The organism is Pantoea sp. X-Soil-MYKO-1289 (genome assembly GCF_059730625.1).
Window position 1 is genome coordinate 901949 of record NZ_AP036004.1, and the last position, 57337, is coordinate 959285.

The 57337-nt window shown below is 61.4% G+C and carries 48 protein-coding genes and 3 tRNA genes (2 of these 51 cut by a window edge); 33 read left to right on the plus strand and 18 right to left on the minus strand.

What is annotated here, in order from left to right:
- A protein-coding gene (gene mtnA, locus AC6I7Z_RS04305; RefSeq protein WP_497813269.1) for an S-methyl-5-thioribose-1-phosphate isomerase crosses the window boundary here: on the minus strand, window positions 1–977 show its 5' portion. The gene continues 43 nt to the left of window position 1, outside the view; only the first 977 of its 1020 coding nucleotides appear in the window; the start codon lies at window positions 975–977; its stop codon lies beyond the left edge, outside the window.
- A 131-nt stretch (window positions 978–1108) separates the two neighbouring features.
- Here mtnA and mtnK point away from each other — a divergent pair, with 131 nt between their 5' ends.
- The gene (gene mtnK, locus AC6I7Z_RS04310) at window positions 1109–2308 is read left to right on the plus strand and encodes an S-methyl-5-thioribose kinase (protein ID WP_497813270.1); all 1200 of its coding nucleotides are present in this window, start codon (window positions 1109–1111) and stop codon (window positions 2306–2308) included.
- A gap of 266 nt (window positions 2309–2574) precedes the next feature.
- Here mtnK and fadE read toward each other — a convergent pair whose 3' ends face one another.
- Complete coding sequence (gene fadE, locus AC6I7Z_RS04315; protein WP_497813271.1) at window positions 2575–5022, minus strand: acyl-CoA dehydrogenase FadE; 2448 nt, start codon at window positions 5020–5022, stop codon at window positions 2575–2577.
- A gap of 224 nt (window positions 5023–5246) precedes the next feature.
- Between fadE and lpcA the strand changes: the two genes are divergently transcribed.
- Window positions 5247–5825: a D-sedoheptulose 7-phosphate isomerase gene (lpcA, locus tag AC6I7Z_RS04320; protein ID WP_033752849.1), complete on the plus strand. Its 579-nt coding sequence runs from the start codon at window positions 5247–5249 to the stop codon at window positions 5823–5825.
- Between the two features lie 54 nt (window positions 5826–5879).
- On the plus strand, window positions 5880–6647 hold the full coding sequence (locus tag AC6I7Z_RS04325) for a class II glutamine amidotransferase (RefSeq protein WP_048785765.1): 768 nt from the start codon (window positions 5880–5882) through the stop codon (window positions 6645–6647).
- Here AC6I7Z_RS04325 and dpaA read toward each other — a convergent pair.
- Window positions 6618–7364 (minus strand): peptidoglycan meso-diaminopimelic acid protein amidase, encoded by a 747-nt coding sequence (dpaA, locus tag AC6I7Z_RS04330; RefSeq protein ID WP_497813272.1) that lies wholly within the window; start codon window positions 7362–7364, stop codon window positions 6618–6620. The two genes, AC6I7Z_RS04325 and dpaA, sit on opposite strands and share 30 nt — an antisense overlap.
- A gap of 288 nt (window positions 7365–7652) precedes the next feature.
- On the opposite strand from dpaA, the gene dinB reads away from it, so the two are divergent.
- Window positions 7653–8705 carry a DNA polymerase IV gene (gene dinB, locus AC6I7Z_RS04335; RefSeq protein ID WP_497813273.1) on the plus strand — a complete coding sequence of 351 codons (1053 nt, stop codon included), beginning with the start codon at window positions 7653–7655 and terminating at the stop codon, window positions 8703–8705.
- 261 nt (window positions 8706–8966) lie between these two features.
- On the opposite strand, the gene AC6I7Z_RS04340 is transcribed toward dinB, so the two are convergent.
- From AC6I7Z_RS04340 to mutH, 4 genes are all read right to left on the minus strand, one after another.
- The gene (locus tag AC6I7Z_RS04340) at window positions 8967–10007 is read right to left on the minus strand and encodes an NADP(H)-dependent aldo-keto reductase (RefSeq protein ID WP_497813274.1); all 1041 of its coding nucleotides are present in this window, start codon (window positions 10005–10007) and stop codon (window positions 8967–8969) included.
- 140 nt (window positions 10008–10147) lie between these two features.
- Window positions 10148–10366: a YgdI/YgdR family lipoprotein gene (locus tag AC6I7Z_RS04345; RefSeq protein WP_033788687.1), complete on the minus strand. Its 219-nt coding sequence runs from the start codon at window positions 10364–10366 to the stop codon at window positions 10148–10150.
- Between the two features lie 161 nt (window positions 10367–10527).
- Complete coding sequence (locus AC6I7Z_RS04350) at window positions 10528–11238, minus strand: TerC family protein (RefSeq protein WP_497813275.1); 711 nt, start codon at window positions 11236–11238, stop codon at window positions 10528–10530.
- A gap of 60 nt (window positions 11239–11298) precedes the next feature.
- Window positions 11299–11976 (minus strand): DNA mismatch repair endonuclease MutH, encoded by a 678-nt coding sequence (gene mutH / locus AC6I7Z_RS04355; RefSeq protein WP_497813276.1) that lies wholly within the window; start codon window positions 11974–11976, stop codon window positions 11299–11301.
- Window positions 11977–12662: 686 nt separating this feature from the next.
- On the opposite strand from mutH, the gene rppH reads away from it, so the two are divergent.
- The 12 genes from rppH (at window position 12663) to recD (ending at window position 30963) form a co-directional block, all read left to right on the plus strand.
- Window positions 12663–13193, plus strand: a complete 531-nt coding sequence (gene rppH, locus AC6I7Z_RS04360; RefSeq protein WP_033752842.1) for an RNA pyrophosphohydrolase — start codon at window positions 12663–12665, stop codon at window positions 13191–13193.
- 11 nt (window positions 13194–13204) lie between these two features.
- Window positions 13205–15451, plus strand: a complete 2247-nt coding sequence (gene ptsP / locus AC6I7Z_RS04365; protein WP_497813277.1) for a phosphoenolpyruvate--protein phosphotransferase — start codon at window positions 13205–13207, stop codon at window positions 15449–15451.
- Window positions 15452–15570: 119 nt separating this feature from the next.
- Window positions 15571–16452, plus strand: coding sequence for a prolipoprotein diacylglyceryl transferase (gene lgt, locus AC6I7Z_RS04370; protein ID WP_497815396.1), 882 nt, complete (start codon window positions 15571–15573; stop codon window positions 16450–16452).
- Complete coding sequence (thyA, locus tag AC6I7Z_RS04375) at window positions 16449–17243, plus strand: thymidylate synthase (RefSeq protein WP_048785758.1); 795 nt, start codon at window positions 16449–16451, stop codon at window positions 17241–17243. The genes lgt and thyA overlap by 4 nt, the downstream gene beginning before the upstream one ends.
- Before the next feature lie 187 nt (window positions 17244–17430).
- Window positions 17431–17901, plus strand: a complete 471-nt coding sequence (locus AC6I7Z_RS04380) for a prepilin-type N-terminal cleavage/methylation domain-containing protein (protein WP_497813278.1) — start codon at window positions 17431–17433, stop codon at window positions 17899–17901.
- On the plus strand, window positions 17892–18425 hold the full coding sequence (locus AC6I7Z_RS04385; protein WP_497813279.1) for a prepilin peptidase-dependent protein: 534 nt from the start codon (window positions 17892–17894) through the stop codon (window positions 18423–18425). Before AC6I7Z_RS04380 ends, AC6I7Z_RS04385 begins: the two co-directional genes overlap by 10 nt.
- Window positions 18422–18820, plus strand: a complete 399-nt coding sequence (locus AC6I7Z_RS04390; RefSeq protein WP_497813280.1) for a DUF2509 family protein — start codon at window positions 18422–18424, stop codon at window positions 18818–18820. Before AC6I7Z_RS04385 ends, AC6I7Z_RS04390 begins: the two co-directional genes overlap by 4 nt.
- Window positions 18821–18908: 88 nt before the next feature.
- On the plus strand, window positions 18909–19106 hold the full coding sequence (locus AC6I7Z_RS04395) for a prepilin-type N-terminal cleavage/methylation domain-containing protein (RefSeq protein WP_497815397.1): 198 nt from the start codon (window positions 18909–18911) through the stop codon (window positions 19104–19106).
- Window positions 19107–19208: 102 nt separating this feature from the next.
- Entirely contained in the window at window positions 19209–22586 is a 3378-nt protein-coding gene (recC, locus tag AC6I7Z_RS04400; protein ID WP_497813281.1) for an exodeoxyribonuclease V subunit gamma, read from the plus strand.
- A gap of 117 nt (window positions 22587–22703) precedes the next feature.
- The gene (ptrA, locus tag AC6I7Z_RS04405) at window positions 22704–25595 is read left to right on the plus strand and encodes a pitrilysin (RefSeq protein WP_497813282.1); all 2892 of its coding nucleotides are present in this window, start codon (window positions 22704–22706) and stop codon (window positions 25593–25595) included.
- Window positions 25592–29128 (plus strand): exodeoxyribonuclease V subunit beta, encoded by a 3537-nt coding sequence (gene recB / locus AC6I7Z_RS04410; RefSeq protein WP_497813283.1) that lies wholly within the window; start codon window positions 25592–25594, stop codon window positions 29126–29128. The genes ptrA and recB overlap by 4 nt, the downstream gene beginning before the upstream one ends.
- Window positions 29125–30963 carry an exodeoxyribonuclease V subunit alpha gene (gene recD, locus AC6I7Z_RS04415; protein WP_497813284.1) on the plus strand — a complete coding sequence of 613 codons (1839 nt, stop codon included), beginning with the start codon at window positions 29125–29127 and terminating at the stop codon, window positions 30961–30963. Before recB ends, recD begins: the two co-directional genes overlap by 4 nt.
- A gap of 170 nt (window positions 30964–31133) precedes the next feature.
- Here recD and argA read toward each other — a convergent pair whose 3' ends face one another.
- A complete protein-coding gene (gene argA, locus AC6I7Z_RS04420; RefSeq protein WP_497813285.1) occupies window positions 31134–32462 on the minus strand; it encodes an amino-acid N-acetyltransferase in 1329 nt (442 codons plus the stop codon).
- Window positions 32463–32693: 231 nt separating this feature from the next.
- Between argA and amiC the strand changes: the two genes are divergently transcribed.
- The gene (gene amiC, locus AC6I7Z_RS04425) at window positions 32694–33932 is read left to right on the plus strand and encodes an N-acetylmuramoyl-L-alanine amidase AmiC (RefSeq protein ID WP_497813286.1); all 1239 of its coding nucleotides are present in this window, start codon (window positions 32694–32696) and stop codon (window positions 33930–33932) included.
- 82 nt (window positions 33933–34014) lie between these two features.
- On the opposite strand, the gene AC6I7Z_RS04430 is transcribed toward amiC, so the two are convergent.
- From AC6I7Z_RS04430 to AC6I7Z_RS04440, 3 genes are all read right to left on the minus strand, one after another.
- Window positions 34015–34091: transfer RNA gene (locus tag AC6I7Z_RS04430), tRNA-Met, on the minus strand.
- Window positions 34092–34141: 50 nt separating this feature from the next.
- Window positions 34142–34218: transfer RNA gene (locus AC6I7Z_RS04435), tRNA-Met, on the minus strand.
- Window positions 34219–34268: 50 nt separating this feature from the next.
- Window positions 34269–34345, minus strand: a tRNA-Met gene (locus AC6I7Z_RS04440).
- Window positions 34346–34551: 206 nt separating this feature from the next.
- On the opposite strand from AC6I7Z_RS04440, the gene mltA reads away from it, so the two are divergent.
- The gene (gene mltA, locus AC6I7Z_RS04445; protein WP_497813287.1) at window positions 34552–35703 is read left to right on the plus strand and encodes a murein transglycosylase A; all 1152 of its coding nucleotides are present in this window, start codon (window positions 34552–34554) and stop codon (window positions 35701–35703) included.
- A gap of 45 nt (window positions 35704–35748) precedes the next feature.
- Window positions 35749–36552, plus strand: a complete 804-nt coding sequence (gene tcdA, locus AC6I7Z_RS04450; RefSeq protein ID WP_033752829.1) for a tRNA cyclic N6-threonylcarbamoyladenosine(37) synthase TcdA — start codon at window positions 35749–35751, stop codon at window positions 36550–36552.
- Between the two features lie 4 nt (window positions 36553–36556).
- Here the strand turns inward: tcdA and csdE are convergent, their stop codons facing one another.
- Entirely contained in the window at window positions 36557–37006 is a 450-nt protein-coding gene (gene csdE, locus AC6I7Z_RS04455) for a cysteine desulfurase sulfur acceptor subunit CsdE (protein WP_497813288.1), read from the minus strand.
- Entirely contained in the window at window positions 37003–38217 is a 1215-nt protein-coding gene (csdA, locus tag AC6I7Z_RS04460; RefSeq protein ID WP_497813289.1) for a cysteine desulfurase CsdA, read from the minus strand. Before csdA ends, csdE begins: the two co-directional genes overlap by 4 nt.
- Window positions 38218–38413: 196 nt before the next feature.
- Here csdA and AC6I7Z_RS04465 point away from each other — a divergent pair, with 196 nt between their 5' ends.
- The 4 genes from AC6I7Z_RS04465 to rlmM all read left to right on the plus strand — a co-directional run bounded on the left by AC6I7Z_RS04465 (window position 38414) and on the right by rlmM (window position 41443).
- A complete protein-coding gene (locus tag AC6I7Z_RS04465) occupies window positions 38414–38635 on the plus strand; it encodes a YgdI/YgdR family lipoprotein (protein WP_033752826.1) in 222 nt (73 codons plus the stop codon).
- Window positions 38636–38986: 351 nt separating this feature from the next.
- Window positions 38987–39904 carry a transcriptional regulator GcvA gene (locus AC6I7Z_RS04470; RefSeq protein WP_033752825.1) on the plus strand — a complete coding sequence of 306 codons (918 nt, stop codon included), beginning with the start codon at window positions 38987–38989 and terminating at the stop codon, window positions 39902–39904.
- A 50-nt stretch (window positions 39905–39954) separates the two neighbouring features.
- Window positions 39955–40350: a DUF423 domain-containing protein gene (locus AC6I7Z_RS04475; RefSeq protein WP_033752824.1), complete on the plus strand. Its 396-nt coding sequence runs from the start codon at window positions 39955–39957 to the stop codon at window positions 40348–40350.
- Window positions 40343–41443, plus strand: a complete 1101-nt coding sequence (rlmM, locus tag AC6I7Z_RS04480) for a 23S rRNA (cytidine(2498)-2'-O)-methyltransferase RlmM (protein WP_497813290.1) — start codon at window positions 40343–40345, stop codon at window positions 41441–41443. The genes AC6I7Z_RS04475 and rlmM overlap by 8 nt, the downstream gene beginning before the upstream one ends.
- Before the next feature lie 3 nt (window positions 41444–41446).
- Here rlmM and xni read toward each other — a convergent pair whose 3' ends face one another.
- The 3 genes from xni to queF form a co-directional block, all read right to left on the minus strand.
- On the minus strand, window positions 41447–42223 hold the full coding sequence (xni, locus tag AC6I7Z_RS04485; RefSeq protein WP_497813291.1) for a flap endonuclease Xni: 777 nt from the start codon (window positions 42221–42223) through the stop codon (window positions 41447–41449).
- A gap of 40 nt (window positions 42224–42263) precedes the next feature.
- On the minus strand, window positions 42264–43625 hold the full coding sequence (gene ppnN / locus AC6I7Z_RS04490; protein WP_048786947.1) for a nucleotide 5'-monophosphate nucleosidase PpnN: 1362 nt from the start codon (window positions 43623–43625) through the stop codon (window positions 42264–42266).
- A gap of 169 nt (window positions 43626–43794) precedes the next feature.
- Entirely contained in the window at window positions 43795–44640 is an 846-nt protein-coding gene (queF, locus tag AC6I7Z_RS04495; RefSeq protein ID WP_497813292.1) for an NADPH-dependent 7-cyano-7-deazaguanine reductase QueF, read from the minus strand.
- A gap of 62 nt (window positions 44641–44702) precedes the next feature.
- Between queF and syd the strand changes: the two genes are divergently transcribed.
- From syd to AC6I7Z_RS04515, 4 genes are all read left to right on the plus strand, one after another.
- Window positions 44703–45272 (plus strand): SecY-interacting protein, encoded by a 570-nt coding sequence (gene syd, locus AC6I7Z_RS04500; protein WP_497813293.1) that lies wholly within the window; start codon window positions 44703–44705, stop codon window positions 45270–45272.
- 569 nt (window positions 45273–45841) lie between these two features.
- Entirely contained in the window at window positions 45842–46165 is a 324-nt protein-coding gene (locus AC6I7Z_RS04505) for a YqcC family protein (protein WP_048786944.1), read from the plus strand.
- The gene (gene truC / locus AC6I7Z_RS04510) at window positions 46165–46941 is read left to right on the plus strand and encodes a tRNA pseudouridine(65) synthase TruC (protein ID WP_497813294.1); all 777 of its coding nucleotides are present in this window, start codon (window positions 46165–46167) and stop codon (window positions 46939–46941) included. The genes AC6I7Z_RS04505 and truC overlap by 1 nt, the downstream gene beginning before the upstream one ends.
- Window positions 46942–46952: 11 nt before the next feature.
- On the plus strand, window positions 46953–47399 hold the full coding sequence (locus tag AC6I7Z_RS04515) for a flavodoxin (RefSeq protein WP_497813295.1): 447 nt from the start codon (window positions 46953–46955) through the stop codon (window positions 47397–47399).
- Between the two features lie 38 nt (window positions 47400–47437).
- Here AC6I7Z_RS04515 and garD read toward each other — a convergent pair whose 3' ends face one another.
- Window positions 47438–48997, minus strand: a complete 1560-nt coding sequence (garD, locus tag AC6I7Z_RS04520; RefSeq protein ID WP_497813296.1) for a galactarate dehydratase — start codon at window positions 48995–48997, stop codon at window positions 47438–47440.
- A 555-nt stretch (window positions 48998–49552) separates the two neighbouring features.
- On the opposite strand from garD, the gene AC6I7Z_RS04525 reads away from it, so the two are divergent.
- The 6 genes from AC6I7Z_RS04525 (at window position 49553) to AC6I7Z_RS04550 (ending at window position 56540) form a co-directional block, all read left to right on the plus strand.
- Complete coding sequence (locus AC6I7Z_RS04525; RefSeq protein ID WP_497813297.1) at window positions 49553–50899, plus strand: MFS transporter; 1347 nt, start codon at window positions 49553–49555, stop codon at window positions 50897–50899.
- Between the two features lie 9 nt (window positions 50900–50908).
- A complete protein-coding gene (locus AC6I7Z_RS04530; RefSeq protein ID WP_497813298.1) occupies window positions 50909–52255 on the plus strand; it encodes an enolase C-terminal domain-like protein in 1347 nt (448 codons plus the stop codon).
- Window positions 52256–52265: 10 nt separating this feature from the next.
- Window positions 52266–53597: a glucarate dehydratase gene (gene gudD, locus AC6I7Z_RS04535; protein WP_497813299.1), complete on the plus strand. Its 1332-nt coding sequence runs from the start codon at window positions 52266–52268 to the stop codon at window positions 53595–53597.
- A gap of 45 nt (window positions 53598–53642) precedes the next feature.
- Window positions 53643–54413, plus strand: coding sequence for a 2-dehydro-3-deoxyglucarate aldolase (gene garL / locus AC6I7Z_RS04540; protein ID WP_497815398.1), 771 nt, complete (start codon window positions 53643–53645; stop codon window positions 54411–54413).
- Between the two features lie 19 nt (window positions 54414–54432).
- Complete coding sequence (gene garR, locus AC6I7Z_RS04545; RefSeq protein WP_497813300.1) at window positions 54433–55317, plus strand: 2-hydroxy-3-oxopropionate reductase; 885 nt, start codon at window positions 54433–54435, stop codon at window positions 55315–55317.
- Window positions 55318–55397: 80 nt separating this feature from the next.
- Window positions 55398–56540 (plus strand): glycerate kinase, encoded by a 1143-nt coding sequence (locus AC6I7Z_RS04550; RefSeq protein WP_497813301.1) that lies wholly within the window; start codon window positions 55398–55400, stop codon window positions 56538–56540.
- A 193-nt stretch (window positions 56541–56733) separates the two neighbouring features.
- Here AC6I7Z_RS04550 and AC6I7Z_RS04555 read toward each other — a convergent pair whose 3' ends face one another.
- A protein-coding gene (locus tag AC6I7Z_RS04555; RefSeq protein WP_497813302.1) for a sugar ABC transporter substrate-binding protein crosses the window boundary here: on the minus strand, window positions 56734–57337 show its 3' portion. 461 nt of this gene lie beyond the right edge of the window; 604 of the gene's 1065 nt are visible here — the last part of the coding sequence; its start codon lies off the right edge, out of view; it ends in the stop codon at window positions 56734–56736.

Sequence of the window (57337 nt, forward strand, 5' to 3'; positions counted from 1 at the left end):
ACGCCGGTATCCAGCACCCAGCCGCTAATCAGCGCCGCAGGCGTCACGTCGAACGCCGGGTTATAGACGTTTGCCGCTTCCGGCGCCCACTGCACGCTGCCGAAGCTGCCCGCCGCGCCGGTCACTTCGCTGGCGGCGCGCTGCTCGATAGGAATGTCGCGGCCGCTGACGCACTGGCGATCCAGCGTGGTGTGCGGTGCGGCAACGTAGAAGGGGATCTGATGGTAATGCGCCAGCACGGCCAGGCTGTAGGTGCCGATTTTGTTCGCCACGTCGCCGTTAGCCGCGATGCGGTCCGCGCCGACCCAGACGGCGTCGACTTGGCCGCTCGCCATCAGGCTGGCCGCCATCGAATCGGTGATCAGCTGAAAGGGGATCGCCAGCTCGCCCAGCTCCCAGGCGGTAAGGCGTCCGCCCTGCAGCAGCGGGCGCGTTTCGCCCACCCAGACGTTCGCCACCTTACCCTGCTGATGCGCGCGGGCGATGACGCCCAGCGCGGTGCCGACGCCCGCCGTCGCCAGCCCGCCGGTGTTGCAGTGCGTAAGCAGGCGGCTGTCCGGCTTCACCAGCGCGCTGCCCGATTCGGCGATGTTGTCGCACAGCTGGCGATCCTCCTCGACCAGACGCAGCGCTTCCTGACCCAGCGCGGCGGCGAAATCCGCCTGCGCCAGCGCCAGCTTCATGCGATCGAGATTATTCATCAGGTTGACCGCCGTGGGACGCGCGGCGCGCAACACCTCCAGCGCCTGCCCCAGCGCGTCGCGGCTGGCGCCCGCCTCGGCCAGCAGCGCCAGCAGCAGCGAGGCGGAGAGGCCGATCAGCGGCGCGCCGCGCACGCGCAGGGCGTGAATATGGCTGACCAGCTGCGCCACGTCGTGCGCCGGCAGCCAGTTTTTTTGCTGCGGCAGCGCCTGCTGATCGAGGATCCAGAGCTGATTGTCACGAACCTGTAAGCTGGTGGTGCGGAGTGTTTGCATTGTCTGTGAAATCCCTGTTGCGTTGTTGTCACGTATTGTGCCAACATGCGGAACGGATGTATAGACGTCTGAACGGCTTATTATGCTGCCCTGGCGGGGTTTCGTTTCAGTTTGGTATAAGAGGAAAGGCAATGTCGCAATACCGTACCTTCACCGCGGCGGATGCCGTTGAATATGCCCGGCAGTTTGGCGGCGTGGACGATCCCGCTGCGCTGGTCGAGGCGGAAGAGATTGGCGATGGCAACCTTAACCTGGTCTTTAAAATTTTCGACCGCCAGGGCAACAGCCGGGTTATCGTAAAACAGGCGTTGCCCTACGTGCGCTGCGTCGGCGAGTCCTGGCCGCTGACGCTGGACCGCGCGCGGCTTGAGGCGCAAACCCTGATCGAGCACTACAAATATTGCCCTGAGCACACCGTCAGGGTGACGCACTATGACGAGACGCTGGCGGTGATGGTGATGGAGGATCTCTCCAGCCATCGCATCTGGCGCGGCGAGCTGGTGAAGGGCGCTTTCTATCCGCAGGCGGCGGCGCAGCTGGGCGAATATCTGGCGCAGACGCTGTTTCACACCTCTGATTTCGTGCTGCATCCCCATCAGAAAAAAGCGGCAGTGGCGCGCTTTATCAACCCAGAGATGTGCGAGATCACCGAAGATCTCTTCTTTAACGATCCTTACACCGATCACGAGCGCAACAGCTATCCGCAGGCGCTGGAGCCGCTGGTTGCCAGCCTGCGCGACGACGAGGCGTTGCGCATCGCCGTCGCCGGACTGAAGCACCGCTTTTTCGCCCATGCCGAAGCGCTGCTGCACGGCGATATTCACAGCGGCTCGATTTTCGTCGCCGACAACAGCCTGAAGGCGATCGACGCGGAGTTCGGCTATTTCGGCCCGATCGGCTTTGACGTCGGCACGGCGCTGGGCAATCTGCTGATCAACTACTGCGGCCTGCCGGGGCTGCTGGCCCCGCGCGAGGCGGCGGAAGGGCGCGAACTGCGTCTCAACGACGTGCGCGAGGTGTGGAATACTTTCGCCGCGCGCTTCCTGGCGCTGGCGCAAGAGAAGACCACTGACGTGGCGCTGGCATATCCCGGCTATGCGCAGGCGTTTCTGCGCAAGGTGTGGGCCGATACCATCGGCTACTGCGGCACCGAGCTGATTCGCCGTACCGTCGGCATGTCTCACGTGGCGGATATGAAGCTGATTAAGGATGAGGCGATGCGCACCGAGTGTATTCGCAGCTGCATTACGCTGGGACGCACGCTGATTCTGGCGGCGGATCACATCGAGGACGCCGAGGCGCTAATCGCGCGTATTCGGCAGGCGGGGTAAGGGTAATACGCGCCGGTTAACTCCGCGCGAACGCGGGTAGCATGGCCCGATCGCAAAGACGCAAAAAGCGGCATCCCTGCCAGCTCGGCCCGCGCAAATACGCACCTCATCCCTGAGGTGCGCCCGTAAACGGGCCAACGCGTTGCGTTGTTCAAAAACGCCCCCGGCGTTTTTGTCCTTGTCGCGGGACGCTTTGCTCTTCGGTCCATGCTACCCGCTATCTGACTTTAGTGCGCGTTGTGGGTTAAAGCATACGTGCCTGTATGTTACGCCGCCTCGCTCTCCCGCGCCGCCTTCACCGCCGGCTGCTTCACCGGCACCGCCAGCGCATCCGCTTCAAACTCATCGACGTTAATGGCGCGCAGGCGGCTCGCTTCGGCGCGCGTCAGCACCTCGGCTTCGGCGGCGTCAATCCAGCCCGCTTTTAATGCCCGCTGCGCCAGCGCGTCCAGCCGGGTAAACGAGAAGTGCTCTTTCTGCTGTTTGCACAGACGATCGTGGATCACTTCTGCCGCCATCACCTCCTGCAACGCCTGCTCAAGCTGACCGGCCGGGTTATGCTCGCTCGGCGTCAGATACTGACCGCGTCCGAGCCTTGCCCGCGTGGCGGACGGCACCTGCAGCAGCTTCGCCAGCTTATGATCGAGACGGTCACTCGGCGCCGGGCAGTGCGTGCCGCCGGCGAAAATCATCATGCGCAGCGCGCCCGCCGCCAGCCGATTAGGGAAGTTGCGCAGCAGATCCTCAATTGCCAGCTCGGCCTGATGCAGCGCATCCTGCACGCCCCAGTGCAGCAGCGGCAGATCGGCCTCGTGACGCCCCTCGTCGTCATAGCGTTTCAGCGTGGCAGAGGCGAGGTAGAGCTGGCTCAGCACATCGCCCAGGCGCGCCGAAATGCGCTCGCGTCGCTTCAGGCTGCCGCCGAGCACCGCCATCGACACGTCCGCCAGCAGCGCCAGGTTGGCGCTGAGCCGGTTCAGATGCTGGTAGTAGCGGCGCGTGGCGTCGCGCGTCGGCGTGGCGCTGCCGCGTCCCGCCGTCAGGCCGAGCCACAGGCTGCGCACCGCGTTGCTGCCAACATAGCCGACATGGCTGAACAGCGCGGCGTCAAAGGCGTTAAGATCCTGACTGGCCGCCGCCGCCATCTCTTTCAGCACGAACGGATGGCAGCGGATAGCGCCCTGACCGAAAATAATCATGCTGCGCGTCAGGATATTGGCGCCTTCTACCGTAATGGCGATAGGCGCGCCCTGATAGGCGCGGGCGAGGAAGTTATTATTGCCGAGCATAATGCCTTTGCCGCCCGCAATATCCATGGCGTCCATAATGGCGCGCTGGCCGCGGTGGGTGCAGTGATACTTCACAATCGCCGACAGCACCGCCGGTTTTTCGCCCTGCATAATGCCGGTGGTGATCAGCGTCGCCGCGGCGTCCATCACGTAGGCGTTGCCGGCAATGCGCGCCAGCGGCTCTTCGATGCCTTCCATCTTGCCGATAGAGACCCTGAACTGACGACGGATATGCGCATAGGCGCCGGTGGCGAGCGCCACGCTTTTCAGGCTGCCGGTGGAGTTCGAAGGCAGGGTGATGCCGCGTCCCACCGACAGGCACTCAACCAGCATCCGCCAGCCCTGGCCGGCCATCTGCGGCCCGCCGATAATAAAATCGATCGGCACGAAAATATCGTTGCCGCGCGTCGGACCGTTCTGGAACGGCACGTTGAGCGGGAAGTGGCGCTTGCCGATCTCAACGCCCGGCGTGCTGGTGGGGATAAGCGCGCAGGTAATGCCCAGCGATTCGGTATCGCCCAGCAGACGATCGGGATCGGAGAGCTTAAAGGCCAGCCCCAGCACGGTCGCCACCGGCGCCAGCGTAATGTAGCGTTTATTCCAGGTCAGGCGCATGCCGAGCACCTGCTTGCCCTGCCACTCACCCATACAGACCACGCCGGTATCGGGGATCGCCCCGGCGTCGGAGCCCGCTTCCGGGCTGGTCAGCGCGAAGCAGGGGATCTCGTCGCCGCGCGCCAGACGCGGCAGATAGTGATCTTTCTGCTCGTCGGTGCCGTAATGCTGTAACAGTTCGCCTGGGCCCAGCGAGTTAGGCACGCCGACGGTAATCGCCAGAATGCCGGAGACGCCCGCCAGCTTTTGCAGCATGCGCGCCTGCGCATAGGCGGAGAACTCGAGGCCGCCATACTCTTTCTTGATGATCATGGCGAAGAAACGCTGCTCTTTCAGATAAGCCCAGAGTTCCGGCGGCAAGTCCGCCATCTCATGGGTGATGGCGAAGTCGTTTGCCATGCGGCACGCCTCTTCCACCGGACCGTCGAGAAACGCCTGCTCGGCCGGGGTCAGGCGCGGCTGCGGATAGTTGTGCAGCTTCTGCCAGTCCGGCTTGCCCTGAAACAGGTCGCCTTCCCACCAGGTGGTTCCGGCGTCGATCGCCTCTTTTTCCGTGCGCGACATCGGCGGCATCACCTTTTGAAAGCGCTGCAGCATCGGCTTTGAAAACAGCGAACGGCGCATCGAGGGGAGATTAAGCGGCAGCAGAAGGATCGCCAGCGGCAGCAGCAGCCAGGGCGTCCAGATATGCGCCGCCGCCCAGGCGGCGGTCCACAACAGTAAAATCGCGCTGCTCGCCGCCAGAGAGACGCGGTGATAAAACAGGGCGCTGATTAACACCAGCGTCGCGAGGATCGACACAACCATCATAATCACGGCTCCGTAAGTAGTAAGAGGTCTGACCTGTTATGTGTAGAGGTGTATGCCACCTGCGTTCAATTAGCAATTTGTTTACATCGCAATTACAACCTTACTCACAAAATCGTTAAATCCGCCGCGGAGAGGAGGCAGGCTTTCGCGCGGCGCGCGCTTTGCGCCAACCCGCCATTCCGTTAAACTTGAAAAGTCACTCTTTTACTAACAAGGACATCCCTATGTACCAGGACATCATTCGCTCTGAGCTGAATGAAGCAGCGGATACGCTTAATACCTTCCTCAGCGACGAGGCGAATATTCACGCCATTCAGCGCGCGGCGGTGCTGCTGGCCGACAGCTTTAAAGCGGGCGGGAAAGTGCTCTCCTGCGGCAACGGCGGCTCGCACTGCGACGCAATGCATTTCGCCGAAGAGCTGACCGGGCGCTATCGCGAGAACCGTCCCGGCTACCCGGCGATCGCTATCTCCGACGTCAGCCATCTCTCCTGCGTCAGCAACGATTTCGGCTACGACTACGTTTTCTCACGCTATATCGAAGCGGTGGGCCGTCCGGGCGACGTGCTGCTGGGGCTGTCGACCTCTGGCAACTCCGCCAATATCATTAAGGCGATCGAGGCGGCGCGCGCGCAGGGCATGAAGGTCATCACCCTGACCGGCAAAGATGGCGGCAAAATGGCGGGCTCGGCCGATATCGAAATTCGCGTGCCGCACTTCGGCTACGCCGACCGCATTCAGGAGATCCACATCAAAGTGATCCATATCCTGATGCTGCTGATTGAAAAAGAGATGGTGAAGTAACGGTGCTGGCCGCCATTTTGCTGACTGGCGGCTTTTCTGACTAAGGCGGTAGCTATGTGCGAATTGCTCGGGATGAGCGCTAACGTTCCAACCGATATCTGTTTCAGTTTTACCGGCCTGGTGCAGCGCGGCGGTGGAACCGGGCCGCATAAAGATGGCTGGGGCATCACCTTTTATGAAGATCGGGGTTGCCGCACCTTTAAAGATCCGCTGCCAAGCTATAACTCGCCCATCGCGCGGCTGGTGCAGGAGTATCCCATCAAGTCCCATTCGGTGGTGGCGCATATTCGCCAGGCGAACCGCGGGCCGGTCTCGCTGGAAAATACCCATCCCTTTACCCGCGAGCTGTGGGGACGCAACTGGACCTACGCGCATAACGGCCAGCTAAAAGGCTATCGCCAGCTGGAAACCGGCCACTTCCGTCCGGTGGGCGAAACCGACAGCGAGAAGGCCTTCTGCTGGCTGTTGCACAAGCTGGCCACGCGCTATCCGCGCACGCCCGCCAACTGGCCGGCGGTGTTTCGCTATGTGGCGGAACTGGCGGGAGAGCTGCGGCAGAAAGGGGTGTTCAATATGCTGCTGTCGGACGGGCGCTATCTGATGGCGTTCTGCTCGACCAATCTCTACTGGATTACGCGCCGCGCGCCCTTCGGCAAAGCGCAGTTGCTCGACCAGGATGTGGAGATCGATTTCCAGCAGCACACCACCGCCAACGACGTGGTGACGGTGATTGCGACGCAGCCGCTGACGGCAAATGAAACCTGGCACCGCATCGTGCCAGGCGAGTGGGCGTTATTCTGCCTTGGAGAGCGCCAGGAATGATTTAGAGGCGGCTTCGGGATTGACGATCGCCGGGCTGCCGCTATTCATCACGTAGCTGCCGCTGGCGACGTTGACCGTCGGCGGCTGATGGTATTTCGCAAAGTAAGCGTAGCCGGGCTGCAGCTCACGCCAGAAGCTGGCGTAGGTGGAGTAGCGATGGCGCTGCATGTTGCTGTCGGTCATGCGGAACGGGAAGATGCTGATGTTCACCTCTGACTGGCCGTTACGCAGCGCCGCGTTCACATAGGTAAAAATCTCGTCCATGTAGGCGTCGGTCATGGCGTAGCAGCCGATCGACTTACAGTCGCCGTGGATCATCAGATAGTTGCCGGTGTAGGCATGCTCGCGATCGTACTGGTTGGGAAAGCCGACGTTGATGGCGCGATAAAAACGGCTGTCGGGCTTAAGCTGGTTGAGCCTGACGCTGTAAAAGCCTTCCGGACTTTTAAAATCCCCTTCGCGGCGCTTCGGGCCGAGGCCGCCGGAAAAGTTACAGATGCGGTAGGTATCGAGCAGGCGAAATTCGTTGCCGATTTTGCCATAAAGCTCCAGCGTGCGTTCTTCCTTGAAAATCTGCAGATAGACCGGGGTACCGAGTAGCTGTTTCTTTAATTCTTTACTCACCGGCGTCGACACTGGCTGCGTCGGCTCGGGAGTCATTGCCATGCTGAGGGCTGGCATCAAAATCATCGCAAACAGAAGTGCGATTTTGCCCATGCTGTGTATACCTTGAGTGAAGAGAACGATGACGCGAGACGCGTCTCAGACTTGCATTATCGGAAAACTCCGCTACCGCAGCGCAACATTAGCATTGTCTGTTTTTTTATCAAGACGCCGCCGGGTAAATTCGCGTTTTCCTCGAGATATCACGGCCAGAAATTTGTAAACTTTAGTGGCGACGGATGTTAAATCCGCTTTTCAGGCGCGCCTGACGCGTCGAGGCTTTTGCATCTGTACATCTATACAGTATCATTAGGCGTGACGGAAAGCGGATGGCGGGCAAGCGTGAAAATCATACATGTCGATATGGACTGCTTCTATGCAGCGGTGGAGATGCGCGACAATCCGGCGTTGCGCGATATCCCTATCGCCATTGGCGGCAGCCGTGAACGACGCGGCGTGATCAGCACCGCCAACTATCCGGCGCGCAAATTCGGCGTACGCAGCGCGATGCCCACCGCCATGGCGCTGAAGCTCTGTCCGCATCTGAAGCTGCTGCCGGGGCGCTTCGACGCCTATAAAGAGGCGTCGCAGCAGATCCGCGACATTTTCCTGCGCTATACGCCCCTGATCGAGCCGCTGTCGCTGGACGAGGCCTATCTCGACGTCACCGACAGCCCGCACTGCCACGGCTCCGCCACGCTGATCGCGCGCGAGATCCGCGACACCATTCAGCGCGAGACGGGGCTGACCGCTTCGGCCGGCATCGCGCCGATTAAGTTCCTCGCCAAAATCGCCTCCGATCTCAACAAGCCCGACGGGCAGTACGTTATTACGCCGCAGGAGATGCCGGATTTTCTGCTGTCGCTGCCGCTGGCGAAGATCCCCGGCGTCGGCAAGGTGGCGACGAAAAAGCTCGAGGAGATGGGACTGCATACCTGCGCCGACGTGCAGAAAGCGGACGTGGCGCAGCTGCTCAAGCGCTTCGGCAAGTTTGGCCGCGTGCTGTGGGAGCGCAGCCACGGCATCGACGAGCGCGGCGTGGTAGTGGAGCGCGAGCGCAAATCCGTCGGCGTCGAGCGCACGCTGGCGGAAGATATTCACAGCTGGGAAGCCTGCCTGGAGATTATCGATTTTCTCTATGCGGAGCTGGAGCGCCGCCTGACGCAGGTTCGGCCCGACAGGCAAATCGCGCGGCAGGGGGTGAAGCTCAAGTTCAACGATTTCCAGCTGACGACGCAGGAGCATATCTGGCCGGAGCTGAACAAAGAGGATTTGATCGCGGTGGCGCGTAAAGCCTGGGATGAGCGCCGCGCCGGACGCGGCGTGCGGCTGGTGGGATTGCACGTTACGCTGCTGGACCCACAGCTTGAGCGGCAGCTGCTGCTGGGGTTGTAACGAACAGGAAAAAAACAGTGATAGTGCGGCATGATTCTTCAGTGCCAGCGCAGGTAGCCTCGCCCGATCGCAAAGTCGCTGTTCGTCATCCCTGACCGCTCGGCCCGCGCCAATACGCACCTCATCCCTGAGGCGCGCCCGTTTCGGGCCAACGCGCTGCGTTGTTCAAAAACGCTCCCGGCGTTTTTGTCCCTGGCGCGGGACGCTTTGCTCTTCGGGCGTGGCTACCCGCTTGCTAAGCTATTTTGCGGTCTGTGAAAATTAAGGCGCCGGATAGGTGTAGCGGCGGTGAATCGCCTCGATCCCTTCCAGCACGTCGGCGTCCAGCGTCAGGTTGAAGCTGTCGATATTGATCTTCAGCTGCTCCATCGTCGTTGCGCCCAGCAGGGTGCTGGCGACGAACGGCTGCTGACGCACATAGGCCAGCGCCATCTGCGACGGATCCAGGCGATGCTTCTGCGCCAGCGCCACATATTCCGCAATCGCCAGCTGCGACTGCTCGCCGCTGTAGCGCGTAAAGCGGCTGAACAGCGTGTTGCGCGCGCCAGCCGGTTTCGCGCCGTTCAGATATTTGCCGCTCAGCGTGCCGAAAGCGAGGCTGGAGTAAGCCAGCAGCTCAACTCCTTCATGCTGGCTGATTTCCGCCAGGCCCACTTCAAAGCTGCGGTTCAGCAGGCTATAGGGGTTCTGAATGGTCACGATGCGCGGCAGCTCGTGCTTCTCCGCCAGCTGCAGATAGCGCATCACGCCCCAGGCCGTTTCGTTCGACACGCCGATATAGCGAATTTTGCCGGCGCGCACCTGCTCGGTCAGCGCTTCCAGCGTCTCCAGCAGCGTGACGGGAATGGTGGTCTCGCTGTACTGATAGCCCAGCTTGCCGAAATAGTTGGTCTGGCGCTGCGGCCAGTGCAGCTGATAAAGGTCGAGATAGTCGGTATTCAGGCGCTTCAGGCTGGCGTCCAGCGCGTCGCGGATATTCTTGCGGTCCAGCGCCTGGTTCGGGCGAATCGAGGCGTCTGCGCCGCGCGACGGGCCCGCGACCTTGCTGGCGAGGATCACTTTATCGCGGCTGCCGCGCGCCTTCAGCCAGCTGCCGATATACTTTTCGGTCAAGCCCTGGGTTTCCGGGCGCGGCGGCACCGGATACATTTCAGCGGTATCGATAAAGTTAATGCCGCTGGCGAGGGCGAAATCGAGCTGCTGGTGGGCGTCGGCTTCGCTATTCTGTTCACCAAACGTCATGGTTCCCAACCCCAGCTGACTCACTTCCAGCGTGCTATGGGGGATGCGGTGATAATGCATAGCCGTCTTCCTTATTTTTATGGAATGTAATGGTCTGTCCTGTGGGACTATAGCGCGTGAATCAGCGGGGAAGGAAGTGGGGAAAATCGGGGAAATCACCTGTCCGGGCAAATTGCGGGACAGGTGAGCTGAAATGGCACTTAACGCTCAATAATGGTCGACACTTCGTCGCCATTGATCTGCACTTCATGGCCCGACTGATCGGTATATTTCACCAGACCGGTCTCTTTATCGATGGTCGGCTTGCCTTCCGTCATAATCATCTGGCCATTTTTGGTTGCCATTACATAATCTGAACTGCATCCGCTCAGTGTAACGGCGGCAAAAATCAACACTGCTACGCCTGCCAACTCTTTCATCACGCTTATTCCTCTCACTCCCGTCAGCCAGTGGGCCGCGTCGCCCCGTCAGAGGCCACGCAGCATCAACTGCAAAAAGTGTAGTAATAAATGGTTTTAGCGCTTTGCGTTATCGCATGAATCTGAAAATAAAAGGGCGGCCGGCGGCCGCCCTTGACATCTTACGCCGCGCTTTTCTTAGCGCGCATCAGGTTCAGACACTCGACGGCCATGGAGAAGAACATGGCGAAATAAATGTAACCTTTTGGTACATGCACCGCGAAACTCTCCAGAATCAGGGTAAAACCCACCAGAATCAGAAAAGAGAGGGCAAGCATTTTGATAGAGGGATGGCGATCGACAAACTCGCCGATGGCGCGCGCGGCGAACATCATCATCAGCACGGCGATCACCACCGCGGCCATCATAATAAAGAGGTGATCGGAAAGGCCGACGGCGGTAATCACCGAGTCCAGGCTAAAGATGATATCCAGCAGCATGATCTGCACGATAGCGCCGAAGAAAGAGTGCACGTTGGTTTTGTGCTCCTCTTCGCCGCCTTCGATGGTTTCATGGATCTCCATGCTCGATTTCCACAGCAGAAACAGACCGCCGCCGAGCAGGATCAGATCGCGCCAGGAGAAGGCGTGATCGAGCAGGGTAAACAGCGGATGGGTCAGACGCGCCACCCAGGCGATAGAGGCCAGCAGGGCAAGACGCATCATCATAGCGCCCATCAGGCCGAGACGACGCGCGCTGGCCTGCTGATGTTTAGGCAGCTTCGCCACTACCAGCGACAGGAAAATAATATTATCAATACCCAGAACCACTTCGAGGATGGTCAGCGTGCCCAGCGCCAGCCAGGCGTTGGGATCGGTTATCCACTCAAACATGCGCACACTCAATCTTAAACGAAAAGTAAACGGCGATTATACGCATCCGCTTTGATGAACTTACAGTAAAAAATGACGCGCCAGCAGCGGGGCGGTGAAGCTCTTTTTCAGGTAAAAACCGCGCGGCAGCGTCATGATCGGCTCGCCGTGTTCGCCGATACCTTCGGTCAACGCCCGGCTGTTGGCGGCTTTCGGCCGGATCTGCAGCCAGGCGCCGTGGCGCGCGGTAATGCGTTCAACCTGGCCCAGCACGATCATATCCATCAGCTCCTCCCAGTCCTGGCGCAGCATGCGATCTTCCTCTTCGCTCGGGCTCCACAGCAGCGGCGCGCCGACGCGACGCTGGGCGAGAGGAATAGCGCGATCCCCCTCCACCGGGATCCACAGCACGCGCGCCAGCTTGTGGCGCACATGGCTCGTCTCCCAGGTCACGCCGCTGTTGCCGGTCAGCGGCGCCACGCAGACAAAAGTGGTTTCCAGCGGTTTGCCCTGCGCGTCGATGGGGATAGTTTTGAGTTCAATGCCGAGATGAGCGAAATCCTGCTCCGCCTTGCTGCCTGCGCTGGCGCCCAGATAGCGCTCCAGCAGCATGCCGACCCAGCCTTTATCGCGCTTCAGATCGGCCGGCATCGGCAGGCTGGCCTGCGCGGCCAGGGTCGCCAGCGACTGGCCCGCCAGCGCATGGGCGCGCGCCAGGAGAACGGCTTCATTTTCGGGCGGGGCAGGCAGCTGGAACATAACGAGCACTCTGTTGGTTAAAAAATAGACAGCTTTTCTTCCGCAAACTTTTCCCACAGCGGCGTCAGGAGAAAGGGTGCTGATAATAGCATGATTCCTCATGCTTTTTTAATTGTACGCCTTGCCGGCTTGCCACAGCCGTACAAGGTTATCCCGGACTGACGGCAATAATGAACAGGATCTTCGCCTGAGTTATCCACAGATCGGTGGGATAACCCGGCGGCACTCCCGCTACTGGTTCCATTTACAGCCTTGACTTTAGCGGAAAAGGCGCTTTTTTATCCAGTGATGAGCAAGTTTACTGCATTGTCTGTGGATAAAAACGACGTCGCTTGATCTTTAACCAGCTAAAACGCCTTCGCGCTTTCCACCGCAAAACTGGCCGCTTTTATTCTGAATAAGAGTTGTTTAATTACCTGTTTCTAAAATATAAAATTCATTTGCCACTATGCGAGGCTGATAAGGGACGCAAAAGTTTATTCAGCTAATTCCCGTGTTCTGCACAAAGCTATCCACAGAAAACGTGAATAAGATCGCCTCTTTACCGCCTTAATTGTTTATAACTCGGGCCAATACTGTGAGTTATCCAGGTGCGGCGCGGCGTTCTTCCCGACAATCCAGTGGTTTACCGCCTGTAAGGAGTGTGAAACAATCAGGCTATTCAAATTTAGCTTTGAGGTAGTCCAGTGATCGATGATGATGGCTACCGCCCGAATGTTGGTATCGTAATCTGTAACAGGCAAGGACAAGTGTTGTGGGCCAGGCGCTTTGGACAGCACTCCTGGCAGTTTCCTCAGGGAGGCATCAATCCGGGTGAAACCGCCGAACAGGCGATGTATCGCGAACTGTTCGAAGAAGTGGGTTTACACCGTAAAGATGTTCGAATACTTGCATCTACCCGAAACTGGTTGCGCTACAAATTGCCAAAACGTTTGGTGCGTTGGGACACAAAGCCGGTATGTATCGGCCAGAAACAAAAGTGGTTTCTTCTGCAGTTGATGAGCAGTGACGCGGATATCAATGTGCAACACAGCAGCACGCCGGAGTTCGACGGCTGGCGCTGGGTGAGCTTCTGGTATCCGGTGCGTCAGGTTGTCTCCTTTAAACGCGACGTCTATCGTCGCGTGATGAAGGAATTCGCTGGCGTGGTAATGTCGATGCAGGAGAGTGCGGGGCAGCAGCGCAGCGCGCCAGCCCATCGACGGAAAAGAGGATAGGCCACGCCCTTATGCTCACTCAGTTGCGCGAAATAGTAGAAAAGGTGGCGGGCGCGCCGCGGCTTAACGACGCGCTCGATATCCTGGTCAATGAGATCTGCCTGGCGATGGACACGGAAGTGTGCTCTGTTTATCTCGCGGATCACGATCACCATTGCTACTACCTGATGGCCACGCGCGGCCTGAAAAAACCGCGCGGGCGCACCGTTACGCTGGCGTTCGACGAAGGGATCGTCGGCCTGGTGGGACGCCTCGCCGAACCCATCAACCTTGCGGATGCGCAAAGTCACCCCAGCTTCAAATATATTCCCGCCGTTAAAGAAGAGCGCTATCGCTCCTTCCTTGGCGTGCCGATCATCAGCCGCCGGCAGCTGCTGGGCGTGCTGGTGGTGCAGCAGCGCGAACACCGCCAGTTCGACGAGAGCGAAGAGTCCTTCCTGGTCACGCTGGCGACGCAGATGGCGACCCTGCTGTCGCAGTCGCAGCTCGGCCAGCTGTTCGGCCAGTTCCGCCAGACGCGGGTGCGCGCTATCGCCGCCGCGCCGGGCGTCGCCGTCGCGCCGGGCTGGGTAGACGAAACGCAGCCGCTGCTGGATCAGGTTTCCGCCGCCTCGACGCTCGACGTGCAGCGCGAACGCGAGCGGCTGGTGCTGGCGATGAGCGAAGCCGCCAGCGAATTCCGCCGCTTCAGCAAACGTTTCGCCGCCGGCGTGCAGAAAGAGAGCGCGGCGATCTTCGATCTTTACTCCCACCTGTTGACCGATGCCCGCCTGAAAAAAGATCTCTTCGACGAGATCGAGCAGGGATCGGTTGCCGAATGGGCGGTCAAAAAGGTCATCGAAAAATTCGCCGCCCAGTTCGCCAGCCTTAGCGACAGCTACCTGCGCGAGCGCGCGGGCGATCTGCGCGTGCTGGGCCAGCGCCTGCTGTTTCATCTCGATGACTCGCTGGTCGGCACCAATGCCTGGCCGGAACGCTTTGTACTGGTGGCCGACGAGCTTACCGCCACCACGCTGGCGGAGCTGCCGCACGAGCGGCTGGCGGGCATCGTGGTGCGCGACGGCGCCGCGAACTCGCACGCCGCGATTCTGACGCGCGCCATGGGCATTCCCACGGTGATGGGCGCGGATATCCTGCCTGCGCAGCTCAATAAACGCCTGCTGATCGTCGACGGCTACCGCGGCGAGCTGTTAATCGATCCCGAGCCGGTGCTGGTGCAGGAGTATCAGCGCCTGATCAGCGAAGAGAACGCGCTGAGCAAAATGGCGGAAGGAGTTGTCGATCAGCCGGGCGAGCTGAAAAGCGGCGAGCGCATTCAGGTGATGCTTAACGCTGGCCTCAGCCCGGAACATGAGCAGACGCTCGACAGCTGGGTAGACGGCATCGGCCTCTACCGCACCGAAATTCCCTTTATGCTGCAGAACGGCTTCCCGTCCGAAGAGGAGCAGGTGGCGCAGTATCAGGGCATGCTGCAGCTGTTTCACAACAAGCCGGTCACGCTGCGCACGCTCGACGTCGGCGCCGATAAACAGCTGCCCTATATGCCGATCAGCGAAGAGAATCCCTGTCTCGGCTGGCGCGGCATTCGCCTGACGCTCGATCAGCCGGAGATTTTTCTGGTGCAGGTGCGCGCGATGCTGCGCGCCAACGCCGCCTCCGGCAACCTCAGCATTCTGCTGCCGATGATCAGCCATATCGACGAGATCGACGACGCAGTGCGGCTGATCCAGCGCGCCGGACGCGAAGTGGAAGAGATGCTGGGCTATATGATCCCCAAACCGCGCATCGGCGTGATGATCGAAGTGCCGTCGATGCTGTTTATGATCCCGCAGCTGCAGTCACGGGTCGATTTCGTCTCGGTCGGCACCAACGATCTGACCCAGTATCTGATGGCGGTGGATCGCAACAACACCCGCGTCGCCAACCTCTACGATCCGCTGCATCCCGCGATGCTGCGCGCGCTGCAGGCGATCGCCTCCGAAGCCCGTCTGGCGAATCTCGAACTCTGTCTTTGTGGTGAAATGGCGGGCGATCCGATGTGCGTCGCGCTGCTGGTGGGGCTTGGCTATCACCATCTCAGCATGAACGGCAAGAACGTGCCGCGCGTAAAATATCTGCTGCGCCATCTGGATAAAGAAGAGACGCAAAAGCTGAGCGAGCAAGGCCTGAGCGCACACACCGCGTCGGAGGTCCGCCATCTGGTCGCCGCCTTTATGGAGCGGCGCGGGCTGGGCGGCCTGATCCGCGGCGGACGCTAGGCGTTATCCTCGTTTACATTTACGCTGCTCTGTAAAAAACCAGGCTGTGCTATCATGCGCAGCCTTTAACATATCCGCCTGGCGCCCCTTTTTCAGGGCTGAAAATTGAATGGTGAATGATGAATAACGGCTATATCGCATTTCCGCAGTTCGATCCGGTGATCTTCTCTGTCGGACCGGTTTCGCTGCACTGGTACGGACTGATGTACCTCGTCGGCTTTATTTTTGCCATGTGGCTGGCGGTGCGCCGCGCCAACAAACCCGGCAGCGGCTGGAAAAAAGAGGAGGTTGAAAACCTGCTCTATGCTGGCTTCCTCGGCGTCTTTCTCGGCGGCCGCATCGGCTACGTGCTCTTCTATAACCTGCCGCTGTTTCTGGACAACCCGCTCTATCTGTTCAAAGTCTGGGATGGCGGCATGTCGTTCCACGGCGGCCTGATCGGCGTTATCGTGGTGATGCTGATCTTCGCGCGCCGCACCAAACGCACCTTTTTCCAGGTCTCTGACTTTATCGCGCCGCTGATCCCGTTCGGCCTCGGCGCAGGCCGTCTCGGCAACTTTATCAACGGCGAGCTGTGGGGCCGCGTGGCGCCTGACTTCAAATTCGCCATGCTCTTCCCTGGCTCACGCAGCGAAGATGTGGCGCTGGCGGCGAATAACCCAGGCTACCAGGATCTGCTGAACACCTACGGCGTGCTGCCGCGTCACCCCTCGCAGCTCTATGAGCTGATGCTGGAAGGCGTGGTGCTGTTTATTATTCTTAACCTGTTTATTCGCAAACCGCGTCCGATGGGCAGCGTCTCCGGCCTGTTCCTCATCGGCTACGGCGCGTTTCGCATTATCGTTGAATTCTTCCGTCAGCCAGATGCGCAGCTCGGCCTGTTCGAGGGCGGCGTCAGTATGGGGCAGATCCTCTCCATTCCGATGATCCTGGCGGGCATTATCATGATGGTCTGGGCGTATCGTCGTCGCCCGCAGCAACACACTCGAGAGGTAAAATGAAACAGTATCTGGACCTGATGCAACACGTGCTGAACCACGGCACGCCGAAATCTGACCGTACCGGCACCGGCACGCTGTCGATTTTCGGCCACCAGATGCGTTTCAACCTGCAGGATGGCTTTCCGCTGGTGACCACGAAAAAAGTGCATCTGCGCTCCATCATTCACGAGCTGCTGTGGTTCCTGAAGGGCGAGACCAATATCCGCTACCTGAAAGAGAACAAGGTCACTATCTGGGACGAGTGGGCGGATGAAAACGGCGACCTCGGCCCGGTTTACGGCAAACAGTGGCGCAGCTGGGGCAGCGCGCGCGGCGAAGAGATCGACCAGATTGCGAAGGTTATCGAACAGCTGAAGCGCGATCCCGATTCGCGTCGTATTATCGTCTCGGCGTGGAACGTCGGCGAGCTGGACGAGATGGCGCTGGCGCCGTGCCACGCCTTCTTCCAGTTCTACGTGGCGGACGGCAAACTCTCCTGCCAGCTCTATCAGCGCTCCTGCGATATCTTCCTCGGCCTGCCGTTCAATATCGCCAGCTACGCGCTGCTGGTGCATATGGTGGCGCAGCAGTGCGATCTGCAGGTCGGCGATTTCGTCTGGACCGGCGGCGACACCCACCTCTACAGCAACCATCTGGAGCAGGCGCGCCTGCAGCTGACGCGCGAGCCGCGCGCGCTGCCGAAGCTGGTGATTAAGCGCAAGCCCGACTCGATCTTCGACTACTGCTTCGAGGATTTCGAGATCGAAGGCTACGATCCCCATCCGGCCATTAAGGCGCCGGTCGCGGTGTAACCTCGCGATTAGCGGTAACAAAGCCCCGGCGTAGCCCTGCTTGCCGGGGCTTTTTTTATCCCGCTTTTGCGCCTTCTGCCGCATTTCTTTGCGGCTCTCTGCAACACGCCCATTTTTGCTGGAAAGCGGCGCGCATGGCCGGTCAACGGCGCTGGCGACGACGCACGCGGCGCGGCAGAGTAGCGCCATGAAAAAGAGAACAGACAAGGGTTTTACGCTGCCGGAACTGCTGTTCGTGCTGGCTATCGTCGGCATCCTCAGCCTCGGCGCGCTGCGGGGCTGGCAGGGCTGGCAGCAGCGACAGCAGCTGCGCGAGACGGCGCAACAGCTGCAGGGCTTTTTACAGCGGCTGCGCGCCCAGGCCAACTGGCAGAATCAGGATCGCGCGCTCTGGCTGATACCGGGCGAGCGCGGCTGTCTGGGCAGCGGCCCTAAACCTGACGGCGGCTGCGCGCGCAGCGGAAGACTGCGGTTCGTCGCGCCTTATCCCGGCGTTAGCCTGACGGCGCTGCGCGGCGAGCCGGGCTTCTACGGCCGCCGCAGCATGGCGAAGGCGGGCAGCCTGGAGTTCAGCAACGCCAGCGGCAGGCTGCGGCTGATTATCTCCGCGCGCGCCCGCATTCGTCTCTGCCAGCCGGAGGAGCAGGGATGCGACTGAAGATGGCGGGATTCAGCCTGCTGGAGATGCTGGTGGCGATGGCCGTTAGCGCGGTGCTGATGCTGAGCGCGGGACGCTTTTTACCGCTGCTGATCGGAGAGAGCCTGCGCCTGCAGCAGCGCGTTCAGCTGCGGGAAGATCTGCAGCAGCTGATGCAGACGCTGGAAAAAGCGGCGCGCCGCGCCGGCTACTGCAACGGCGAGTGCGGCGGGACGGCGCTCAGCCTCTCCGCCGGCTGCCTGCTGCTGCGCTGGGACGACAACAGCAACGGGAAATGGGAAGGCGTGAGCCACAGCGAAAGCGATTACTACGGCTTTCGGCTGCGGCAAAAGCAGCTGGAAACCCAGCGCGGCGTGGACGGATGCGGCGGCACCGGCTGGGAACGCCTGACCGATCCCGCCTTTCTCACTATTGAGCAGTTCAGCGTCGAACGCGCAGGCGCGCTGATTAAGCTGCGGCTGGCCGGTCGCGCCGGCCGCTGGCTGGAAACGCTGGAAAGCTGGGTCGAGGGCGAAAATCTGTGAATCAACAAGGGAATTGCGCGCTGGGCATGGTGCTGACCATCCTGCTGGCAGGCAGCCTGACGCTGCATGCCAGCCGGGAGCGGCTGGAGCAGGGTATGTCGCTGGTGGCCGACGAGCGGCAGCACTATCGCGATTTTTGGGCGGCGCAGTCGGCGCTGCAGTGGGGGCTGACGCTGAGCTGGACGACGCCGCAGGGCTGTCAGCAGGCGCCGGAGCAGGGCTGGCAAAGCTGTTTGCAGAAGGTAAGCGATGAACGAGCGTTACTTACAGGCCGCGCGGCGGCGAGCGAGCTGGCGCTGCGGCGCTGGGTGGCGAGGGAAGGCGAGCGGATCAGGCCGCTGCCGCACGGCTGGATCGACTACTGTCCGCTGGCGGCGGCAACGCTCTGCCTGTAGGCAGCGCGGGTTCAGCCTGCCGGAAGCGCTGTTCGCGCTGCTGCTGCTGGCGACCAGCGTAAGCGCGCTGCTGCACTATCATCGCGCGCTGACCCAGGGCTTTAGCCAGCAGTGGCAGCAGCGCGTGGCGGTGCGCGTCGCCGCGCAGCGTCTGATGGGCCACGAGGTCGCGGGCTGGCGCACCTCGCTGCAGCACAGCGGCGCGCTCTCGACCTGTACGCTGGAGCGCGCCGAGGTCAGCGGGCCTTACGAGGCGCGCGCCATGCTGACTCGTTTACGTTGCTGAGAGGCAAAAGCGCCCCCACGCTATGGGCAACCCCGACGATACGCGGTAGAGTGACCAGTCTGCCGCTTTGCCGCGCCAGACAGTGTCACCACAGGAGTTTTCATGTTTCACGTTTATCACTCAAACCAGCTCGATGTTCTGAAGATTCTCGCGGCAGCGGTGATAGAACATGACCCCCTCAGCGATCCCTTCGCCGCTGAAACCGTGCTGGTGCAGAGTCCCGGCATGGCGCAGTGGCTGCAGATGGAGCTGGCGCACACCTTCGGCATCGCCGCCAATATCGACTTTCCGCTTCCCGCCTCTTTTATCTGGGATATGTTCGTGCGCGTGCTGCCGGATATTCCCGCCGAAAGCGCCTTTACCAAAGCCAGCATGAGCTGGAAGCTGATGCATCGCCTGCCGACGCTGCTGACCGAAGAGGCCTTTGTTTCGCTGCGCCACTATCTGCACGACGACAGCGATAAGCGCAAGCTGTTCCAGCTCTGCTCACGCGTCGCCGATCTCTTCGACCAGTATCTGGTCTATCGCGCCGACTGGCTGAATCGCTGGGAGCAGGGCGAGCTGGTGGAGGGACTGGGCGATGCGCAGCTGTGGCAGTCGGCGCTGTGGCGCGATCTGGTGGCCTACACCGAGGCGCTGGGACAGCCGAAATGGCACCGCGCCAACCTCTACGCGCGTTTTATTCAGACGCTGGAGCGAGCCGAGCATGCGCCGCCTGGCCTGCCGAAGCGCGTCTTTATCTGCGGCATCTCCGCCCTGCCGCCGGTCTATCTGCAGGCGCTGCAGGCGCTGGGCCGCCATATCGATATTCATCTGCTGTTTACCAATCCCTGCCGCGATTACTGGGGCGATATTCAGGACTACGCCTTCCTGGCGAAGCTGCAGAGCCGCCAGCGTCGTCGCCTCGACAGCGAAGAGGCGCGCGATCTTTTCAGCGATCCGCTCGACGCGCCCGCACGCTTCAACGCCGAAGGGGAACAGCAGCTCAGCAACCCGCTGCTGGCCTCCTGGGGCAAGCTGGGCCGCGACAACCTGTTCCTGCTGAGTCAGATGGACGAGGCGGATGACGTTGACGCCTTCGTCGAGGTCGAGGAAGACAACCTGCTGCACGCCATGCAGCACGACCTGCTGCATCTGCAGGATAACGCGGTGCTGGGGCTGAACGCGGAAGAGCTTGCCTGGAGCGGCAGCAAGCGGCCGCTCGATCCCGACGATCGGTCGATCAGCGTGCAGATCTGCCACAGCGCCCAGCGTGAAGTGGAAGTCTTGCAGGATCATTTGCTGGCGATGATGGAGGCGGATCCCGGCCTCAAACCGCGCGATGTTATCGTGATGGTGGCCGATATCGACAGCTACGCTCCCTTTATTCAGGCGGTCTTCGCTAACGCGCCCGCCGATCGTTATCTGCCGTTCTCTATCTCCGATCGCCGCGCCAGCCAGGCGCATCCGGCGATCTTCGCCTTTCTGAGCCTGCTGGCGCTGCCGGACAGCCGCTTTGCGGCGGAAGATGTGCTGGCGCTGCTGGAGGTGCCGGCGCTGGCTAACCGTTTTTCGGTGGATGAGAGCGGCCTGCGCCTGCTGCGCCGCTGGGTGGATGAGTCGGGCGTGCGCTGGGGGCTGGACGATGACAGCGCCGAAGCGCTGGCGCTGCCGGTCACCGGCCAGCACACCTGGCGCTTCGGCCTGGAGCGCATGCTGCTGGGCTATGCAATGGAGAGCCATCACGGCGACTGGCAGGGCATTCTGCCCTACGACGAGTCGAGCGGCCTGGTCGGCGAGCTGGCTGGCCACCTGGCGGAGCTGCTGATGCGGCTGAACCACTGGCGCGCGCGGCTCAGCGAATCCCGTCCGCTGGAGGGCTGGCTGCCGCTCTGTCGGGAGATGATCAACGACTTCTTCCACGGCGACGCCGAAGCGGAAGCCGCGCTGCTGCTGGTTGAGGAGCAGTGGAAACAGCTGATCGAATATGGCCAGGCGGCGCGCTATGAGGCGGCGATTCCGGTGACGCTACTGCGCGACGATCTGCGCGCGCGTCTCGATCAGCAGCGTATCAGCCAGCGTTTTCTCGCCGGCCAGATTAACTTCTGCACGCTGATGCCGATGCGCTCGATTCCCTTCCGTGTGGTCTGCCTGCTCGGCATGAACGACGGCGTTTATCCCCGCACGCTGCCGGCGCCGGGCTTTGACCTGATGCAGCAGCAGACGCGCAAAGGCGATCGCAGCCGACGCGACGACGACCGCTATCTGTTTCTCGAGGCGCTGCTTTCGGCGCAGGATCGGCTCTATATCAGCTATATCGGCCGCGCAATTCAGGATAATACGGAACGCTATCCCTCGGTGCTGGTCACAGAGCTGCTGGATTACATTGGCCAGAGCTTCTGTCTGCCTGGCGACGAGGCGAAGGAGCTGGACGAGAGCGCGCAGCGCGTACAGCACCATATTCAGCATCTTCACAGCCGTATGCCGTTCGCCGCCGAGAATTTTCACCCGCTGTCGCGCTGTCACAGCTTTGCGCGCGAATGGCTGCCCGCCGCGCAGGGAAAAGGCGAGGCGCAGCCCGACTTTGTGCAGCCGCTGCCGCTGCCGGAGATAGAATCGGTCTCCTGCGAGCAGTTCCTGCGCTTCTGGCGGCATCCGGTGCGCGCCTGGTTTCACCAGCGGCTCGGCGTCGCCTTCTGGCTGGAAGAGACGGAGCTGTCGGACAACGAGCCTTTCGCGCTCGACAGCCTGGAGCGCTACCAGATCAACGCCGAGCTGCTGAACGCGCTGGTGGAGGGCGAAGATACGCAGCGTCTTTACGCTCTGCATCGCGCGGCGGGCAACCTGCCTTACGGCGCGTTCGGCGAGCTGTTCTGGCAGGCGCAGCAGGAGGAGATGCAGGAGGTGGCGGCGGCGGTCATCGAGCAGCGCAGCGAAGGCGACAGCTGGGAAGTCACTCTGCCGCTCGGCGGCGTCACCCTGACCGGCTGGCTGACGCAGGTCCAGCGCGACGGCCTGCTGCGCTGGCGTCCCGGCGTGCTGAACATGAACGACGGCCTGCTGCTCTGGCTGGAACACCTTATCTACTGCGCGCTGGGCGGCGACGGGGAAAGCCGCATGATGGGCAGAGAAAACAGCCGCTGGCGCTTTGCGGCGGTGGCGCAGCCGGAGGCGGAGGCGATGCTGACGCGCTATATGCAGGGCTATCAGCAAGGCATGTCGCAACCGCTGCTGCTGCTCAACAAAAGCGGCGGCGCCTGGCTGACGGCGAGTTACGACAAAAAAACGCAGCAGTTGCTGCTGGACGAAGCGACCCAGGTCAAGGCGCGCAATCGCCTGCTGCAGGCCTGGACGGGCGGCTATCAGCAGGAAGGCGAGGGCGGCGATCCCTACCTGCAGCGGCTCTGCCGCGTATTGAACGAGGCGCAGATAGCGCAAATCACCGAGGCTGCGCAACGCTGGTATCTGCCGGTGTTGCAGGCTCACCTGGATGATGAATAGCAAGCGGCGCGACGAGCTCTGACGCGTCGACGCCCGATAACAAGGTATGTCAGTTTGCACCATTTTCGGCTGCGCCTGCCTGGCAGCGCAGTTTCAAGGGTAACAGAAGGGGTTTACATGCGTAGATACGCTCGCTGGATAGCGGCGCTGATGTTGAGCCTGGCGACCTGCGCCACGCTGGCGCAAGCCGCGACAGACTGGACGCCGGTCAATGAAACCATTCGCAAAAGCGAAAAAGATACGCGCCAGTATCAGGCCATCAGGCTCGATAACGGCCTGACCGTGCTGCTGGTTTCCGACGCGCAGGCGCCGAAGTCGCTGGCGGCACTGACGCTGCCTATCGGCTCGCTGGACGATCCGGATCGGCAGCTCGGGCTGGCGCACTTTCTCGAGCATATGGTGCTGATGGGATCGCAGCGCTATCCGCAGCCGGACAATCTGGCGGAGTTCCTGAAAAAGCATGGCGGCAGCCACAACGCCAGCACCGCCTCCTATCGCACCGCCTTCTACCTTGAGGTGGAAAACGATGCGCTGGAGCCGGCGGTGGACCGTATGGCGGATGCCATTGCCGCGCCGCTGCTCGATCCGGTCAACGCCGATCGCGAACGCAACGCCGTCAACGCCGAGCTGACGATGGCGCGCTCGCGCGACGGTCTGCGTATGGCCCAGGTCGGCGCGGAGACGCTCAATCCGGCGCATCCCGGCTCGCGCTTTTCCGGCGGCAACCTCGACACGCTGAAGGATAAGCCGGACAGCAAGCTGCTCGACGCGCTGTCGACGTTCTACCATACCCACTACTCCGCCAACCTGATGAAGGCGGTGCTCTACAGCAATAAACCGCTGCCGGAAATGGCGCAGATCGCCGCCAACACCTTTGGCCGCATCGCGAATCACAACGCGACGGTTCCCGCTATCGACGTGCCTGTGGTGACCGAGGCGCAGCAGGGCATCGTGATCCACTACGTTCCTGCGCAGCCGCGCAAGCAGCTGAAGATTGAGTTCCGCATCGCCAATAACAGCGATCGCTTCCGCAGCAAGACCGATACGCTGATCGGCTACCTGATCGGCAACCGCAGCAAAAACACCCTGGCCGACTGGCTGCAAAAGAGGGGGCTGGCTGACGGCGTCAATGCCGGCGCCGATCCGATGAGCGAACGCAGCAGCGGCGTCTTCGCCATTACCGCCTCGCTCACCGACAAAGGGCTGGCGCAGCGCGACGAGGTGGTGGCGGCGATCTTCAGCTACATCGCCATGCTGCGCGAGCAGGGCATCGACAAGCGCTACTTTGACGAGGTCTCGCACGTGCTGGCGCTCGATTTTCGCTATCCCTCGCTGACGCGCGATATGGATTACATCGAGTGGCTGGCGGACACCATGCTGCGCGTGCCGGTAGAGCATACGCTGGACGCGCCATACCTGGCCGACGACTATGACGCCGCCGCCATTAAAGCGCGCCTAGACGAGATGACGCCGCAGCATGCGCGCATCTGGTATATCAGCCCGCAGGAGCCGCACAATAAAGAGGCCTACTTCGTCAACGCGCCCTATCAGGTCGATCGCATCAGCGACCAGACCTTTGCCGACTGGCGCCAGCGCGCCAGCCAGATCCAGCTCTCGATGCCGACGCTGAACCCCTATATTCCTGACGATTTCACTCTGATCCCGCAGGATGGCAAAAGCTACAGCCATCCGGTCGCGCTGCCCAACGACTTCGGCATGCCGATCTACTGGATGCCGAGCCGTTTTTACGCCAGCGAGCCGAAGGCCTCGGTGACGCTGGCATTGCGCAATCAGCACGCCATCAGCGACGCACGCCAGCAGGTGCTGTTCGGCCTCAACGACTATCTCTCCAGCCTGGCGCTGGATGAGCTTAACTCGCAGGCGTCGGTTGGCGGCATCAGCTTCTCCACCAGCGAAAACGATGGGCTGGTCTTTAGCGCCAGCGGCTTTACCCAGCGGCTGCCGACGCTGCTGAAAAAACTGGTGGAAGGCTATGCCACCTTCCAGCCTACGCCGCAGCAGCTGGAGCAGGCGAAATCCTGGTATCTCGATCAGCTGGACGCGGCGGACAAGGGCAAGGCGTTCGAGCTGGCGATTCAGCCGATGCAGATGCTGTCGCAGCTCCCCTATACGCAGCGCGAGACGCGCCGCGCGCTGGTAAAGGCGATCGCCCTCGACGAGGTAGTGGCGTATCGCGACAATCTGATCCATCATGCGACGCCTGAACTGCTGGCGGTGGGCAACCTCAGCGCCGAAAGCGTGACCCAGCTTGGCCGCGAGCTGAAGCAGCAGATGCAGACGCAGGGCACGCAGCTCTGGCGCAGCAACTATGTCTCTTTCGCTAAGCCGGTAAAAGCCAACCTGCAAAAAGCAGGCAGCAGCACCGATTCGGCGCTCGCGGCGCTCTACGTGCCGCTCGGCTACGACGAATATCAGGGCATGGCGAACAGTTCGATGCTGAGCCAGATCGTGCAGCCCTGGTTCTACAATCAGCTACGCACCGAAGAGCAACTGGGCTATGCGGTGTTCGCTTTCCAGATGCCGATCGGCCGTCAGTGGGGCATCGGCTTCCTGCTGCAGAGCAACAGCAAGCAGCCCGCCTATCTGCTGCAGCGCTATCAAGCCTTCTACCCGCAGGCGGAGAAGCGGCTGCGCGCCATGCCGCAGGAGGACTTCGCGCAGTATCAGCAGGCGATGATCAATCAACTGAAGCAGCGGCCGCAGACCCTTGACGAAGAGGCGTCGCGCTATAGCCGCGACTTCGATCGCCAGAACTACGCCTTCGATACGCGGCAGAAGGTCATTGCGCAGATCCAGCAGCTGACGCCGGACGCGCTGGCGGACTTCTTCCATCGCGCCGTACTGCAGAAAAAGGGGATGGCGATGACGTCGCAGATTGCCGGCAACAGCACGGATAAAGCTGCCTTTGCCCAACTGCCCGGCTGGAAAACCTGGAATGAGGTGGCGAAACTGCAGCAGTCGCTACCGGTTAAGAGTGAGACGCAATGAGTTACCCTGAATCGCTGAATCCGTTGACGCTGCCGCTGCGCGGCGAGCGTCTGATCGAGGCTTCGGCGGGCACCGGCAAAACCTTTACCATCGGCGTGCTCTACCTGCGCCTGCTGTTAGGGTTGGGCGGCGAAAACAGCTACAGCCGTCCGCTGTCGGTGGAAGAGATACTGGTGGTGACCTTTACCGAGGCCGCCACCGCTGAACTGCGCGGGCGCATCCGCGAAAATATCCACGAGCTGCGCCTGGCCTGCGTGCGCGGCGCGAGCGGCAATCCGATGCTGGCGCTTCTGCTGGAGCAAATTGACGATCTCTCGCAGGCCGCTTCACTGCTGCTGGCGGCAGAGCGTCAGATGGACGAAGCGGCGATCTTCACCATTCACGGCTTCTGCCAGCGCATGCTTAACCTGAACGCCTTTGAGTCCGGCATGCTGTTCGAGCAAGAGCTGATAGAGGATGAGGCGGCGCTGTTTAAGCAGGCGACGGCGGATTTCTGGCGACGTCACTGCTATCCGTTGACGCTGGATGTGGCGCGCGCCATCGTTGCCGAGTGGAACGGGCCGGAGAGCCTGTTGACCACGCTGCGGCCCTGGCTGCAGGGCGAATCGCCGCGGCTGAAACGGCCGCCGACCGACGATGAAACCCTGGCGACGCGCCACGCCGCCAATCTGGCGCGCATCAGCGAAATAAAGCGCCAGTGGCAGGCGGTGAGCGACGAAGTCGAAGGCATCGTCAGCCAGTCCGGCGTGGATAAGCGCAGCTACAGCAGCAAATATCTGCCGCTCTGGGTGGCGAAAATCACCCAGTGGGCCAACAGCGAAACGGCCGACTATCTCTTCCCGAAAGAGCTGGAGCGTTTCGCTCAGCGCGTGCTGATGGAGAAGACTAAAAAAGGCGAGCCGCCGCAGCATCCGCTGTTCCAGGCGGTAGAGGCGTTTCTCGCCGAGCCGCTGTCGCTGCGCGATCTGGTTATCGCCCGCGCGCTGGTGGAAGTGCGCGACGCGGTGCGTAAAGAGAAGCGCCTGCGCGCGCTGCTTGGCTTCGACGATCTGCTGAGTCGTCTCGACGAGGCGCTGCAGCAGCCGGGCGGCGCGCTGCTGGCCGACACCATTCGCGCCCGCTATCCGGTGGCGCTGATTGACGAATTTCAGGATACCGATCCGCAGCAGTATCGTATTTTCCGCACGCTCTACCTTAATCAACCCGAGCTGGCGCTGCTGCTGATCGGCGACCCCAAACAGGCGATCTACGCCTTTCGCGGCGCCGATATCTTTACCTATTTGCGCGCCCGCAGCGAGGTCGCCGCGCACTATACGCTCGATACCAACTGGCGATCGTCGCCGGGCATGGTGCAGAGCGTGAACCGTCTTTTCGCTCGAATGGATTCGCCTTTTCTTTTTGAGGCGATTCCGTTTCTGCCGGTTCATCCCGCCGCGCCGAATCAGCAGCTGACGCTGGTGAAAGATGCGCAGCCGCAGCCGGCGCTGCGCTTCTGGCTGCAGCCCGGCGACGGCGTCGGCGTCAGCGACTATCAGCAGTTTATGGCGCAGCAGTGCGCCGCCGATATCAGCCGCTGGCTGGTCGCCGGCCAGCAGGGGCGCGCTCTGCTGGGCAAAGGCGATAATCTGCGGCCGGTGCAGGCGTCCGATATTACCGTGCTGGTGCGCAGCCGCAACGAGGCGGGGCTGATCCGCGACGCGCTGAACGGGCTGTCGATTCCGTCGGTCTATCTCTCTAACCGCGACAGCGTCTATACCACGCCCGAAGCGCGCGAGCTGCTATGGCTGCTGCAGGCGGTGCAGGCGCCGGAGCAGGAGCGTCTGCTACGCAGCGCGCTGGCCACCTCCATCTTCGCTATCGACGCCGCCTCGCTGGATACGCTGAGCCAGAACGAGCGCGAGTGGGATGCGCTGGTCGAGCAGTTCGCCGGCTGGCAGCAGCTCTGGCACCAGCGCGGCGTGTTGCCGATGCTGCGCGACGTCATGAATCAGCGGCAGCTGGCGGAAAATATGCTCGCCTCGGAGAACGGCGAGCGCAGGCTCACCGACCTGATGCATCTGGGCGAGCTGTTGCAGGAGGCGTCGACCCACCTCGACAGCCCGCATGCGCTGGTGCGCTTTCTCGCCCAGCAGATCGCCCGGCCCAACAGCCAGTCGGCGGAGCAGCAGCTGCGGCTCGAGAGCGATCGTCACCTGGTGCAGATTGTCACTATCCACAAATCCAAAGGCTTGCAGTATCCGCTGGTGTGGCTGCCTTTCGCCGCTGGCTTTCGCGAGGCGGCCAGCGCGCTCTATCACGATCGGCAGAGCTTCGCGACGCTGCTCGACGTGCAGGGCGACGAAGAGAGTCTGGCGCTGGCGGAGCAGGAGCGTCTGGCGGAAGATCTGCGCCTGCTCTACGTCGCCTTAACCCGCTCGGTATTTCACTGCAGCGTCGGCATTGCGCCGCTGTTTAAGGGCGCGCGCAAAAAAGAGGGCGACAGCGATCTGCACAAGAGCGCGCTGGGCTATCTGGTGCAGCAGGGCGAGAGCGGCGACGCCGAGCGCCTGCGCGCCTGCCTGGCGACGCTGGCGGATGCGGACACCGAGGTGCTGCGCGACGATCTGATCCCCGGCGAAAACTGGCGCGAACAGGCGCAGCCCGACGATGCGCTCAGCAGTCGCCAGGTAACGCGCGACCTGCGTGACGCCTGGCGCGTCACCAGCTATTCCGGGCTTCAGCAGCACAGCAGTTCGCCGCTGCTGGAGGCGATGCCCACTTTCGATATCGACGCCGCGGGCGAAGAGGGCGGCGAGGCGGAGAGCGTCCTGACGCCGCACCACTTTCCGCGCGGCGCCGCACCGGGCACCTTTCTGCACGGCCTGTTTGAATCGATCGATTTTACCCGGCCGCCTGACCGGGCGCTGCTGGAGACGCAACTGGAGCAGAACGGCTATCCGCCGCACTGGCTGCCGGTGCTGGAAGCCTGGATCGCGCGCGTGCTGCATGCGCCGCTTAATCGCGACGGCCTGACGCTGGGCGCGCTGCAGAACCGGGACCGGCTGGTGGAGATGGCTTTCTATCTGCCGCTGGAGCGCATGCTGAACGCTTCGGAGCTGGATGCGCTGATGCGCCAGCACGATGCGCTGTCGGCGCGCGCGCCGAAGCTGGAGTTCCATCAGGTGCAGGGCATGCTGAAAGGCTTTATCGATCTGGTGTTTCGCTGGAACGGTCAATATTATCTGCTGGATTACAAATCCAACTGGCTCGGCGACAGCGAAGCGGCCTATACCCCGGAGGCAATGGCGCAGGCGATGGTGGATCACCGCTACGATTTGCAGTACCAGCTCTATACCCTGGCGCTGCACCGCTATCTGCAGCATCGCCTGCCCGGTTACGATTATCAGCGCCACTTCGGCGGCGTGTTTTATCTGTTTTTACGCGGCGTCGATGGCAGTTCGCCGCAAAACGGCATCTTTACCGCGCGTCCGTCGGCCTCTTTCGTCGCCGGACTGGACGCGCTGTTTCGTCGCCCGAAAGAGGAGGAAGTATGACGGAAATAGTGTCATTGCTCGATCAGGCGGTAGAGAAACATCTGCTGCGCTCGCTCGATCTTCAGTTCGCGCGGCTGCTGGCCGACGCCTCGCAGCCGGCATGGCTGCTGGCGGCCGCCTGCGTCAGCGCCGAAGCGGGCGATGGTCACGTCTGCCTGCCGCTGGCGCATCTGACTCCCGATATGCTGTTCGCCGGACGTCATCCCGAACTGGCGCAGGCGCTATGGCGCGCAGCGGGCGCGCCGTCGTGCTGGAAAACGGCGCTCGACGGCTGGCCTGCGCTGAGCGACGGCGGCATCGCCACGCCGCTGGTGCTCAATCATGAGCGGCTCTATTTGCATCGTCTGTGGCAAAGCGAAGGCCGCGTGGCGCACTTTTTCACCCGGCAGGCGGAGATGGCGGAGATGGATATCGCCGCCGCGCAGAGCGTGCTGAGCGCGCTGTTTGGCGATCGGCCCGACGACTGGCAAAAAATCGCCGCCGCCGTGGCGCTGACGCGCAAAACCGCCGTGATTTCCGGCGGGCCCGGCACCGGAAAAACCACCACCGTGGCGAAGCTGCTGGCGGCCTTGATCCGCCTCAGCCGCAGCAATCTGCGCATCCAGCTGGCGGCGCCGACCGGCAAAGCGGCGGCGCGCCTCACCGAATCTCTCGGCCAGGCGCTGCAGGCGCTGTCGGTCAGCGACGAAGAGCGGGCGCGTTTTCCCAGCGAAGCGACGACGCTGCACCGTCTGCTGGGCGCGCAGCCCGATACGCAGCGGCTGCGCTATCACGCCGCCAACCGGCTTCATCTTGACGTGCTGGTTGTGGACGAAGCCTCTATGGTCGATCTTCCGATGATGGCGAAGCTGATCGCCGCGCTGCCGGATCATGCGCGCGTGATTTTCCTCGGCGATCGCGATCAGCTGGCGTCGGTGGAAGCGGGCGCGGTGCTGGGCGATATCTGCCGCTGTGCGGAAACGGGCTACAGCCTGTCGCGCGCGCAGCAGCTGGCGGCGCTGACCCAGTGCGCCCTCGACGGCGCGGATGACGCGCGCGCGCCCGACGTGCGCGACAGCATCTGTCTGCTGCGCAAAAGCTACCGCTTTGATGCGACGTCGGGCATCGGCCAGCTGGCGCGGGCGGTCAATCTCGGTGACGCGCGCGCCGTCGAGTCGGTGATTAACGCCGCCTTTGAGGATATCGATTTTCAGGCGCTACAGAGCGGCGAGGCCTATCAGGCGATGCTCGACGCCGTCGCGGAAGGCTACCGGCCTTTCCTGAAGCTGGTGCAGTCGCGCGCGCCGGTGGAGGAGATCCTGCTGGCCTTCAGCCGCTATCAGCTGCTTTGCGCCCTGCGCGACGGGCCGTTCGGCGTGCAGGGGCTGAACCAGCGCATCGAGCAGCGCCTGGTGCAGCTACAGCGCATCCGGCGGCCGGCGATCGGCAGCCGCTGGTATGCGGGACGGCCGGTGATGGTAACGCGCAATGACAGCGCGCTGGGACTGTTCAACGGCGATATCGGCATTACCCTGCGCGATGCGGAAAACCAGCTGAAGGTCTTTTTCCCGCTGCCGGACGGGTCGGTGAAGGCGGTGCAGCCGAGCCGTCTGCCGCCGCACGATACCGCCTGGGCGATGACGGTGCATAAGTCGCAGGGATCGGAGTTCGAGCATACCGCGCTGGTGATGCCGGCGCAGTTCTCGCCGGTGCTGACGCGCGAGCTGGTCTATACCGCGATAACCCGCGCGCGCAAGCGGCTGACGCTCTACAGCGAACCCGCGGTGTTTCAGCGCGCGGTACAGCTGCAAACCCAGCGCCGCAGCGGACTGGTGGAAAGACTCAGTCTGGTATAAAGGACGCATCAGGAGCGAACGCGGGCGGCATGGGCCGTTACGCAAAGTCGCTTGCGCATCCTTGCCCGCTCGGCCTGCGCCATCCCTGGCGCAGGACGCTTTGCTCCACGGCCCATGCCGCCCGCGCATCAGCGACGGTGCCGTCTGAAAGATGAGCCGGCTGGCCTGACTCAGGTCAGGTCCGCCATCAGCACCTTTGAGCGCCGCTGGTAGTTATACATCTGCTTTTTACTCTCCGGCAGCGACTCGATATCCACCGGCGTAAAGCCGCGCTCCTGAAACCAGTGAATGCTGCGCGTCGTCAGCACGAACAGCTTCTTCAGCCCCATCTGCCGCGCCTGCAGCGCCACGCGCTGCAGCAGCATTTCGCCGCGCGACGAGCTGCGATAGTCGGGATGCACCGCTACACAGGCCATCTCACCGATTTTCTCATCCATAAACGGGTAGAGCGCGGCGCAGGCGATGGTGAGGTTGTCGCGAATAATAATGGTGAACTTGTCGATCTCCATCTCCAGCTGCTCGCGCGAGCGACGCACCAGAATGCCCTGCTGCTCCAGCGGACGGATAAGCTCCAGGATGCCGCCGATATCGTTAATGGTGGCGCGGCGGATCTGCTCGCTTGACTCCATCACGATCTGCGTGCCGATACCGTCGCGCGAGAAGAGTTCCTGCAGCAGCGCGCCATCTTCCTGGTAGCTAATCAGATGGCTGCGGCGCACGCCGCTGCGGCAGGCTTTCACCGCGCCGCGCAGGAAGCGCACCGTGCCGGAAAGGTAGTCGCCGTCGCTCTCCATCTCGTCGATGCGCGCCTGCGCGTCGTTCGGGAACAGCTCAGAGATAATGGTGCCGTCGCGGCGGGTCACGCCCTGCTCGGAGCAAAAACCGATCATCTTCTCCGCCTTCAGCTTAATCGCCAGCTGGGTGGCGACCTCTTCCGACGTCAGATTGAAACTCTCGCCGGTCACGGAGACCGCCACCGGGCCGAGCAGCACGATTGCATCATTATCCAGCTGCCGGTGGATCGCCTCTTCGTCGATGCGGCGAATACGTCCGCTGTGGCAATAATCGACGCCGTCGTCCACGCCCAGCGGCTGCGCGATAATAAAGTTGCCGCTGACCACGTTGATATGCGCGCCCTGCAGCGGCGTGTTATTCAGGCTCATTGAGAGTCGCGCCGTGATGTCGAGCTGCAGCCGTCCCGCCGCCTGCTTCACCAGCTCCAGCGACTGCGCGTCGGTCACGCGGGTGTATTTGTGGTAAACCGGCTCCAGCTGGTTCGCCGCCAGGCTGGCGTCGATCTGCGGACGCGCGCCATACACCACCACCAGGCGAATGCCGAGACTGTGCAGCAGGCCGATATCGTTAACGATGCTGTTGAAATTCTCATGCTCGATCGCTTCGCCGCCCAGCATGATGACAAAGGTCTTGTCCCGATGGGCATTGATATAGGGAACGGTGTGGCGAAAACCCTGAACCAGCTCAGTACTACGTTCCTTCACGGCAAACCTCAATGAATGATTATTCGTAATTTTTGTATTTTTATTCTTTTAGGGCGCTATTTGCAAGCGTTAAACCTGACGAAAATTTACGTTTTTTCGGGTGCGCTCACTGCTAAGAGACTGCATTATTTGGCTTTTCCTGGATGACTTCGCCAAAGGGATGGGCTAAAGTTTTCAGCGCCGTTTATTAAAGTGGCGCTTTTTTAGACAGAACAGAGCAGCTGGAGCGGCATGTCAGAATCAAATCCCCTACTTTCCCGCAGAAGGCTCCTGCAGGGTACCGGCGCATTATTGCTGCTGAGCGTCAGCCGCACGGGGCTGGCGGCAAAAAACCATATCGTCGCGGTACGCATCTGGCCATCTTCGACCTATTCGCGCATGACGCTGGAGTCCAGCGTGCCGCTTCACTACAAGCAGTTTGCGCTCTCGCATCCCGATCGGCTGGTTATTGATATCGAGAATATGCATCTCAATCCGGTGCTGAAGGGCGTCGACAAGCTGGTACAGGTAAGCGATCCCTTTATCAAAAACGCGCGCGTCGGACAGTTCGACGCCAGTACCGTCCGCATCGTGCTGGAGCTGAAGCGCAACGTCGCGCCGAAAACCTTTACCCTGGCGCCGGTGGCCGGCATCAAACACCGGCTGGTGGTCGATCTCTATCCGAGCCAGGATTCCGCCGAAGACGATCCGCTGCTGGCGCTGCTCAAAGATTACAACCAGGGCGATCTGGGACGCAGCGAGCCGGCATCCGCGCCGCTGCCCGGCAAGGCGGGTCGCGATCGGCCGCTGATCGTCATGATCGATCCCGGACACGGCGGCGAAGATCCCGGCGCGCACGGCAAATACAAAACGCGCGAAAAAGATATCGTGCTGAAGATGGGGCGACGGCTTAAGGCGCTGATCGACAAAGAGCCGAATATGAAAGCCTATATGACGCGCAACGAGGATGTGTTTATTCCGCTACGGGTCCGGGTGGCGAAAGCGCGCAAGCAGCGCGCCGATCTTTTCGTCTCGATACACGCCGACGCCTTTACCAGCCGCAGCGCGCGCGGCTCCTCGGTGTTCGCGCTCTCCACCAAAGGCGCCACTTCGGCGGCGGCGCGTTTCCTGGCGCAAACGCAGAACGAAGCGGATCTTATCGGCGGCGTCAGCAAGAGCGGCGATCGCTACCTCGACCACACCATGCTGGATATGGTGCAGCGCCAGACCATTCACGACAGCCTGGCGTTCGGCAAAGAGGTGCTGCATCGCATGGGGCGCATCAACCATCTGCACAAGCGCACCGTCGATCAGGCGGGTTTCGCAGTGCTGAAGGCGCCGGATATTCCGTCGATTCTGGTGGAAACCGCTTTTATCAGCAACGTGGAAGAGGAGCGCAAGCTGCGCACCAGCCGCTATCAGCAGCAGGTGGCGGAGGCGATTTTCCATGGCATAAAGGCTTTCTTCGACAAGGGCGGGGCGCGACGCTAAAGCGAGAAGAGGGGATGGCGCAGGCCGTCCCGGTTTCACAACGCACAAAAACAAAAAAGCACCCTTTAGGGTGCTTAAATGTTGGTTGCGGGAGCCGGATTTGAACCGACGACCTTCGGGTTATGAGCCCGACGAGCTACCAGGCTGCTCCATCCCGCGTCCGTAGTGCGCATTGCGTCTTTTTCACATTGTCCCTTCAAAAGAAGAGTTGGTTGCGGGAGCCGGATTTGAACCGACGACCTTCGGGTTATGAGCCCGACGAGCTACCAGGCTGCTCCATCCCGCGTCCGTAGTGCGCATTGCGTCTTTTTCACATTGTCTCTTCAAAAGAAGAGTTGGTTGCGGGAGCCGGATTTGAACCGACGACCTTCGGGTTATGAGCCCGACGAGCTACCAGGCTGCTCCATCCCGCGTCCGTGGATGCGCACTATACCTCCTGGAGCTGATGATGCAACCCCTTTTTAGCGCGAAGCGTCAAATTAGGGACTGGTTGCTGAATATTTTCTCCATCTGGCTAATTATCGCACAGCCGCGCGCGCGGAAAGGGCAGGCGGATTTCAATCTGCCAGACGCTTTGCTATCGTCGCGGGGCGAACACTGATGAATAAAAGAGACGGCGATGAATAAAGGACACTGGGCGAAGTACGCACTTACTGGTGCAATGTTTGCGCTGCTGGCGGGTTGTAGCTCGAAGCCGACCGATCGCGGGCAGCAATATAAGGACGGCAAGCTGGAACAGCCGCTGGCGCTGGTTAACCAGCCTAATGCCAAAGGCCGGCCGGTGAACGGCAGAGATTTCGGCGAGCAGGTGCGGCAGATCCAGTCCGCCTCTTCCGCCCTGTATGGACGCCACACCGGCACCTACAGCGCGATTGAAAGCTGGCTGATGGCGGGCGCCGATACGCGCCAGCTGCGCCAGTTCGGCCTGAACGCCTTCCAGATGGAAGGCACCGACAACTACGGCAACGTGCAGTTTACCGGCTACTACACGCCGGTGGTGCAGGCGCGCTATACGCGTCAGGGGGAATTCCAGTACCCCATCTACCGCATGCCGCCGCGCAAGCGCGGCGCAAAGCTGCCGAGCCGCGCCTCTATCTATAGCGGCGCGCTGGACGAACGCTACGTTATCGGCTGGAGCAATTCGCTGATCGATAACTTTATTATGGACGTGCAGGGCAGCGGCTACGTTGACTACGGCGACGGCCGCCCGATGACCTTCTTCGGCTACGGCGGCAAAAATGGCTGGGCCTATCACAGCATCGGCAAAGAGCTGATCGATCGCGGCGAGGTGAAGCGCGAGGATATGTCGATGCAGGCGATTCGCGACTGGGCGGCGTCGCACTCTGAGCAGGAGGTGCGCGCGCTGCTGGAAACCAACCCGTCGTTCGTCTTCTTTAAGCCGGAACCTTACACGCCGGTGCGCGGCGCCAGCGCGGTGCCGCTGGTAGCGAAGGCCTCGGTGGCGTCGGACCGTTCGCTGATCCCGGCGGGAACCGCGCTGCTGGCGGAAGTGCCGCAGCTGAACGAGAAAGGCAAGTTCAACGGTAAGTATGAGATGCGCCTGATGGTGGCGCTGGACGTCGGCGGCGCCATCAAGGGCCAGCACTTTGACATCTATCAGGGCATCGGGCCCGACGCGGCGCATCTGGCGGGCTTCTATAACCATTACGGCCGCGTCTGGGTGCTGAAGGCGGCGCCGGGCGCCGGACAGCCGCTGTTCAGCAGTCCGCAAAACGGCGATAATGGCTCTCTGTTACTGGGTTCAAACTGATTACTCGGCGGGCCGCGCGGCCCGCATGAGGTGACAAGGTTAATTATGAGTGTGGTTAACGACGCCTGGCGTCAGCGTTTTGGCGGCACGGCACGTCTTTATGGGCAGGATGCGCTGTCGCGTTTCGCCGCGGCGCATTTCTGCGTGATCGGCATCGGCGGCGTCGGCTCCTGGGCGGCGGAAGCGCTGGTGCGCACCGGCATCGGCAAAATTACCCTGATCGATATGGACGATGTCTGCATCACCAATACCAATCGGCAGATCCACGCGCTGAACGGCAACGTCGGCAAGGCGAAAACCGAGGTGATGGCTGAGCGGCTGCGCGCCATCAACCCCGACTGCGAGGTGATCTGCATTGACGACTTCATCACGCCGGACAACACCGCCGAACTGATGGCGGCGGGCTACGACTATGTGATTGACGCCATCGACAGCGTACGGCCAAAGGCGGCGCTGATCGCCTGGTGCCGCCGCAACAAGATCCCGCTGATCACCACCGGCGGCGCGGGCGGCCAGATCGATCCGACCCAGATCCAGGTGGCCGATCTGGCGAAAACGATTCAGGATCCGCTGGCGGCTAAGCTGCGCGAGCGGCTGAAGGCGCTCGGCGTGGTGAAAAACAGCAAAGGCAAGCTGGGCGTCGACTGCGTCTTCTCGACCGAAGCGCTGATGTATCCGCAGCCGGACGGCAGCGTCTGCGCCGCGCGCAGCACCGCTGAAGGGCCGAAAAGAATGGATTGCGAAGCGGGATTCGGCGCGGCCACCATGGTGACCGCCACCTTCGGCTTTGTCGCCGTTTCCCATGCGCTGAAGAAATTCCTCGCGCGCGCGGCGCGTCAGGCGGCGTAAAGCCTCAGGGCTGCGCCGCGCGCGCGGCCTGATGTACCGCCTCCGCCAGCGCTTTCAGGCCGCTGCTGCGTGAGGCGCTGAGCTGGGCGCGCAGCCCCAGCTGGTCAAACAGCTGCAGCGGATCTTCCGCCAGCAGCGCCTGCGGCGTTTTTCCCTCCACGGCAGTCAGCAGCACCGCCAGCAGGCCACGCACGATGCGGCCTTCGCTGTCGCCATAGAAATGCAGCGTGCCGTCGTGGCGCAGCTGGCTGCCGAGCCAGACGCGGTTTTCGCAGCCGGTCAGCTCGATATCGGCGGTTTTCAGCGCCTCCGGCAGAGCAGGCAGCTGGCGGCTGAGCTGGATCAGCTGGCGATAGCGATCCTCCCACTGCTGAAAATGGGCGAACTTCTCTTTCAGGCCGTCCAGGGTAATCAGATCGCCAAACGGGTGCGGGCCAGTCAGAGCCTGACTCATGCTTCCTCCTCTGAGAGCAGATCGAGCGCGGTGTAGACGGCGCGCGTCAGCGCGTCGACATCCTGTAAATTATTATAGGGCGCGAAAGAGACGCGCAGCGTGCCGCTCACGCCCAGCGCCGCCATCAGCGGCTGCGCGCAGTGCTGGCCGGCGCGCAGCGCAATGCCCTGTTCCGCCAGCAGCGTAACGATGTCGCTGTGGTGCACGCCCTCGAAATCAAACGCCAGCACGCTCGTCCGGCCCGCGCGGTAGCTGCGGAAACCGGGAAACTCGCCCAGTTGCTCTTCAGCCAGGCTGGCAAGCTGCTGGCTCCACATCTCCGCTTTCAGCCGGTCGTGCTGCTCAAACCAGCTGAGCGCGGCGCTTAGTCCCACTACGCCCGCCACGTTCGGCGTGCCCGCCTCGAAGCGCCAGGGCGCGGGCTGCGGCGTAAAGCCGTTGAAATCGACGTGGGTCAGCATCTTACCGCCGCCTTGCCACGGCGACATCTCCTCCAGCAGCTCGGCTTTGCCATAGAGCGCGCCGATGCCGGTCGGGCCGTAGATTTTATGGGCGGAGAAGGCGTAGAAATCGATATCCAGCGCCTGCACGTCGGTTGGGCAGTGCGCCACGCCCTGCGCCCCGTCGACCATGACCTTCGCGCCGACGCCGTGCGCCAGCGCGATCGCCTGCGCCAGATCGGGACAGCCGCCGGTAACGTTGGACATCTGGCCGATCGCCAGCAGCCGGGTGCGCGCGTTAAGCAGCGACGACAGCAGCGTGATATCCGGCAGGCGATCGGCGCCGACAGGCCATTTCACCACCTTCGCGCCGCGCGCCTGCGCCGCCATCAGCCAGGGTACCAGATTGGCGTGATGCTCCGCCTCGCTCACCAGGATCTCGTCGCCGGCCTTTAGCCGCGGCAATAGCCAGCCGTTGGCGACCAGATTGATCGCCTCCGTGGTGCCGCGCGTCCAGACGATCTGGTGGCCGTGCGCCGCATTCAGCAGGCGCGCCACCTGATGCCGCGCCTGTTCATAACGCTCGGTAAGCTGACGCGCCGCGCCGTACTGGCTGCGATGCACGGTGCCGCCGCTCAGGCTGTAAAACTGTTGCGTGGTATCAATCACCACCTGGGGCTTGAGCGTCGTGGCGGCGCTGTCGAGATAAACGCCGGCGTCGCTCAGCGCGGGAAACTGCTGGCGGAAGGCGGTGGGGTTGAATGCGGTCATGCTTTGTCTCGTCATACAAATAAACAGGGCCAGATCAAAAGCCTGGCTCTCTCCTGGCAAAGCTGTAAAAGCGCGTTATGCTGATTAATGCAAGGTTTAAACCAAAACCCGCACAAGGAGCAACCTTCTTTAGTCGATTTGACTAGGGTTAGCCAACGCGGGCGGTTTGATGCAATCATCTACAAGGAGATAGAAAATGAAAAAACTTTCAGCAGTGCTGGCTGTCTGCGCTATGGCTTTTACTCTGGCCGCGTGTTCAAGCAATTATGTCATGCATACCAATGACGGTCGCACCATTGTTTCAGAAGGCAAGCCTTCAGTAGACAGCGATACCGGTATGATCAGCTATAAAGACGCTAACGGCAACAAGCAGCAGATTAACCGCTCCGACGTCAAAGAGATGGTTGAGATGCAGTAAGCGCTTCGGCGTCTGCTGCAGGCAAAAAAAAAGCACCGCAATTTGCGGTGCTATTCAAAATCACTATGGACAGACAGGGTAAATCTACAGGAATTAAAAGCTTGATCTGCAAACGTCAGATCAAAATGCAAACACAACATCACGACCACAAGCCAAAAGCTTCCCGGAAATCTGCGAACTCACTCACAAATCCTGAAATCTTTTCGTTCCGGCTCAGGAAGTGCGGCAACTATAGGTATTTGCTGGAGCTTCCTCAACGGACAATTTATAATGCATCGGATTACTAAAACTAATATGTGACCGCTTTTTATAAGCGCACGCGTATTGCCCCTGATCCGAGCACGGAAAACCATGTCGAAACGCCTTCCTCCTCTTAATGCACTCCGCGTGTTTGACGCTGCGGCGCGCCATCTCAGCTTTACCAAAGCCGCCGAAGAGCTGTTCGTCACCCAGGCAGCCGTCAGCCATCAGATTAAATCGCTGGAAGATTTTCTGGGACTTAAGCTGTTTCGCCGGAGGAATCGCTCGCTGCTGCTGACGGAAGAGGGGCAAAGCTACTATCTCGATATCAAAGAGATTTTCACCGCGCTCAACGACGCGACGCGCAAACTTCAGGCGCGTAGCGCAAAGGGCGCCTTAACCGTCAGCCTGCTGCCCAGCTTTGCCATTCAGTGGCTGGTGCCGCGACTCTCCAGCTTTAATATGGCTTATCCGGGCATCGACGTGCGTATCCAGGCGGTGGACCGCGATGAAGAGAAGCTGGCCGACGACGTCGACGTGGCGATTTTCTACGGCCGCGGCAACTGGCCGGGACTGCGCGTGGAAAAACTTTACGCCGAATATCTGCTGCCGGTCTGTTCGCCCGCGCTGATGACCGGCGACAATCCGTTGAAAACGCCGATGGATCTGTCGCGCTTCACGCTGCTGCATGACGCTTCGCGGCGCGACTGGCAATCCTATATCCGGCAGCTAGGCTTGCAGCATATTAACGTCCAGCAGGGGCCGATTTTCAGCCACAGCGCCATGGTGCTGCAGGCCGCGATCCACGGCCAGGGCGTGGCGCTGGCGAACAACGTGATGGCGCAGAGCGAAATAGAAGCCGGCCGATTGATCTGTCCGTTCAACGACGTGCTGGTGAGTAAAAACGCTTTTTATCTGGTTTGTCATGACAGCCAGGCAGAACTGGGTAAAATAGCCGCCTTTCGACAGTGGATCATCGCGAAAGCCGCCAGCGAACAAGAAAAATTCCGCTTTCGCTACGATCACTAACTAATTGATTTCTGTAGCCAGATGTACAGATGCACCTTGAGGATAGTCAGATGTCCAGTCGTGCCATGTTTATTTTTGCCGCCATCAGCGGGTTTTTGCTGGTGGCCTTTGGCGCTTTTGGCGCCCATGTTTTAAGCCGTTCTCTGGGGCCGACCGAAATGGCCTGGATTCATACCGGGCTGGAGTATCAGGCGTACCATACGCTGGCGGTTATCGGCCTGGGCGCCGCGATGCTGCGCCGCGCCAATCTCTGGTTTTACTGGAGCAGCGCCTTTCTTGCCCTCGGCGTCGTGCTGTTCAGCGGCAGCCTCTACTCTCTGGCGCTGTCGCATCTGAAGTTTTGGGTTTTTGTTACGCCGGTCGGCGGCCTCTGTTTCCTGGTCGGCTGGTTTCTGATGTTGATTGGCGCGCTGCGTCTTAAACGAAAGGCAGATCGCCATGAATAAAGTTTTACTTTACTGCCGTCCCGGCTTTGAAAAAGAGTGCGCTGCGGAAATCGCCGCCTGCGCCGCCGAGCGTGAAATCTACGGTTTTCCGCGGGTGAAAGAGAACAGCGGTTATGTGCTGTTCGAGTGCTATCAGCATGAAGACGCCGACCGCCTGGCGCGCGAGCTGCCTTTCGATACGCTGATCTTCGCCCGCCAGATGCTGGTGGTCGGCGAGTTGCTGAAGGATCTGCCGCCGGACGATCGCATCGCGCCGATTGTCGGCATGCTGACCGGCGTGGTGGAGAAGGGCGGCGAACTGCGCGTCGAGGTGCCGGATACTAACGAAGCGAAAGAGCTGACGAAGTTTTGCCGCAAGTTTACCGTGCCGCTGCGCGCCAGCCTGCGCGAGGCGGGGATCCTGCTCAACTACGAAAGCCCGAAGCGCCCGGTGGTGCACGTCTTCTTTATCGCGCCTGGCGCCTGCTACGTCGGCTACTCTGCTGCTGGCAACAATTCGCCGTTCTATATGGGCATTCCGCGCCTGAAATTCCCGGCTGATGCGCCGAGCCGCTCGACCCTGAAGCTGGAAGAGGCGTTTCACGTCTTTATTCCCGCCGACGAGTGGGACGAGCGCCTGGCGGGCGGCATGCGCGCGGTCGATCTCGGCGCCTGTCCCGGCGGCTGGACCTATCAGCTGGTGAAGCGCAGCATGTGGGTTGACGCGGTGGATAACGGCCCGATGGCGCCGAGCCTGATGGATACCGGGCAGGTCACCCACTGCCGCGAGGACGGCTTTAAGTTTCGCCCGACGCGCAACAACAACGACTGGCTGGTGTGCGATATGGTCGAGAAGCCGGTGCGCGTCGCCAGCCTGATGACCGAATGGCTGGTCAACGGCTGGTGCCGCGAGGCGATTTTTAACCTTAAGCTGCCGATGAAAAAGCGCTACGAAGAGGTGACGCAGAACCTGGCGATGATTGACGAGGCGCTGAAGGCGCAGGGCATCAACGCGCAGATCCGCGCGCGCCAGCTCTACCACGACCGCGAAGAGGTCACGGTGCATATTCGCCGCATCTGGGGCGCCATACCGGGCCGCCGCGACGAACGTTAAGCGTCAGGCCGGGCGCTGCGGCGCCTGGCCCTGGTAGCGCAGCGTTTTCAAATTCCCCTGCAGCACCAAATCCTGCTTCAGCATCGCAACCTGTCGGCTGATTAAGGCGGACTCACGCCCGGCCTCCAGCTTCGCGCGCCACTTCTCCGGCACCTCGTCGAGCTGCGCATAGACCGCCTCCAGCGAACCAAACGTCTGCAGCAGCGTTTTGGCGCTTTTCGGGCCGATGCCCGCCACGCCGGGGATCTTGCTGCTGCTGATGCCGCACAGCCCCCAGTAATCGGGCAGCCGCTGCGGCGCGACGCCGAACTCGTTTTCGATAAAGGGCAGATCCAGCCAGCGCTTTTGAAAGTAGTCGCGGATGCGGATCTGCGGCGCCAGCAGCTGACAGTAGCCTTTGTCGGTAGAGACGATGGTCGCCTGATGGCCCGCCTGCGCCATTTTTACCGCCAGCGTAGCGGCCAGATCGTCCGCTTCATCCGCCTCGGCGATCCAGCAGCTGACGCCGACGCGGCGAAACGCCTCCTGCAGCGCAGGAAGTTCGGCATGCAGATCCTCCGGCATCGGCGGCCGGCCGCTTTTATAGTCCGGCAGCAGCTGATGCCGCCAGCCCTGGTGACGCTGTTCGCTGTCGAATACCGCCACCACGTGGGTCGGCTGCGTATGCCCCAGAAGCTGGCGCAGCGCCGCGACGCAACCCTCGACGCAGGGCGATCCCTGTACTGCGTGCAGACGACGTATCAGATTGAGCGCGTCCACAATTAGAAGGTGAAATGACATAAGCTAAACGGCAGCCCGGCAGGACTGCCTTCCTTGCAGTTTATTTAATGATTTCGTAGCAGGGGATATAGGCGGTGCCCGGCAGCTTCATGCGGTGCTGAGCGACGAAGCCCTGCAGCAATTCATCCATGCGGCGCATAATGTCCGGCTCGCCGTGCAGCTTATAGGGCCCTTTTTCGCGGATTTCCCGTATGCCGATCTCTTTCACGTTCCCGGCGACGATGCCGGAGAAGGCGCGGCGCAGATCCGCCGCCAGCTGCTCCGCCGGCTGGCTGGTGTAGAGATTGAGGTTGGCCATATTTTCATGGGTTGGCAGAAACGGCTTTTGCAGATCGGGCGAGATGCGAATCGACCAGTTAAAGCTGTAGGCGTCGCCGGTTTCGCGGCGATACTCCTTCACCTGCGGCATCGCTTTCTTCATCAGGCGCGCCACTTCGGCGGCGTCGTCGATAATGATCTTATAGTGACGACGGGCCGCTTCGCCCAGCGTGTTGACGATAAAGTCGTCCAGCACGTGGAAGTAGTCGGCGCTCTCCTGCGGGCCGGTAAGGATCAGCGGCAGCACCTGCTCGTGGTTCTGCGGGTTCATCATAATGCCCAGCAGGTAGAGCAGCTCTTCCGCCGTGCCCACGCCGCCAGGAAAAATAATGATGCCGTGCGCGATGCGCACAAAGGCTTCCAGACGTTTTTCGATATCCGGCATGATGATGAGTTCGTTCACCAGCGGATTCGGCGGCTCAGCGGCGATAATCGACGGCTCGGTCAGACCGATAAAGCGGCTGTCGCGGTAGCGCTGCTGCGCATGGCCCACCGCCGCGCCTTTCATCGGCGCCTCCATCACGCCCGGCCCGCAGCCGGTGCAGATATTCAGCTCGCGCAGGCCCAGCTGGGTGCCGACGTTGCGGCAGTACTGGTACTCCACCGCGTTGATGGAGTGGCCGCCCCAGCAGACCACGGTATTCGGGTATTCCCCAATGTGCAGCGCGCGGGCGTTGCGCAGAATGGAGAACACCTGGTTAGTGATATGCGCCGAATCATCCGGCGGCGCCTCTTCCATGCCGGCGATCGCCAGCTGGCCGTTAACAAACAGAATATCGCGCAGCACGGCAAACAGGTTGGCCTGCAGCGAACGGATAATGCGTCCGTCGACAAACGCCTCTTCCGGCGGATTGATCAGTTCCAGCTTGACGCCGCGCTCGCGGCGCAGCACGTTGATGTCGAAATTTTCAAAGCGGGAAAGCAGTTCGTGGCTGCTGTCGGTCTGGCTGCCTGAATTCAGGACGGCAAGGGAGCAGTTGCGAAACAGCTGGTAAAGGTCGCTGCTCGCGGTGCGCTTGAGCATGTCCACTTCCAGCTGAGAGAGCAGATCCATCGAGCCAAGAGGGCTGATATGCGTAATCAAATGAACTCCGTTACACCCGCCTGGGTGACTAATGACACCGCCGTTGCGGTGGCGAAAATCCCTGGTCGGCGATCCTCCGACCGCCGCCTTTAACAGAGTGCCTTGTCGACCCTCAATGCTCAAGGGGAACGCAACCTCTGACGCGCAGGCTGCGAGAGGCCTCGCAAAGCTACTGACGCGCCAGACGGGAATATCCCGGCGTAAAAGGCACGTTGCTGCGCCACGGATTGATATCCAGGCCGCCGCGACGCGTGTAGCGCGCATAGACGGTAAGCTGCTGCGGCTGGCAGAAGCGCAGCAGATCGTTAAAGATGCGCTCCACGCACTGCTCGTGAAACTCATTGTGCTGGCGGAAAGAGATGAGGTAGCGCAGCAGCGCTTCGCGGTCGATGCGCGGGCCTTTGTAGCGGATCATCACCGAACCCCAGTCGGGCTGATTGGTGATCAAACAGTTGGATTTCAGCAGATGGCTGACCAGCGTCTCTTCTACGACTTCGCCGCTCGCCGCGCCGATAAGGTAGTCGGCATTAAAGCTGTAGTCCGCGATGGCGATATCCTGCTCGTCGATGCAGTAACCGCTAAACTGACCGATAGGCTGGCCCTCGATCTCGCTCAGGCGGAACAGCGCGACGCTGACTTCGCCCTGCGCGCAGGCGCTGAGGTCGCGCTCCAGCGTCTGGCGCACCTCGCCCCAGTTGTCGAAGCGCGTCTGGTTAAAGCTGTTAAGGTAGAGCTTAAAGCTCTTTGACTCGATAAGATGTTCGCTGGTGGCGTTCAGCACCACTTCGCCCAGCGCCACCTGCGGCACGCCCTTGCTGTTAAGCCAGGAGAGCTCGTAGAGCGTCCAGATATCCGCGCCGGTAAAAGGCAGCGAATCGGATGTGAGTCCCAGCGGCGTGCGGTTCAGGCTGCGCGGCACCGCCTGCAGCAGGCTGGGATCGTATTGATCGTGATAGGCTGTGGGTTTGCCCAGGGTCAGGTTGCTCAGCGCCTGATCCTTTTCATATAAAGACATAGCGGTTACCCGTGATACAAAACAAAGTGGATAAGTGTAACCCATCAGACGCGAGAAAAAGAGTGATGCAACAGACTGTGGATGCCCTGCGCGAATTTACCGCCCGCTATTGCGACGCCTGGCAACAGCGCACCGGCCACGCGCCCGCCAGCCAGGCGCTTTATGGCGTGCCGTCGCCCTGCATTATCGCCACCCAGGCAGATGAGGTATGGTGGCAGCCGCAGCCCTTCACCTTGCCCGCCACGCTGGAAGCGGTAGAGCGCGCGCTGGAGATCGCGCTTCAGGAGGATATCGCCGCCTTTTATACCGCGCAGTTCGCGGGCGATATGACGGCGCGCTTTGCGCACCTTGAGCTGTCGCTGCTTCAGGTCTGGAGCGAAGAGGATTTCCTGCGGCTGCAGGAGAATCTAATCGGGCATCTGATTATGAAGCGTCGCCTGAAACAGACGCCGACGCTGTTTATCGCCGCCACGGAATCGGAGCAGGAGATCGTCTCAATTTGCAACCTGAGCGGCGAGGTGATTCTTGAGCAGCCCGGAACCAAAAAACGCGAAATTCTGGCGGAAAATGTTCGGACATTTCTTAAGAATTTACAGGTGGTTATGCCAGCCTTTGCAGATAATCGCCAGTGACAATGTGAGATATCTCTTACATGTACTGTGAGATATTGGCATTTCTCTGAAGGGACATCCAGAAGTCCGCAATGTAAAAATATTGTGAATCATTGACTTAATGGCATTACTCCTAAATCTGGTCTATAAACAAATAATGTAACGCTGTTGAGTACCTTGTTTATTCAGCGGCCTCTGCCAGAATAGTCAGCAGTTGGCAGGAAGCCAGAGGATTGAAGATAGCGTCAGGATACGTCATGCCAGGAGGCGGGACCGTAACGGAGTTTACGTCACACGGAAGGCTTCAGGATGAAGCAGGATACTCAGGAGAGAGTCAGGGACACCTCCAGGAAGGAGAACGAGAGCCGCACATGATGCGCGGCGGGCCTGGAAGCCAAAGGAATTATCAGGACGATAAGCGCAGGATGGCGCAAAGGAAAAGTTGTCATGGATGAGGCAGGGAGCATCAAAGTAGCGGGAAAGCTGCAAACGAACCGGGAGCACTGTTTTAACAGTGCTCCCTTTTTTTGCGCCCGCGTCCGGCGGTGGTATGCTTGCGGCCCGAATTTACCGCTCGCTGGAGGTGGCCCATGACCCCTTTACTGTTACAACGGCTGGAGCAGCTCGAAGCGCTGCTGCGCGATCACCATCACTGGCAGGAAACGCCCCCGTCCGCCAGCGCGCTCGCCAGCAGCCAGCCTTTCTGTCTCGACACGCTGGAGCCGCTCGAGTGGCTGCAGTGGGTGCTTATCCCGCGTATGCGGGCGCTTATCGCCGCGCAGCAGCCGCTGCCGCAAAATTTCGCTATCGCTCCCTATTTTGAAGTCGCGCTGACCGCCGCCACGCCGGGCCATGCGCCGATCCTGCACAGCCTGACCCAGCTCGACGCGCTGTTTATGGACGATCCCGCCTGATGCTGGAGATTATTTATCAGGATGAATGGCTGGTGGCAGTTAATAAACCCGCCGGCTGGCTGGTGCATCGCAGCTGGCTGGATCGCAAAGAGAAGGTGGTGGTGATGCAAACCGTGCGTGACCAGATCGGCCAGCACGTCTTTACCGCGCATCGGCTCGACCGCCCGACCTCCGGCGTGCTGTTGATGGGCCTCTCCAGCGACGTCGGGCGCCTGCTGTCGCAGCAGTTCGAGCAGCATCAGATGCGGAAAACCTACCACGCGGTGACGCGCGGCTGGCTGCAGGAGAGCGGCACGCTCGACTATCCGCTGGTGGAGGAGCTGGACAAGATCGCCGATAAGTTCGCTACGCAAGCGCGCGAGCCGCAGCCGGCGGTGACCGACTATCAGGCGCTGGCCTGGGCGGAAATGCCGGTGGCGATTGGCCGCTATCCGAGCGCGCGCTACAGCCTGATGCAGCTCTCGCCGCGCACGGGCCGCAAGCATCAGCTGCGCCGCCATATGGCGCATCTGCGTCACCCGATTATCGGCGACACCACCCACGGCGATCTGCGGCAAAATCGCGGCGCGGCGCAGCATTTCGGCGCCGACCGCCTGATGCTGCACGCCAGCAGCCTGGCGCTAACGCACCCGGTGACCGGCGAGCCGCTGGTGATCCGCGCCGGGCTGGATACGGTATGGCGTCGGCTGGCGTGCGAGTTCGGCTGGCAGGCGGCGCTCGCCGCCGCAGGGCTTGAGTTTGCCGCCGCGGCAGGCGAGGATAGCACCTCAGCTTAAGGAGCAGGCACATGGCGAAGATTGGCATTTTTGTAGGTACGGTATACGGCAACGCGCTGCTGGCGGCGGAAGAGGCGCAGCCTGTTTTACAGGCGCAGGGGCACGAGGTTGCGGTGTATGACGATCCGACGCTCGCGCAGTGGCAGCAGTACAGCGGCGACGTCGCGCTGGTGATCACCTCGACCACCGGCCAGGGCGATTTCCCCGACAGCATCGCCGCGCTTTATCACGACGTGAAAGATAAGCTGGGTTATCAGCCGACGCTGCGTTACGGCGTCATCGCGCTCGGCGACAGCAGCTACGATCACTTTTGCGGCGCGGGCAAAACCTTTGACGCGCTGTTGCAGGAGCAGGGCGCGCAGCGCGTCGGCGAGGTGCTGCTGGTGGATGCGACCGAAGATCCTGAACCGGAGACGGTCACTTCGCCCTGGGTCGAGGCGTGGGGAAAACAGCTGTGAGTTAATCGCGCGCCGCCGCCGCGCAGCGCGCGCCCTTATCAGGTCACCGGCGCCGGGTTGAACACCGCCAGCTGATTGCGAATGCCCCAGCGATCCGACCAGGTTTGCTGGCGGCCGCTGGCGATATCCAGAATCAGGTGGAAGAGCCGCCAGCCGACCTGCTCGATAGTCTCTTCGCCCGTGGCGATCGTGCCGGCGTTGATATCCATCAGGTCGTGCCAGCGATCGGCCAGCGCGTTGCGCGTCGCCATCTTGATCACCGGAATCGCCGCCAGGCCGTAAGGCGTGCCGCGTCCGGTGGTAAAGACCTGCAGCGTAATGCCCGACGCCATCTGCTGAGTGCCGCAGACAAAATCGCTGGCGGGCGTGGCGGCGTAGATCAGCCCGCGCCGCGTCGGCCGCTGGCCTGGCGACAGCACTTCGACAATGGCGCTGCGGCCTGACTTGGCGATCGATCCCAGCGCTTTTTCCACCACGTTCGCCAGTCCGCCCTTTTTATTGCCGGGCGAAGGATTGGCGCTGCGGTCGGTCTGGCCCTGATCGAGATAGTCGTCATACCACGCCATCTCTTCCAGCAGTCGCTTGCCCACCTCTTCATTAACGGCGCGCGGCGTCAGCAGATGAATCGCGTCTCGCACTTCGGTCACTTCGGAAAACATCACCGTCGCGCCGCAGCGCACCAGCAGATCGGAGGCGAAGCCCACGGCGGGATTGGCGGTTACGCCGGAAAAGGCGTCGCTGCCGCCGCACTGCGTGCCGACAATCAGCGCGGAGGCGGGGCAGGTTTCGCGCTGGCGGCGGTTAAGGCGCTCAAGGTGCCTTTTCGCCACGCTGAGGATCTCTTCCACCATCGCGCCGAAGCCGATATGGCGCTCATCCTGCAAACGCACAATGTCGCGATCGTCCAGCGAGATCGCCTGCACGTCGCTGGTGCCGGTCAGCAGACGCTCGGGCTGCAGCTTCTCGCAGCCGAGGCTCACCACCATGATTTCGCCGCCGAAGTTGGCGTTCAGCGCCAGGTTATGAATGGTGCGAATCGGCACCACCGCCGCCGGCGCGTTAATCGCCACGCCGCAGCCGTAAAGGTGGTTCAGCGCCACGACGCCATCGACGTTCGGGTAGTTCGGCAGCAGATCGCGCTCGATAATCTGCACCACATAGTCCACCACGCCCGCGACGCAGTGCACGCTGGTGGTAATGCCGAGCAGGTTGCGCGTGCCGACGCTGCCGTCCGCGTTGCGGTAGCCTTCGAAGGTGTAGCCTTCCAGCGGCGGCAGCGCGGGCGGCACGTTAGTCGCCAGCGGCAGGCTGGCGAGCGGCGGCGCTTCGGGCAGCGCCACCAGCGACTCGTCGATCCAGCCGCCTTGCGCGATGTCGCGCAGCGCATAGCCGATCACTTCGCCATAGCGGAGAATGGCCGCGCCCTGCGGAATGGCGGCGAGCGCCACTTTATGCCCTTGCGGCACATGCTCCGTCAGCGTCAGCCCGTCGGGAAAGGTGGTGCCTGCCGGCAGCCCCTGGTTGTTGACCACGATAGCGACATTGTCATCTTCATGGACTTTGATATAAAGCGGCGGCTCATTGAGAATTCGGTTCATCGCTCACCTTCCAGTCATGCATACGCGAGTCATTAATTAAGTGCCTGCGGGCCGGGTCAGCGGCCTGGCGCGCCGTACGTGGCGGCGCGTTATCGTTCTTCATGTCGCACATCGAATTTGCCAGCCTTAGTATATGAACGCGAGTTGCCCGCCGCATTGTGCAACTGTCCGGCATTTACGCCCATTTCCGCTGCTTTTTGGTTCGCTTTTCCAAAAGCAAGTGAAGAGTCTCACAAAGGCGCCGACCTTCGCTTAATAAATCGCCATTTCGGGCGGAAAAAACCGGGTTCCGTGAGGCGCGCCGCAGTCGGCTGTGCAACTGCCAGACAATGCGTGCTTTAGCGCCTTAATTGTCAGGCGTTCTTCCAGTGCCTCCGCCTTTTGTCATTCCTATACTGGCTCTCGTTATACGACGTTAGGTTATTCGTCACGACGCACTATCGGTTTGCCCCTATAAAAAAATCGCCGTGTTTAACCCGACTTCTCTCTGATACCCAACGCGATGTGTATGCAGTCAGAGCGAATGTAGCGAACGCTATATTTCAGGAGTGCATCATGAATAGTTACAGCCAGACGGCGGAAGCGGTGCAGAAGCGCACCAACGCCCGCTACTGGATCGTGGTGATGTTGTTTATCGTCACCTCGTTCAACTACGGCGACCGCGCCACCATTTCCATCGCCGGTTCCGCCATGTCGAAAGATATCGGTCTCGATTCGGTGGGGCTGGGCTACATCTTCTCGGCGTTCTCGTGGGCCTACGTTATCGGCCAGATCCCCGGCGGCTGGCTGCTGGACCGCTTTGGATCAAAACGCGTCTACTTCTGGAGCATCTTCCTCTGGTCGCTTTTTACTCTGCTGCAGGGCTTTGTCGATATCTTTAGCGGCTATGCCATTGTGGTCTCACTGTTCATGCTGCGCTTTATGGTCGGTCTGGCAGAAGCGCCATCTTTCCCGGGCAACAGCCGTATCGTCGCGGCCTGGTTCCCGGCGCAGGAGCGCGGTACCGCCGTCGCCATCTTTAACTCGGCCCAGTATTTCGCCACGGTGATTTTCGCGCCGATTATGGGCTGGCTGGTATCGGAAGTGGGCTGGGCGCACGTGTTCTGGTTTATGGGCGGCCTCGGCATCATTCTCAGCTTTATCTGGCTGAAAGTGATCCACGATCCCAACGACCATCCTGGCGTGAATAAAGCCGAGCTGGAGTATATGGAGCAGGGCGGCGCGCTGATCAATATGGATGCGAAAAAGGCGCAGCAGAAAGTGAGCTGGGATGAGAAGTGGTTCCAGATCAAGCAGCTGCTCTCCTCGCGCATGATGCTGGGCATCTATCTCGGCCAGTACTGCGTCAACGCGCTCACCTACTTCTTTATCACCTGGTTCCCGGTCTATCTGGTGCAGGCGCGCGGCATGTCGATTCTGAAAGCGGGGATGATCGCCTCGATTCCGGCGGTGTGCGGCTTCCTCGGCGGCGTGCTGGGCGGCGTCATCTCCGATTACCTGATGCGCAAAACCGGCTCGCTCAACATCGCGCGCAAAACGCCTATCGTGCTCGGCATGCTGCTCTCTATCAGCATGGTGATGTGCAACTACAGCGACACCGAATGGGTGGTGGTGTTCTTTATGGCGCTCGCCTTCTTCGGCAAAGGTATTGGCGCGCTGGGCTGGGCGGTGATGGCGGATACCGCGCCGAAAGAGATCAGCGGCCTGAGCGGCGGCCTGTTCAATATGTTCGGCAACTTCTCCGGCATCGTCACGCCTATCGCTATCGGCTACATCATCGCCACCAGCGGTTCGTTTGAAGGCGCGCTGATCTATGTCGGCATCCATGCGTTCGTCGCCGCCTTCAGCTTCCTGGTGATTGCAGGCGATATCAAACGCATCGAACTGAAACCGCGGACATAAGGAGGGAATATGTCTACGCAAAGCTCACCGGTGATTACCCGCATGCAGGTGATCCCGGTCGCCGGATACGACAGCATGCTGCTGAATATCGGCGGCGCGCATAACGCCTGCTTTACCCGCAATATCGTGGTGCTGACCGACAGCGCCGGGCATACCGGCGTCGGCGAAGCGCCGGGTGGCGACACCATCTACCAGACGCTGGTCGAGGCGATCCCGCAGGTTGAAGGCCAGCAGGTGGCGCGCATGAACCGGCTGGTGCAGCAGGTGCACAAAGGCAATCAGTCGGCCGATTTCGACACCTTCGGCAAGGGCGCCTGGACCTTTGAGCTGCGCGTCAACGCGGTCGCTGCGCTGGAAGCGGCGCTGCTCGACCTGCTCGGACAGTGCCTCGGCGTGCCGGTGGCGGAGCTGCTCGGCCCCGGCCAGCAGCGCGACGAGGTGACGGTGCTGGGCTATCTCTTCTATATCGGCGACCGCCGCAAAACCGATCTGCCCTATCAGAGCGGCGAGAGCGGCGACCACGACTGGTATCGCCTGCGCCATCAGGAGGCGCTGACGCCCGAGGCGGTGGTGCGTCTGGCGGAGGCGGCGCAGGACAAATATGGCTTTAAGGATTTCAAACTCAAAGGCGGCGTGCTGCCGGGCGAGCAGGAGATTGATTCCGCGGCGGCGCTAAAGCGGCGCTTTCCTGACGCGCGCATTACCGTCGATCCCAACGGCGCCTGGACGCTGGACGAGGCGATCCGCCTCTGCAAAGGCATGGGCGAGGTGCTGACCTACGCGGAAGATCCGTGCGGCGCCGAGCAGGGCTATTCCGGCCGCGAGGTGATGGCGGAGTTCCGCCGCGCCACCGGGCTGCCGGTCGCCACCAATATGATCGCCACCAACTGGCGCGAGATGAACCATGCGGTGATGCTCAATGCGGTCGATATTCCGCTGGCCGATCCGCACTTCTGGACGCTGAGCGGCGCGGTGCGCGTGGCGCAGCTCTGCGACGAGTGGGGCCTTACCTGGGGCTGTCACTCCAATAACCACTTCGATATTTCGCTGGCGATGTTTACCCACGTCGGCGCAGCCGCGCCGGGCAATCCCACCGCGCTCGATACCCACTGGATCTGGCAGGAGGGCGACCAGCGCCTGACTAAACAGCCGCTGCAGATCCGCAACGGCAAAATCGCCGTGCCCGACGCGCCGGGGCTCGGCGTCGAGCTGGACTGGGATCGGCTGCGCCAGGCCCACGACCTCTTTAAATCGCTGCCGGCGGGCGCGCGTAACGACGCCACCGCCATGCAGTATCTGATTCCCGGTTGGACGTTCGACCGTAAGCGCCCGGCATTCGGCCGCGCCACAGTGTAAGGAGCAGGAGATGAGTTCGACACCGAAAGTCACAGCGATGCAGGTTATTCCGGTAGCGGGATATGACAGCATGTTGCTCAACCTGAGCGGCGCGCACGCGCCTTTTTTCACCCGCAATATTGTGATTATCAAGGATAACGCGGGCCATACCGGCGTCGGCGAAATCCCTGGCGGCGAGAAAATCCGCCAGACGCTGGAAGATGCGGCGGCGCTGGTGATCGGCAAAACGGTTGGCGAGTATAAAAACGTACTCAGCCTGGTGCGCAGCACCTTCGCCGATCGCGATTCCTCCGGGCGCGGCAGCCAGACCTTTGACCTGCGCACCACCATTCACGTGGTTACCGGCATTGAGGCGGCGCTGCTCGATCTGCTGGGCCAGCATCTGCAGGTCAACGTCGCGACGCTGCTGGGCGACGGACAGCAGCGCGACCGCGTCGAGATGCTTGGCTACCTGTTCTACATCGGCGACCGTAAAAAGACCGGGCTGCCCTATCAGAGCCAGCAAGATGAGGCCTGCGACTGGTATCGCCTGCGCCACGAAGAGGCGCTGACGCCGGACGCGGTGGTGCGGCTGGCCGAGGCGGCGTACGACAAATATGGCTTTAACGACTTCAAGCTCAAGGGCGGCGTGCTGCGCGGCGGCGAAGAGGCGGAAGCGGTAACGGCGCTGGCGAAGCGCTTTCCAGAGGCGCGCATTACGCTCGATCCCAACGGCGCCTGGTCGCTCAACGAGGCGATCCTGCTCGGCAAGCAGCTGAAAGGGGTGCTGGCCTATGCGGAAGATCCGTGCGGCGCCGAGCAGGGCTATTCCGGCCGCGAGGTGATGGCGGAGTTCCGCCGCGCCACCGGGCTGCCGACCGCCACCAATATGATCGCCACCGACTGGCGGCAGATGGGCCATACGCTGTCGCTGCAGTCGGTCGATATTCCGCTGGCCGATCCGCACTTCTGGACCATGCAGGGCTCGGTGCGCGTGGCGCAGATGTGCCACGACTTCGGCCTGACCTGGGGCTCGCACTCCAACAACCACTTCGACGTCTCGCTGGCGATGTTCACCCATGTGGCGGCCGCCGCGCCAGGCGCCATCACCGCCATCGACACCCACTGGATCTGGCAGGAGGGCAACCAGCGCCTGACCAAAGAGCCGCTGCAAATCAAAGGCGGCATGGTGCAGGTGCCGCAGAAGCCGGGACTGGGCGTCGAGCTGGATATGGATCAGGTTATGCAGGCCAACGCGCTGTATCAAAAACATGGACTGGGCGCGCGCGACGATGCGCAGGCGATGCAGTTTCTCGTACCGAACTGGACCTTCGACAATAAACGTCCCTGTCTGGTGCGCTAACTTTTAGGCTCCCTGCGGGGAGCGGTTGTAACGGGAGAAGAGATGATGAGTAACAGAGCCTGGCCGAACGCATTTCGCCGTCGTCTGCTGGCAGGAGAAACCCTGATCGGCAGCTGGTGCGCGCTGGCAAACCCTGTCACCACTGAAGTGCTCGGCCTGGCCGGTTTCGACTGGCTGGTGCTGGACGGCGAACATGCGCCCAACGACATTACCACCTTTGTGCCGCAGCTGATGGCGCTCAAGGGCAGCGTCAGCGCGCCGGTGGTGCGTCCGCCCTGCAACGAGCCGGTGATCATCAAGCGCCTGCTGGATATCGGCTTCTACAACTTCCTGATCCCGTTTGTGGAAACAGAAGAGGAGGCGCTGCGCGCCGTGGCCTCGACCCGCTACCCGCCCGCGGGCATTCGCGGCGTCTCGGTGTCGCACCGCAGCAATATGTACGGCACGCTGCCCGACTACAACGCCACGGTGAACGACAACATTACGGTGCTGGTGCAGATTGAAACCCAGCAGGCGGTGGACAATATCGACGCCATCGCCGCGGTAGAGGGCGTCGACGGCATCTTCGTCGGCCCTGGCGATCTCTCCGCCGCGCTCGGCTATCTCGGCCAGCCTGCGCATCCCGAGGTGCTGAAGGTGATCAAGCATGTGTTTGAGCGCGCCAAAGCGGCGGGCAAGCCGAGCGGCATCCTCGCGCCGGTCGAAGCGGACGCGCGCCGCTATCTCGAATGGGGCGCCAGCTTCGTGGCGGTGGGCAGCGACGTAGGCGTCTTCCGCAACGCGACTCAGGCGCTGTGCGACAAATTTAAGAAGTAACTGACGAAGGGGAAAGGCAATGAAAATTGGATTTATCGGCCTCGGCATCATGGGCAAACCGATGAGTAAAAACCTGGTGAAAGCCGGTTATTCTCTGGTTGTGCGCGATCACAACGCCAGCAACGAAGCGGAATTAAGCGCGCTGGGCGCCAGCGTGGCGAAATCACCGAAAGAGGTGGCTGAGCAGGTTGACGTGGTGATCACCATGGTGCCCAACTCGCCGCAGGTGAAAGAGGTTTGCTTGGGCGAAAACGGCATTCTCGACGGCGCGAAGCCGGGCCTGATCGTCATCGATATGAGTTCTATCGCGCCGCTCGCCAGCCGCGAGGTGCACGACGCGCTGGCGGAGAAGGGCATTAAAATGCTCGATGCGCCGGTGAGCGGCGGCGAGCCGAAAGCGATTGAAGGCACGCTTTCCGTGATGGTGGGCGGCGACAAAGAGATTTTCGACCGCTGCTACGACATCATGAAGGCGATGGCGGGATCGGTGGTGCACACCGGCGATATCGGCGCGGGCAACGTCACCAAACTGGCGAACCAGGTGATCGTGGCGCTCAATATCGCGGCGATGTCGGAAGCGCTGTCGCTGGCGACCAAGGCGGGCGTCAATCCCGAGCTGGTCTATCAGGCGATCCGCGGCGGGCTGGCGGGCAGCACCGTGCTCGACGCCAAAGCGCCGATGGTGCTGGATCGCAACTTCAAGCCGGGCTTCCGCATCGATCTGCATATCAAGGATCTGGCCAACGCGCTCGATACCTCGCACGGCATCGGCGCCCATCTTCCGCTCACCGCCGCGGTGATGGAGATGATGCAGGCGCTGCGCAACGACGGCCAGGGCAACGCCGACCATAGCGCGCTTGCCTGCTATTATGAAAAATTAGCCAAGGTTGAGATAACCCGTTAACGCAGTGCAGCGGCCGGCGCGGCCGCTGCACTGCGCCATCACGGATGATGAACCGTCTATCAACAGCGCCTGGATTGCCTATGAAAATCGTAATCGCACCGGATTCATACAAAGAGAGTTTATCCGCCTCAGGCGTGGCAACCGCGATTGAAGCGGGCTTCCGCGAGATTTTTCCTGACGCTACCTACGTGAAGATACCGGTTGCCGACGGCGGCGAAGGCACGGTTGAGGCGATGGTGGCGGCGACGGCGGGGAGTATCGTCAACCTGCGCGTAACCGGACCGCTCGGCGCGCCGGTCGACGCCTTCTACGGCCTCTCCGGCGACGCGCGCACCGCCTTTATTGAAATGGCGGCCGCCAGCGGGCTGGAGCTGGTGCCCGCCGCGCAGCGCGATCCCCTGACCACCACTTCGTTCGGCACCGGCGAGCTGATCAAGAGCGCGCTGGACAACGGCGTCGGGCATATCATTATCGGCATCGGCGGCAGCGCCACCAACGATGGCGGCGCGGGCATGATGCAGGCGCTGGGCGCGCGGCTGCTGGATGCGCAGCAGAACGAGATCGGCTTCGGCGGCGGCGCGCTGCCGGAGCTGGCAAAAATTGATATCAGCGGACTGGACGCGCGCGTGCGGCAGTGCCGTTTCGAAGTGGCGTGCGACGTGACTAATCCGCTGACCGGCCGCGACGGCGCGTCGGCTATCTTCGGCCCGCAGAAAGGCGCGACGCCGCAGCTGGTGGAGCAGCTGGACAGCGCGCTGGCGCACTACGCGGCGATTATTCAGCGCGATCTCGATATCGACGTGCTGCATATTCCCGGCGGCGGCGCGGCGGGCGGCATGGGCGCGGCGCTGCACGCCTTCTGCCAGGCAGATCTGCGACGCGGCATCGAAATTGTCACCGAGGCGCTCGGGCTGGCGGAGCAGGTCAAAGACGCTTCGCTGGTGATTACCGGCGAAGGGCGCATCGACAGCCAGAGCATCAACGGCAAGGTGCCGATTGGCGTGGCGCAGGTGGCGAAACAGTTTAACAAGCCGGTGATCGGCATTGCCGGCAGCCTGACGGCGGATGTGGGCGTGGTGCATCAGCACGGTCTGGACGCGGTATTCAGCGTGCTTTACAGCATCTGTACGCTGGAGGAGGCGCTGACGAACGCCGAAACCAATCTGCGGCTGGCGGCCAGGAATATCGCCGCGACGCTGAAGATGGGCGGCGTAATAGAGTAAAAAAGCGGCCTTCAGACGGCTAACAAACTTAAAATGTGGATGACATGGATCGAAGAGCAAAGCGTCCCGCGCAAGGGACTGCGCGGGCCGAGCTGTCAGGGATGACGCTTTTTGCGTCTTTGCGATCGAGCCATGTCATCCACATCAGCACGTTTTTCAATAATCTCAAGCGGCCCTCAGGCCGCTTTCTGTTTTACTTTTTGTATTTCGCTTCCAGCGTTGCGAACCACGGCGCGACGAAATCGTTATTGCCGCCCCAGCCGGGAACGATCTTATTCAGCGACGCCACGTTAATCGCGCCCTGCTGGCTGTTCAGCTGTTGCTGAGAAATTGAGGCGCCTTTGAAGTCGTAGCTGGCGGGCGTGGCTTCGCCGGCGATCTTATTCGCCACCAGGCGCATATTCACCGCGCCGATGGTTTTCGGATCGACCGCCACCGTCTGCACCCACGGGCTGTTCTTCTCGCGCATCAGCTGCAGATCCTGGTTAGAGACGTCGATGCTGTAGAGCTTGATCTCAGTGCGGCCGTTCTCCTGCAGCGCCTTATAGGCGCCCTGGCTAAAGGCGTCCCACGCGCCCCAGATCGCGTCGATCTTACCTTTCGGATACTTGGCGAGGATCGCGCCGATCTTGTTGGCCGTATCCCCCTGCACGTCAGAGGAGACCGCGCCAATTGACTCCAGCTGATGAATGCCTGGATTTTCCTTCAGCAGCTTCTCATACACCACCTGACGGCGCTCCATTGCCGGGAAACCGGCCACCCACAGCTTGACGATATTGGCCTTGCCGTTGAAATCC

Excerpts from the sequence above, each read along its gene's own strand:
- mtnK (WP_497813270.1), top strand. The coding sequence starts at position 1,109 with ATGTCGCAATACCGTACCTTCACCGCGGCGGATGCCGTTGAATATGCC.
- fadE (WP_497813271.1), bottom strand. The coding sequence starts at position 5,022 with ATGATGGTTGTGTCGATCCTCGCGACGCTGGTGTTAATCAGCGCCCTG.
- lpcA (WP_033752849.1), top strand. The coding sequence starts at position 5,247 with ATGTACCAGGACATCATTCGCTCTGAGCTGAATGAAGCAGCGGATACG.
- AC6I7Z_RS04325 (WP_048785765.1), top strand. The coding sequence starts at position 5,880 with ATGTGCGAATTGCTCGGGATGAGCGCTAACGTTCCAACCGATATCTGT.
- dpaA (WP_497813272.1), bottom strand. The coding sequence starts at position 7,364 with ATGGGCAAAATCGCACTTCTGTTTGCGATGATTTTGATGCCAGCCCTC.
- AC6I7Z_RS04340 (WP_497813274.1), bottom strand. The coding sequence starts at position 10,007 with ATGCATTATCACCGCATCCCCCATAGCACGCTGGAAGTGAGTCAGCTG.
- AC6I7Z_RS04345 (WP_033788687.1), bottom strand. The coding sequence starts at position 10,366 with ATGAAAGAGTTGGCAGGCGTAGCAGTGTTGATTTTTGCCGCCGTTACA.
- AC6I7Z_RS04350 (WP_497813275.1), bottom strand. The coding sequence starts at position 11,238 with ATGTTTGAGTGGATAACCGATCCCAACGCCTGGCTGGCGCTGGGCACG.
- mutH (WP_497813276.1), bottom strand. The coding sequence starts at position 11,976 with ATGTTCCAGCTGCCTGCCCCGCCCGAAAATGAAGCCGTTCTCCTGGCG.
- ptsP (WP_497813277.1), top strand. The coding sequence starts at position 13,205 with ATGCTCACTCAGTTGCGCGAAATAGTAGAAAAGGTGGCGGGCGCGCCG.
- lgt (WP_497815396.1), top strand. The coding sequence starts at position 15,571 with ATGAATAACGGCTATATCGCATTTCCGCAGTTCGATCCGGTGATCTTC.
- thyA (WP_048785758.1), top strand. The coding sequence starts at position 16,449 with ATGAAACAGTATCTGGACCTGATGCAACACGTGCTGAACCACGGCACG.
- AC6I7Z_RS04380 (WP_497813278.1), top strand. The coding sequence starts at position 17,431 with ATGAAAAAGAGAACAGACAAGGGTTTTACGCTGCCGGAACTGCTGTTC.
- AC6I7Z_RS04385 (WP_497813279.1), top strand. The coding sequence starts at position 17,892 with ATGCGACTGAAGATGGCGGGATTCAGCCTGCTGGAGATGCTGGTGGCG.
- recC (WP_497813281.1), top strand. The coding sequence starts at position 19,209 with ATGTTTCACGTTTATCACTCAAACCAGCTCGATGTTCTGAAGATTCTC.
- ptrA (WP_497813282.1), top strand. The coding sequence starts at position 22,704 with ATGCGTAGATACGCTCGCTGGATAGCGGCGCTGATGTTGAGCCTGGCG.
- recB (WP_497813283.1), top strand. The coding sequence starts at position 25,592 with ATGAGTTACCCTGAATCGCTGAATCCGTTGACGCTGCCGCTGCGCGGC.
- recD (WP_497813284.1), top strand. The coding sequence starts at position 29,125 with ATGACGGAAATAGTGTCATTGCTCGATCAGGCGGTAGAGAAACATCTG.
- amiC (WP_497813286.1), top strand. The coding sequence starts at position 32,694 with ATGTCAGAATCAAATCCCCTACTTTCCCGCAGAAGGCTCCTGCAGGGT.
- mltA (WP_497813287.1), top strand. The coding sequence starts at position 34,552 with ATGAATAAAGGACACTGGGCGAAGTACGCACTTACTGGTGCAATGTTT.
- tcdA (WP_033752829.1), top strand. The coding sequence starts at position 35,749 with ATGAGTGTGGTTAACGACGCCTGGCGTCAGCGTTTTGGCGGCACGGCA.
- csdE (WP_497813288.1), bottom strand. The coding sequence starts at position 37,006 with ATGAGTCAGGCTCTGACTGGCCCGCACCCGTTTGGCGATCTGATTACC.
- csdA (WP_497813289.1), bottom strand. The coding sequence starts at position 38,217 with ATGACCGCATTCAACCCCACCGCCTTCCGCCAGCAGTTTCCCGCGCTG.
- AC6I7Z_RS04465 (WP_033752826.1), top strand. The coding sequence starts at position 38,414 with ATGAAAAAACTTTCAGCAGTGCTGGCTGTCTGCGCTATGGCTTTTACT.
- AC6I7Z_RS04470 (WP_033752825.1), top strand. The coding sequence starts at position 38,987 with ATGTCGAAACGCCTTCCTCCTCTTAATGCACTCCGCGTGTTTGACGCT.
- AC6I7Z_RS04475 (WP_033752824.1), top strand. The coding sequence starts at position 39,955 with ATGTCCAGTCGTGCCATGTTTATTTTTGCCGCCATCAGCGGGTTTTTG.
- rlmM (WP_497813290.1), top strand. The coding sequence starts at position 40,343 with ATGAATAAAGTTTTACTTTACTGCCGTCCCGGCTTTGAAAAAGAGTGC.
- xni (WP_497813291.1), bottom strand. The coding sequence starts at position 42,223 with ATGTCATTTCACCTTCTAATTGTGGACGCGCTCAATCTGATACGTCGT.
- queF (WP_497813292.1), bottom strand. The coding sequence starts at position 44,640 with ATGTCTTTATATGAAAAGGATCAGGCGCTGAGCAACCTGACCCTGGGC.
- AC6I7Z_RS04505 (WP_048786944.1), top strand. The coding sequence starts at position 45,842 with ATGACCCCTTTACTGTTACAACGGCTGGAGCAGCTCGAAGCGCTGCTG.
- truC (WP_497813294.1), top strand. The coding sequence starts at position 46,165 with ATGCTGGAGATTATTTATCAGGATGAATGGCTGGTGGCAGTTAATAAA.
- AC6I7Z_RS04515 (WP_497813295.1), top strand. The coding sequence starts at position 46,953 with ATGGCGAAGATTGGCATTTTTGTAGGTACGGTATACGGCAACGCGCTG.
- garD (WP_497813296.1), bottom strand. The coding sequence starts at position 48,997 with ATGAACCGAATTCTCAATGAGCCGCCGCTTTATATCAAAGTCCATGAA.
- AC6I7Z_RS04525 (WP_497813297.1), top strand. The coding sequence starts at position 49,553 with ATGAATAGTTACAGCCAGACGGCGGAAGCGGTGCAGAAGCGCACCAAC.
- AC6I7Z_RS04530 (WP_497813298.1), top strand. The coding sequence starts at position 50,909 with ATGTCTACGCAAAGCTCACCGGTGATTACCCGCATGCAGGTGATCCCG.
- gudD (WP_497813299.1), top strand. The coding sequence starts at position 52,266 with ATGAGTTCGACACCGAAAGTCACAGCGATGCAGGTTATTCCGGTAGCG.
- garL (WP_497815398.1), top strand. The coding sequence starts at position 53,643 with ATGAGTAACAGAGCCTGGCCGAACGCATTTCGCCGTCGTCTGCTGGCA.
- garR (WP_497813300.1), top strand. The coding sequence starts at position 54,433 with ATGAAAATTGGATTTATCGGCCTCGGCATCATGGGCAAACCGATGAGT.
- AC6I7Z_RS04550 (WP_497813301.1), top strand. The coding sequence starts at position 55,398 with ATGAAAATCGTAATCGCACCGGATTCATACAAAGAGAGTTTATCCGCC.